The sequence below is a fragment of the Motiliproteus sp. MSK22-1 genome, assembly GCF_001968815.1.
Classification (GTDB): domain Bacteria; phylum Pseudomonadota; class Gammaproteobacteria; order Pseudomonadales; family Balneatricaceae; genus Motiliproteus.
This window is the reverse complement of record NZ_MIEQ01000061.1, coordinates 230,687-288,357: the sequence shown is the minus strand read 5'-3', so window position 1 is coordinate 288,357 and position 57,671 is coordinate 230,687. Positions and strand designations below refer to the sequence as shown.

Below are 57,671 nucleotides of genomic sequence, written 5' to 3'. Positions count from 1 at the left end.
AAATTACCATTACTGGTGAGCCTTTAGAGCTTAAGCGTGGAAAGCACGGCGACTTAGAGGCAAGCAATCAAAAACAACTGACTCTGATGCGAGAGCGCGTCGGCTTTGTTTTTCAGAATTTCAATCTCTGGCCCCATATGACACTTATCGAAAATGTTATTGAGGCTCCTGTACATGTGCTCAAACGCAGTCGTAAAGAGGCCATTGAACAGGCGGATATTCTTCTCAAAAAAGTGGGTCTTTACGAGCGTAAGGATTTCTACCCTGGTCAGCTTTCCGGTGGTCAGCAGCAGCGGGTTGCTATTGCCCGTGCTTTGGCAATGGATCCTCAGGTCCTGTTGTTTGATGAGCCGACATCTGCTTTAGATCCTGAACTTGTTGGTGAGGTGCTGAGTGTCATGCGTGACCTTGCTGCAGAAGGTCGTACCATGTTGATCGTTACTCATGAGATGGCCTTTGCGAAAGAAGTGTCATCAAAGGTGATGTTTCTCCATCAAGGTCAGGTTGAAGAGTTCGGACCGCCTGAGCAGGTCTTTGGTGATCCCAAATCTGAACGCTGCAAGGAGTTTATCTCCAGCGTTTTCTGAATCCAGAGTTCGGTTTTGCTGCCAAGGCCGGATGTTGGACGAAATATCCCGACCGCAATAAATCAATTTTACTAATATCCTTTTCTGATAGGACTCTGGTTATGAAAATAAATAAAACATTAATTGCCACTCTATCTTTGACTGCTATCGCATTGTCATCAACCGTTGCTCAGGCTTCTGACAAGATACGCATCGCTACCGAGGGTGCCTGGGCGCCGTTTAATTTCATCGACGCCAGTGGTCAGCCTCAAGGTTTCGATGTGGATATTGCCAACGCCTTATGTGAAAAAATGAAGGTTGAATGTGAAATCGTTACTCAGGACTGGGATGGACTGATTCCAGCGCTGAAAGTAAAAAAATTCGATGCCATTGTTGCCAGCATGTCTATCACTAAAGAGCGCATGAAGCAGGTGGATTTTTCTGATCCTTATTATTCTGGTGGCTTGCGATACCTGGCAGCTAAGGGAAAGCCTTTTGATACCAGCAAAGCGGGACTGAAAGGCAAGGTTATTGGTGCTCAGCGTGCGACAGTCGCGGGCCTTTATCTTGAAGACAATCTGGCGGACGTTGTCGAGATTAAACTTTACGATAACAACGATGCCGTTTATCTGGACTTGCAGGCTGGTCGCCTTGATGGCGCCCTGTCAGACGAGCTTCCAACATTTAACTGGCTGAAATCAGATGCCGGTAAGGGCTTTGAATTTAAGGGCCAGGCCTTTGCTAAAGATGACAAGATAGGTATCGCCGTTCGAAAAGGTGACAAGTTGCGCGCTAAGCTCAATAAAGCGCTGAACAAAATCCTGAATGACGGAACTTACGAAAAAATCAACGCGAAGTACTTCCCGTTCTCTATCTATTGATCCTTCGTTTATCGGTTCCTTGTCAGGGGGCGGCTGCCGTCGCCCCCGTTTACTCAAGTATTCTTTCTAGTGTTTGTCAGAGATGGTTGGCCTGGTGGCCGATTGTATCTATCTGGCTGACTTCTGGAGTCGGGGTCTGGTTATGATTGATCTCAGAGGTTTCGGCCATCAGTTATGGGATGGCACATTGATGACACTGGAGCTGGCCGTTGTCAGCCTGGTTGTTGGCTTGCTGTTGGGGCTTTTAGGTGCTTCGGCGAAGTTGTCTAACATTGGTTTGGCACGGGCAGCGGCGAACGCATACACCACTATCCTGCGGGGTATTCCTGAACTGCTGACAGTGCTTATCATTTACTTTGGTGCCACTTCGGTTCTGATGGTTGTCGGAAGTTGGTTTGGTTACGATGAATATATAGAAATCAGTCCTTTTATTGCCGGTGTTGCGGCTCTTAGTCTGGCTTTCGGTGCCTATGCCACTGAAGTGTTTCGTGGCGCGATGATTGCTATTCCTAAAGGCCAGGCTGAAGCAGGAAGAGTGTTGGGGATGAGTCGTATTCGAGTGTTTACCCGAATCACATTGCCTCAGGTTTGGCGCTTGGCGCTTCCCGGACTCGGTAACTTGTTTTTAGTGCTGTTGAAAGATACGGCGCTGGTATCTGTCATAGGGCTCGAAGATATTATGCGCAAAGCAAATGTAGCTGTCGGTTTTACCAAGGAGCCCTTCCTGTTCTACATGGCTGCAGCGTTCATTTACCTGACTCTTACCATTATTTCGATGGTTGGTATCTCAATATTGGAAAAGCGAAATAGCCGTGGTCTGGTGAGGGGGTAGTGATGGATTTTGAAGTGATTGTTGAGTATTTTCCCCGTTTGTTGGAAGGAGCCTGGACTACCATTCAATTGGTTTTGGTCTCCGGTATAGTGGGATCGCTGATGGCTGTTCCCATCGGCTTGGCTCGCCATTCAGGTGTTTTTTGGATTCGTGCACTGCCTTATTGTTATATTTTCTTCTTCCGTGGTACTCCTTTGCTGGTGCAAATATTTCTGGTGTATTACGGCGTCTCTCAGTTTGAGGCTGTGCGTGAAAGTATGTTTTGGCCTTATCTTCGAGAGCCTTACTGGTGCGCCATTATCGCGTTTTGCTTGAACACTTCTGCTTATACCGCTGAAATACTTAGAGGTGCATTAGCAGCTATTCCCAAGGGAGAGGTTGAGGCCTCCAAAGTGCTGGGAATGAGAAAAAGTCTGATGTACCGGCGTGTTTTATTGCCTCGGGCGTTCGGGATGATTGTTCCTGCCTATGGCAATGAAATTATTCTGATGCTTAAAGGGAGTGCTCTGGCCAGTACGATCACGTTACTGGACTTGACGGGGATGGCCAGGACAATTATCGCTCGTACTTATACCCCCATTGAGATATTTCTGTCAGCCGGAGTGATTTATTTAGCTCTGAGTATGCTGGTTATATGGGTTTTTCGTTGGGTTGAGCGTCGACACAATGAGTATTTACGCCCAATCGAGAACTGATTTTATTTGGTTTTTTTGGAATTGTTCGAGTCACTAGAAGGGCTGCGCAGGGCATTGGTATGAATCTGTTGCTTCTGCGTGGCCGGTTTTTTGTTGGTTTGTTACCAGCCATTCCGGCTCTGTCGGTTTTGCTTTTTATCAATACTTCCTCTTATTAGCTCTTTCTTTATTAATGCTTATTTTTATTATTTCTCTCCTTATATTAGTCCTTCCTGTTATTGATACACTTTTGTCTTCAGGTTTCATCCAGATGCTGTTCGTCCTTTAAAACAGGTTTATTAACCATGATTCCTGTATTGTTATTGCTGCCGCATTGAATGTATCATCCGTTTTTTTCCTGGCCTGCTGTGCTGATATTTGTAGTTGACCTGAATCAAGTCGAATTGATACTCATACAGTTATTGTTGAAATAGACAGCAGTGTGAAGGGGGAAGTAGATACAATTCGCAGAATTTTTCCGGGAGGGTTTGCTAAAGGCTCTGTCAGGGTTTGCTGTACCTGTAACTTGTTGTATCTGTCGTTCCTTTAAGTAAATTAGCACGTAGGTCTACTATTATAGCTTTCGAATGTAATTCTGAATCCTGGATGAGTGGGGCGCTGCGTACAAGGTAGTTACTATGTATTACATCCAGCGGCTGCTACTGCTTATGCAGTGCCTGATTCTGTTGTTTGGCTTTATATCCAGTTCAGCTGCCAGTGATCTTGAGCTCACTCCAGAAGAAAAGCTATGGCTTGAAGAGCATCCCGATATTAAGGTCGGCCTGGCTATATTTCCTCCTTTCCTAACCATCCTTAATGAGGACGGTCAGGTTGCCGGTTTGGCTGTTGATTACTTGCAGGCCTTGGAGCAACAGCTTGGAGTTTCTTTTGATCGCGTTGTCAGTAGCAATTATGCCGATGCCATTCAGCTTGCAAAAATCGGGTATATTGACTTTCTTGTTGCTGCAACTCCAACAGAAGAGCGCCGGAACTATCTGGATTTTGGTATACCTTATTCCTTTACTGAAAATCTGATCTTTACTCGTCGTGACAGCGAATCCTTAACATCTCTTGATGATTTCAGCGGGCTTCGTTTTGCTGTGCCAGCTAAAACAGCGCTGGCAGAGTATATACGTAACAACTATCCGCAAATCCAACTTTTAGAACCCTTGGATCTCAGCACTGCTTTTACCTGGCTTTCAAGTGGCTATGTTGATGGTATAGGTGCAGATGCGGCAAGTGGTCGTGACTACAGCTACAAAAAGGGATTGAGTAACATCAAAATTTCCGGAACAACGGGATTTGACTATAAAGACTCCATTGCAACAAGGAGTGACTGGCCGGAGTTAGGGAATATTCTGAATAAGGCCTTGTTGGCAATACCACCCTCACAGAGGCTGAAGATTCAGAAGCGCTGGGTTATGCCAGAAGATATTAATAAGCTGGATAGGGCAACCGTCAAGGAGTACAGCTATATTGTTGCCACCTTTGTTGTTCTTGGATTGCTAATTATTCTTGTCTGGTGGAACAGAACTCTCAAGAAAGAAATTGGCCAGAGAAAATCAGTTGAAAATCGCCTTAGCTATCTGGCTTATCATGATGAAGTGACCGGTATCCTAAACCGGGCGGGCCTGTTCGATCGGCTTCAGAAGGCTGCGGACAGCGGGAAGCCCTATATGTTGCTATTGGTTGGGCTTGATCATTTTCGCGTCAAAAATGAACTCTGGGGACAAAAAATGGGCAACGATATTCTTGGCTTACTGGCCCGAAGAGTACAGACCAAAATTCCTGAGGGGGGCTCAGTGGCGCGGGCTGGGGGGGATACATTTGCGTTTCTTCTACCTCTGTCTGATCAGTCGCCAGAAGCCGTTGCACACTATTTTTTGGATATGTTCAGTGAGCCTTTGTTGCTGGAAAACGGCACGGTGCAAATTGTTACAGCAACGGCAGGAATCGATTTGCAAGTTGAGCAGTCTGAGCGTCTGGAGTTACCACTGGAGCGCGCTGAGATGGCGCTTAAGCATGGAAAGAAGGTTCGAAGAGGAAGCTGTCATCTTTATGATCCTCAGATGAGTCTTGATATAGGTGAGGATCAACAGTGGAAGGACGATTTGAAAATGGCGATTCATCAGAGTCAGCTGTTTCTTGAGTATCAGCCACAACTGAATGTGAGTGATGGCCGTTTAATCGGTTTTGAGGCACTGGTTCGTTGGCAGCACCCACTGAAAGGACGTATTTCTCCCGCAGAGTTTATTCCCTACGCCGAGCGGTTAGGGCTGATATCGGCTCTGGGTGACTGGGTGTTGAAAGAGGCTTGCCAGCAAGCTCAGCGTTGGCTGAAAGATGGGCTTGAGTTTGAGCATGTTGCGGTTAACGTGTCGGTTCAGCAGTTTGCAGAAGGGGATTTTGTTACTCGTGTCTGCAATATATTAGAAGCTTCGGGATTGCCTGCTCATTATCTGGAGCTTGAGATTACAGAAACGTTTTTCATGACCGAGTTTGTCAAAGCGCGAAAATCTCTGGAATCGCTTTCTGAGCTTGGTATTAAATTTTCTATCGATGACTTTGGTACCGGTTTTTCGTCTTTGCTTTATCTCAAGCAGCTACCGGTAGGGACAATCAAGCTCGCACAGGAGTTTATTCTGGATATCACTCAGGATAGTGGTAGCTATCAAATCGTTAAGGCAGCAACTCAGTTGGGAAAAAGCCTGGGTATGGATGTTATCGCCGAGGGGATTGAAGATCTGGAAGCGCAGGAAATGGTGTTGGGTCTGGGGTGCGAGTGGGCTCAGGGGTACTATTACAGCAGGCCGCTTGCTGTCCAGAATGTAAACAAGCAGGTGATTGATGAGATTGTCAGGAAGATTCCAGCAGAGCTGTTGTCAGAAAATCGCCGTGGTGAGCTGGATTTAAGCGTCTGTAATTGTACTTGAGTGGGGGCTGACAGGCGCTGTTGCGTCTGTGGTGGGGGCTGAAGAGTCCTCGACTGCTGGTATTGAAGCGTCCTCAGGGCTCTGATTGATTGAGGTTTTAAGCGGTTTGTCATAAGGCTGTCTGTTATCAGATCCTCTGGCAGAGGATTGTTTTTCAGTGCAAGGTTTTTCAGAGCATGGTTTATCAGGAGTCGTTAAGCCGATTAACTGACTTATATCCTCTGGGCTGAGTGGCTTGCTATGCAGGTAACCCTGGCTGAAGTCGCAGCCGTTGTCGCGAATAAAGTTAAGCTGAGCTTCTGTTTCCACCCCTTCTGCGACGACTGCCAGGTTTAAGAGTTTGGCGAGACTGGTAATAGCTTTAATGATGGTCTCATTGCTGCTGTCGCTATCACTGTCGTTTGTGTTGTAGAGAGTGCTGATAAACGATTGATCTATCTTAAGCTTGTCTATTGATAACTGCTTGAGCAGGCTCAATGAGGAGTAGCCGGTAGCAAAGTCATCAATGGCAAGAGTTACTCCAATGTCTTTGAGTCGTTCGAGCATTTCAGGGCAATGCTCCGCGTTTTTCATGATGCAGTTTTCTGTAATCTCCAGCTCCAGACAGCTGGGCTGGATACCCGTTGCCTGAATTGACTGCTCTATTGATTTGACAATGTTTCCTTTGTGCAGCTGTATAGTTGATACGTTTATCGCCACCTGTAAGGGATTAGCATCGCTTGCTTGCCATTCTTTCAGCTGTTTGCACACCTGGGCAATAACCCAGTCACCAATTTCCACAATCAGACCGGTTTCTTCAGCCAGCGGGATGAAGGTGCCTGGTGAGATGGTTCCTTTTGTTGGGTGCTGCCAACGTAGCAATGCTTCAACACAGGTGATACTACCGTTGGCTAGATTAATTTGAGGTTGATAGACGAGAGAAAACTGTTGTTGAAGGTGTGCCTTGCGCAGCTCTGTCTCAAGCTCCAACCATTTGGCAGCGCTGGTGGTCAGTGCGGAACTATAAAAAGCATAGGTTGAACGGCCCATTTTTTTTGCGTGATACATTGCGGTGTCAGCATGCTTGACTAATGACTTAGTATCTTTTCCATCTTGAGGATAAAGGCAAATACCAATACTTGTGCTGATATAAAGATCATGGTCAGCCAGCTGAAATGGTTCAGAGAGTCGCTGTAATATATGGTTTGCAACAGTTGCAGGCTCTTTCGGACCCGATATGTTTTCAATAATAATCGTGAATTCGTCACCTCCGATGCGTGCTACCGTGTCATTGTCCCGTATCACGTTATTCAACCGCCCAGCTACGGATGATAGCAGTGCATCGCCTACCTGATGGCCGAGGCTGTCATTAACATGCTTGAAACGGTCAAGGTCGAGAAATAATACGGCTAACTGGGTTTCTTTTCGTTGAGCTATTTTTAATGAGTGTTCCAGCCGGTCATTGAATAAGGTGCGATTCGGCAACCCTGTCAGTTGATCGTAAAAGGCCTGGTATTGGACTTTGGCTTCAGATTCTATGCGTTTGGTGATATCCAGCAAGGTGCCCATAATTGCGGGTCTGCCACCATGAATGGAGGGGCTGCCGTAAAGTTCAACGTGAATAACGTCCCCCTGCTTTGTCAGCCCTCTGATTTTGTAGTGGATAGCGCCCGTTTGACCCGACTCCCGCTTTGCAATATTGGTCTTTACTTTTGGCCAATCTTCCGGATGACTTAACTCTCGTGGTCCCAGGCGATTCTCTATTTCATCTTTCTGGTAGCCAAAAATTTCTGCAAGGCAAGGATTCACATATGTGAAGTAGTTATCCTGAATAATATAAACCCCTACCAAAGACTTCTCTGACAGATCCCTGAATTGCCGCTCAGAATTTTCCAGAGCAATTTGTGCTGCTTTATCTGCCGATATATCCATGAATGTTAATACGGCACCTTGTATTTGTTGGTTTCTGGTTATCGGCATAGCAGAATATTCCACTGGAAACCGGCTTCCATCAGTGCGTAAGAAAAGGGCCTCTTTATTATGTATGGAGTCGGTCTGCCCATTTAAGAGCTGTTCAACGGGGTAAACCTGGCCACTGTCCAGTTTCCAAAACTTACGGTTTTCAATATTAATCAGTTGCTTTGTGCTGGCTCCCAGCATTTGTGCTGCAGCGGGGTTGATAAATGTGTGTTCCGCTTTTGTGTCCAGGCCAATAACCCCCTCGCCGGCTGAGTTCAATATAAGCTCATTGTTAGTTTGTAGTATGGCCAGTTGATCAAATTGGGTGCTGATTTTTCGAGAGATCATCCAACCAAGAAATAAAAAGGCAAACAAAAGCATCACGACCCAACCAAAGGCTTGGCGCAATGCAGCATTCAGATCAGTTTCAACATTGTCTCTCTGCAATTCCAGTTGAATGGTGGCAATTTCTCCAAGCCGGTCCAGCGCAGCCAGTTCCTGGTCAAAGTTCTGCGTGAGTTTGCTTATGAGCTGGTGTTGGGCTCCCGCCTGTTGCTGATAGCGATTGAGTAACTCCAGTAGGCCAAGCCTATAGAGAGATAAAGGCTGGTCAAACCGGTTTGATTCTGGTCCGGTGCCAAATAATGAAATTTTCAGTGGATCGGTCGACGGGATGATAAAATTGTCGTGATTTTGTACAGACCTTTTCATCAAACCGATATTCCGGTTCATTCTGTCTACGGCTGGCAACAGTCTGTTTAATCTAAGATTAGCCAGGTCTTCTGGTTTGTCTGCGGATGCCAACAGTTCAACCAGCAGGGCTATTTCATGCAGCTCATTTTGTACCGTCTTAATTGCTCTGGGCCAGATGCTGTTTTGCTGTTTTAGCAGTTGGTTGGCCAGATGCGGTTGTTGGCTTGGAGTTTCCTGACGCCATTTATTGATATGCCGGGCCAGTTGCAGGTTAAGCTTGCCTTCGGCAATATCAAAAGCTTCATTAAGCTGGTATAGCTTCTGACGAACTCTGTTGAGACTGGTCTCTGCCAGAATATCCTGCTGATAAGGATCGAACTCCTGTTTCCAGCTGACTGACTGTTGCCACAGTGTCTGGGTTTGATCGATCCGTCTTTGCAGTTCGAAAAGGGCGGGATCAATGCCTGGAATAGCCAGCTTTGCAGGTAGTTGATCTACCTCTTGTTTTAACAGGTGGAGACTGTCATTTTTTGTGTCTGGCTGGAAGGGCTGTTGTGAAGCGATTAGCTGTTCAGATGTTGAATGTGTCTCTACTAACAACCGTCGAATTTTTTCCAGCTCAAGATCCAGCCATTGCCGGGTTGATTGCAGTTCGGCATCTTTGTCCCGGAGCTGGCTTTGATACCAGCTGACAAACCCGCTCATCGAGATACTGGCGGCCAGCCCTAGCACGATCAGACCCCAGAGCAGCAGTGTCAGATGCCACTTTTCGGCCTTTTTACTCATGCGATCTGCCTTTTCCTGGCAAGTATCGACGTTTTTGGCAGCCGCGATTGCCTGGTGGCTTTGTCCCAGTCAACATCACTTTTGAGTTGATCGATGCAAGGAAAAAGGCTGAAAGTAGTAATAAGTTTGTTTGCATACCGGTACTCAATTTGTGAGAAAGATCTCTGCAGACAGAGGGGGCCGGTTTATCTATGGCTTTGTAAAGTATAGATAAGGTATGTACGGGTGTGAGTTTTTTCTAATCCATACTGTTTTATTGCCAGATGAGTTAGTTTGCCCCGTGCTTATAGCCGCTATCGAGGCTCGCCAATTTTCGTGAAAGCAAGTAAACAGTTTGTTGGTGTTAATGCATTCCAGTATTGACTGTTACAACGTTAACAGATGGTTCCCAATAATCAGGCAGGCTCCAATCTGCTTTTTCAGCCAGTGATAGAAGCTCTGAAATCAGCTTATGTAATTCTGCCCGGGTAAGCTGTAAGCGGACTTTAGGTTTTTTTTCCTGTTCCATCAGCGTGAGTTCTATCTTCTCTTCTTTGTTACTGCGAACGCTTATAGCCGAGATTAAAAATTGAGAGATATTTTCCTCATCGGTTTTCATCGGTTCTTTGGTTGTTGGAATACGGCGCTGGGCTCCCTGATGTTCAAACTGAGCCAGCGTTTGTTTCTGATTGCCGGTGAGTTCAGACATGCTCGATTTCTCATTGCCAGCTGAGTGAGCTGCTTTTTCGGCTAACCAGTCCACTAGTTGAGGCATGCTTCTCATTAAAAAACGTCGAGTCAAGTAGCCGTCAGTTCGTTCTTTTGCTGTCGGATGGCGAAAGATAAGGCGGATTCGGTCATTTCTGTCATCGTAGTTAAGACTGATAGCTTTGGGTTTTAACATCAACCGCGTCTCCTGGTGGTGCAAAAATTCTTGATAAAAAATTGTCAGCTGCATTCTGGCTAAAACAAGTTTGGAAATTCACAGAGTCGAAATGTATCACAGCCAAAAAACAGTGCTGAATGTGTGGGTTATGTGGCATTACCGGAACCTGGTGGTTGAATGCCGCTTATCAACATTGTTCGCGCAACTGGTCATTTTGTCTGGGGAAACGTAACTTCAGCTTTTGACTTGTTCTTCCGTTCATTTTAGAGTGCTCGCTTGGCACTGTGAGCACTCTAACTCAGCTTGTGACAGTAGCTCTTGTTTGGCTGGCCGACATTATATCAGGCAATCGTATCCGCGAAGCATCTGGAGCACAATATTATCCTACTCTAACTAATTGTTACCGAATAAACTCAGCTTACGGGCGACTAACTTGATCTCGATTTCACTCCTAAAACAAATAAACCTTTTAGAGGAACTCAAGCAGGAGGAGCTGGCTTATGTAGCGCAGCACCTTCAATTGGTCGAGCATCCTCGTGGCGCTACGGTGGTGCCAAAGGGGTCAAGTCCTGAAGCGTTGTACTTTTTATTCAGAGGGCGCCTAAAAGTAACTAACCACGACAGTAATGGGCGGGAAATCAGCCTCAACTTCATAGATCCTGGTAGCCATTTTGGTGAATTGGGATTGATAGATGGAAAGCCTCGCTCGGCTACGATTATCGCTACAGAAAGATCAACAGTTGGGGCCTTACCAAAGCCCTTGGCATTAAGGTTGATTTACCATCAGCCGGGGGTGAGTCGTAAGTTAATGCAGCAATTGACTGCGATGGTCCGGGCTGGAAATGATCATCTATTACTGTTAGGACAAAGTAGCGCCTACACCCGTGTTTACACCTGGTTACTTAAGATAGCGACACAGCCGGAGGAGTTAGGTGAAAACCGTCAGAGCCCGACTCAACAGGAATTGGCTCAGATGGCAAATACCACTCGTGAGACGGTGTCTCGAGCCATCAGCAATTTGATTAAGGCCGGTATTCTGGAAAAATCTGGCAAGCAGCTGGTGTTGCTAGATCCGCAGAGGTTACAGCAGCTTTCGCAGCAGGAGTAACCGTTATTTCGAAGGGAGCTGTGGTTGTTTTTATTCCGGCCGCCTCTTGAACGCTTGGTGAGTTTGAGAGTTTGAAGAGGTTAGGGCGTTTGTAGCGGGAATAGCAGTCAGCTACTGGTTAATGCCTACAGCAATCCGTTACAATGTGCCAACTTTTGCTGGCATTGCCAGTGTGCCTCTTGTTCAACAGGACTTAACAGTGAGTCAGTTTTTTCAGATCCATCCTGAAAACCCTCAACAGCGACTGATTAAACAGGCTGTGGAGATCATTAATAAAGGCGGAGTTGTGGTTTATCCCACCGATTGTGCCTACGCTCTTGGTTGTCATATTGGTGACAAGTCTGCCCTGGAAAGAATTAAGCAGATCCGTCAATTAAGTGACAAGCACAACTTCACTCTTGTATGCCGCGATCTTTCTGAATTGGCAATCTACGCCAAAGTAGATAATAGTGTTTATCGCTTGCTCAAAAACTACACACCCGGAGCCTATACTTTCATTCTTAAAGGGACCTCCGAAGTTCCGCGTCGTTTGATGCATGCCAAACGGCGGACAATAGGTATTCGTGTCCCTGATAATGCAATTGCCCTGGCGCTGATGGAAGAGCTGGGTGAACCTATCATGAGTAGTTCCCTGATTTTACCCGGTGAAACCGATCCGTTGACAGACCCCTATGACATCCGTGAAACACTACAACATCAAGTTGATTTGGTGATTGATGGCGGGTATTGCGGTATGGAGGCTACATCAGTTATCAATATGGTAGATGATGTACCAGAAGTTGTTCGTGAGGGCGCAGGGGATATTAGTGGGTTTTAGTCTTCGTTTCGGGGATCAATATTCATCTGGATTTAAATCAATAGAGTCGTTGCGCGTTATCGGTTACTTCCCGGGGCTGCTGTTTTGAGTATTAGTTCGAGTGTGAGCAACTTTCTATCTTCCGATTTTGCAGATTGTCGAATAGCCATTGTTCATGACTGGCTGGTTAGTTATGCGGGTTCTGAGCGAGTTGTGGAACAGATGCTGGCTTGCTTTCCTCAGGCTGATGTATTCGCAACAGTGGATTTTTTCCCACCGGAGCAGCGCCGCTTTCTGGCCGGAAAGTCGGTGACTACAACCTTCATTCAGAAACTCCCTTTTGCGAAGACCCGCTATCGTAACTATTTACCACTGATGCCTTTGGCAATAGAGCAGTTGGATCTGAGTGGTTATGATTTGGTTCTCTCCAGCAGTCATGCCGTGGCCAAAGGTGTGATAACCGGTCCTGATCAGCTTCATATCTGTTACTGCCATTCGCCTATGCGTTACGCCTGGGACATGCAGGCGCAATATCTGAAAGAGTCAGGATTGGAGAAGGGCTTTAAAGGCCTGCTGACGCGATTGCTATTGCACCGTATCAGAATCTGGGATCGCCATAATTCAGCGGGTGTTGATAAATTTATTGCCAATAGTGGCTTTATTGCCCGTCGTATTGAAAAGACTTACCGGCGTGATGCCGCAGTAATTTATCCTTGTGTTGCCGTTGATGAATTCGATGTGCGTGCGGACAAGGAGGACTTTTACTTGACGGCGTCTCGGCTTGTTCCCTATAAAAAAATTGAACTAATTGTTCGTGCCTTTGCCAAAATGCCGGATCGTCAATTGGTCGTGATAGGAGATGGGCCTTGTGCCAGGGATATAGCACGAAATGTACCGCCAAATGTGACCTTGATGGGATACCAGCCTTTTTCTGTGCTTAAAGATTATATGCAGCGGGCTAAAGCGTTTGTTTTTGCTGCTGAAGAAGATTTTGGTATCTTACCGGTGGAAGCTCAGGCGTGTGGTACACCTGTGATTGCATTCGGAAAAGGAGGGTTGTTGGAGACAGTGGTGGATGGAACTTCCGGATTGTTCTTTGATACCCAGACTGAAGAAGCGATCATTGGGGCGATTGAGAGATTTGAAGATGGTTTTAAGGCAGATGTTACACAGATTAGAGCGAATGCTGAACGCTTTTCAACGGCTTGTTTTCAGCGTCGATATGTAGACTACGTGCTCAATTGTTATCGAGAACACAGATCAGGTCCCGTATCGAAGTTGCCGGATACATTAACTGTGTAAATAGTATGGGAAAATCTCCTGCTCTGACGGCTTGACAGCTCAGGATGATGCTGTTGCGTAACTTTGGTCTGGCTGATATTATTCGCGCCTTTAAAGGATATAATGCACATTTGGTGTTTGCGGGGACATACTCTGTCGTCGGTGGAGTCGGCACCGTTTCTTAGTTGGTGGTCTTGAGTAACAGGAGAGTTATTCGGGTCTGCTACTGATTATTTGCAGTAACGTCTCTGTTTAAGTGTCCTGGAGTTTTTCAACTGCTGTGTAATGCCCTTTGGCATCTGGTTCATACTGCGGCGGGCCTGAATGGTCTTTAGTGCTTTCATATCGGTATTTCATATCGGTATTTTGATATTACGACTGGTTTGTTATAGATGAATTCTAAAGATAGTAAGAAAACGGATCTTCATGAAGCCTTAGGCGTGTGTCGGTCTTCTTTTGTAGTGGCCGGTCTGTTCAGTATGTTCATCAACTTACTGATGTTAACGCCAGCCATATATATGTTGCAGGTTTATGATCGTGTTGTGACCAGTGGCAGTCATTCAACATTGTTGATGCTTACACTGATTATGATCCTGATGATGGTGACCATGGGCGGATTGGAGTGGGTTCGATCCCAGATTCTTGTAAGAATCAGTACCCGACTGGAAACCTTGCTGAATGAGCGATTATTTAATGCATCATTTAAGCAAGCGCTTTATTCAGGTGGTATAAACGCTAGTGCCCAGCCTCTTTCTGATCTAGCAGGGCTGCGACAGTTCTTGACCGGTAACGGTCTGTTTGCCTTTTTTGATGTTCCCTGGATGCCAATATACATTGGTGTAATGTTTATTTTTCATCCGCTTTTTGGTTGGGTTGGGGTTGCCGCGGTAATCATCTTGTCTATTCTGGCATTAATTAACGAAAAAATTACTCAAAAACCACTGGCTGAAGCTAACAAAGAGTCTATTGCGGCCAATACATTCACCACCAAGAATCTTCGCAATGCTGAAGTGGTAGAATCAATGGGGATGCTTACGGACATTCGCCAGCGCTGGTTGACCCGTAATCACAAAGTGTTGCATCTTCAGGCGGTTGCCAGCCGACGTGCTGGTGCTATCAATTCCTTCTCCAAGTCCATTCGTATGACGGTACAGTCTCTGGTGCTGGGTCTTGGTGCATACTTGGCTATTGAACAGCTGATTACTCCCGGGTTAATGATTGCGGGATCTATATTGCTCGGTCGAGCATTGGGGCCGATTGATCAAATGATCGGTGCCTGGAAAGGCTTTGTCAGTGCGCGCTCACAGTACCATCGCTTGAACGAGATACTGGCTAAAATTCCAAAAGATCCTGAGACAATGAGCTTGCCTGACCCTAAAGGAAATCTTTCAGTGGAGGCGGTAATGATTACCCCTCCGGGCAGTCGTACTCCGGTGGTTAAAGGGGTCACTTTTGCCGTGGAAGCCGGTGACGCTGTTGGTGTTATTGGGCCAAGTGCCGCCGGTAAATCAACGCTGGCTCGTGCTCTTCTGGGTATCTGGCCAGCAATGGGTGGGAAAGTTCGATTGGATGGCGCAGATATATTTGCCTGGAATCGTGAAGAGCTTGGTCCACATGTGGGGTATTTGCCGCAGGATATTGAATTGTTCGATGGCACTATTAGTGAAAACATTGCCCGGTTTGGTGAAGTTGATTCTGAAGCTGTTGTCGCAGCGGCTCAACTGGCTGGTGTGCACGAAATGATTTTAAGACTGCCGAATGGCTATGATACTGAAATTGGCGGTAGTGGCGGTGCTTTGTCCGGTGGGCAAAGGCAGCGAGTCGGTTTGGCCAGAGCTTTGTATGGCTCACCAAAGCTGGTGATACTTGATGAACCAAACTCTAATTTGGATGACTTAGGGGAAAAGGCACTGGCCCAGGCTCTGCAGAAGGTCCGTGAAGCCGGTATTACAACGATTGTTATTTCTCATCGTGTTAGTGCCTTAGCGAATGTGACAAAACTGCTGGTGCTGAATGAAGGACAGGTATCAATGTATGGCCCTCGTGATGAGGTGCTGGCCAAGCTAAAAGCTGGCGCACAGCCACAGCCTCCTGCTGCTGCGAAACCTCAGGCCAGGCCTGCTCCGGCAGTTGTACCTACAACCACAGTGACTCCGGTAGTTCCGATTAAGTCCTGATCACCATCTATTAACATTTAGGAGATCGTTGCCGAATGTCGCAGGCAGTGGCACAAATAGAGACGGGAAAAGCCGTCGAATTAAAGACAAGTGATATCCCAATCAGGGTTATTGGTTTTATTATCCTGTTTATCACTTTTGGATTGTTTGGCGGTTGGGCAACTTTTGCGCCACTGGATAGTGCTGCCTTGGCGCCAGGGGTTGTAACGGTTAAAAGTTATCGTAAGACCGTACAGCATCTGGAAGGCGGAATTGTTAAGGAAATTTTGGTCCGTGATGGGCAGCAGGTGGAAAAAGGCCAGCTTTTAATCGAGTTGGATGATACTCAGGCCCGAGCCCAGCTGGGCATCCTGCGAGGGCAATTCATCACTTCAAAGGCTCAGGAAGCTCGTTTGTTATCTGAACGGGAGGGCTTGAAGGAAATTGCCTATCCAGAAGAACTGGCTGATACCGACATTCGGGCCATTGAGGCTCGCCGTAGTCAGGATCAGGTTTTTCAGGCCCGTAAAAATGCTTATGAAGGTGAAGTTTCTGTACTTAAGCAACGAATTGAGCAACTTCGCTCCCAAATTAAGGGGCTAACGGCGCTTCGCAGCAGTAAGGATGATCTGGCTGATTCTTATCAAGAAGAAATTGTGGATTACCGCACGCTAGTCAGCGACGGCTATGCGGACAAGCAACGATTACGTGAGCTAGAGCGCAATCTGGCACGACTGAAAGGTGAAATAGCTGAGCACCAGGCAGAAGTCGCACGTATCGAGATGCAAATTGGTGAAACCAAGTTACAAATACTTCAGTTACAGAAAGAATTCCAAACAGAAGTTGCTGGATTGCTGGGAGAAGTACAGGCAAAGTTATTTGATGTGAATGAGCGGATTGCTGCTGTCCAGGATACGGTTACACGAACTCGAATTCTTGCACCGGAATCCGGTATGGTACTGGGCTTGACGGTTCATACTATCGGCGGTGTTATCAGCGCAGGTACCCCAATACTTGATATTGTTCCTCAATCAGAAGAGCTGATTGTCGAAGCTCAAATTTCGCCTATTGATATCGATCGTGTATCTAACGGTATGCTGGCAGAAATCAGATTCAGCGCCTTCAAATCGGCCACAACCCCCGTCATTGAAGGGCGTTTATTGTCTATCTCAGCAGACCGTCTGACTAATGAGCAGACCGGGATGCCTTATTATCTCGGACGGGTTGAGGTAACGGAAAAGGGCACTAAAAGCTTGGGAAACCTTCAGTTATTACCCGGTATGCCTGCTGAAGTTCTAATCAATACGGGTGAGAGAACGCTGTTAGAGTATATCGTACAGCCAGCCACCAATGCCTTTGCCCGATCGTTGATTGAAGACTGAATATGGACGTTAATTTGGCTGGAGCCATTATGCGATTTGAGATAGTCCCTGTGCGATTAAAACTAGCTGCGCTACGATCCAGAGCTGCATTACGGTCTCGAACTGCTTTGATGATATCTGTATCAGCTCTGGCGATACCTCTTCTGATTTCGACTCCTGCCTCGGCGGAAGGGCTTGTGTCTATTATGGACAAGGCGCTGTTGGCGGATCCCCGTATTAGCATCGCAGATTACCAGTATCGAATAAGTGAAGATCAGGATAGGCAGGCGCTGGGGGCAATGCTGCCTCAAGTCAGAGCCAGCAGTAACTTTTCGCGAAATGAGCGGAAGTCTTTTGATCAGGATAACAATCCCACGCACAACCACTATGATGGTGAGAAGTACAACTTGTCAGTCCAGCAGGTTATATACAATAAATCGGTATTTGATGGGCGTAATCGTACTCAGCATGTAATAAAACAGCGGGACTTTGAAAAAAATGGCACTTTAGGTGAAGTGCTTTTGGATGTAACAGAGCGATATATTGCCGTTTTAGCCGCCAATGATGATTTAGCTCTTGTTCAGTCTGAGAAAGAGACAGTGCAGAAGCAACTTGACCAGGTTTCTCGTTTGTATGAAAAGCAACTGGTTAAGGTAACCGATGTGCTGGAAGTGCAAACACGTATGGACATGATCCAGACTGATGAGATTGAGGCGGAAAATGCAGTTTTAGTCTCAAAAGAGGCCTTGACCGAGTTAATTAATGAACCTGTTGATCAGCTTAACCCTTTGCAGGAGAACATAAGTTTTCCTGCTTTGGAAAATACAGTCAACCATTGGCTGACAAAAGCTCGTTCCAATAATCCGCAAATATTGGCTATGGATGAGGCTGTTCGTGCCAGTCTGTCTAGAATTGAAGAATCGAAAGGTGGGCATTATCCAACTTTGGATCTCGTTCTCAACTCTCAGAAAAGCGATGTCGGATTTGAAAATGTCGCAACTAACAGAACTGACACAAACTATTTGGGGTTGACCTTAAACGTACCGCTTTATTCTGGTGGCTCTACCTCTGCTAAAGTTCAGGAAGCTTCCAATCAGTGGTCTTTGACTCAGTTGGAACGGGAGCGAACACTACGCTTTGTGATGAAAAGCACGCGTGAAGCCTATCTTGGAGCAAAGTCCAGTCTAAAGCGAATTAAGGCCAGTGAGCGTAGCGTTTTATCTGCGCAAAAGTCCTACAAGGCGATGGATACCAGTTTCAAGTATGGCACCGTGACTGTCGTTGACGTTATCAACGCGTTACAGAAAGAATATCAAGCTCGGCGTGACCTCCAGCAAGCAAAATACAATCATATTAATTTTTGGTTGAGACTTGTGTTTTTTGCCGGTGAACTTGAGCCATCAAAGTTAGTTACAGTTAATAGCTGGCTTGAGTCGTCAGAAGGATAGCTGTCAGATACTCTGAACTTAGAGAGTTTGGTTCTAATGTTGGGAAAATTTATATTAGGTTGAAATCAGGTATTTAATTTTTTGTTTTGAGTTATCTCTGCCTTGAGCAATCTGTCCATACCAACTGAGCTCCAGTATTTATTTCTGGGGCTTTTTTGCATAGGGCGTTTGAGGATTAGCGGCTATTGGATTGTCTCGGTCAGATTTTTAACCTCGTGCAGCGATGTCTATTTCAGTTATTAGCTGCTTTTTGTTTCCTGAGATGAGTGATCATTACTTGTCTTGAAAGTGGAATACCCTGTTATTCAAATGGACCTTTTAGTTAACGTTACATCATTACAATCGCCTTTGACCGGTATTGGTCATTACACCCACAATCTTCTTCGTAATTTTATCGCTAGAAGTGATGTCGATGATATACGTGGTGTCAGTGCTCTGGGGGGGCAAACACGTGCCGAGTTGACTGCTTTGATTGAGCGTCTGGAATGTGGCTGTGACTCGGGTAATCGTTCAAATACGGGGACTGGTTCAATGGTTCACCGTATTTTGGGCCATCGCGGTATACAATTCGCCAAGCAGGTGCCTGGTATCCGTCGTTTAAAGCAAGGTATGGAGCAATATCGAACCCGAGAGTTTTCCAGAGCTTGCAGTCAGCATGTGTATTGGGAACCGAATTATGTACTGCTGCCTTTTGACGGACCTTCTGTCACAACCGTCCATGATGTCTCTCATATCCATTATCCACAGTACCATCCCGAAGAAAGAGTGCGTTTTCTAAACGAGCAGCTACCCGGAAGTATTGAACGTGCTCAATCCTTGGTTGTGGTGTCAGAATTTACCCGTTCTGAAGTTACTCGGTACTTGGGAGTCGATAGCAATCAAATGTCGGTGATAACACCAGGTGTATCGCCCTTTTTTTGTCGTTCCTTTGATGAAGAGGAACTGATTGGGTTGCGCAGTCGTTATGGGTTACCTGAGCACTACATTCTCTATGTGGGCACCTTAGAGCCTCGTAAAAATCTATGCGGCCTTATTCGTGCCTATAAGGAATTACCTTCAGCTCTTCGGCAGCAATATCCATTAGTTTTGGTGGGATGCAAAGGCTGGGGTAACGACCAGTTGGAGAGCGAGCTGCGAACGTTGCTAAACAAGGAGGAGGTTATTCGGCTGGGGTATGTTGCTCAATCTGACCTACCCAGTCTCTACGCGGCAGCAACAGTGATGACGTACGTTTCTTTTTACGAAGGGTTCGGTATGCCTATCGTTGAGGCAATGTCCGCCGGAACGGCTGTTTTAACCGCTAATTGTGCATCAATGCCCGAGGTTGCTGGTGGTTGTGCAGAGCTTGTTGATCCGAATGATATTGATTGTATGAGTAATGGGCTTCGTCGTTTGTTAGAGGATGATTCCCACCGCCAATCTCTGGCACAAGCGGGTAGGTTGCATGCCCAACAATTCACTTGGGAACGTTCCGCAGACCAGTTATTCAATTTGTTGAACAAGGTGGGAGAGTACTGATGATGTACTTTCGACAAGTTACATGAGTCACTTCCTGGATAAAATGTGGGAATACGACAAGCGTCAGCATTTCTGTTATAGCCTTGCTATCTTATTGCTGCTGCTGTTTCTGCTGTCTTGGCCGGTTGCTCTGATTTCGACAGTTATTATTGGTTTGTTGAAAGAAATCTGGGATCACTACTGCGGATCTGGATTTTGTTGGTATGACATGGCGGCTAATGGTTTGGGTATCATGTTAGGAATGTTGTTGGCTCTCCCGGTAATGTTGAAATAGCTCTCGGTAGTGTTGAAAAAGTTATGTTGTGCCTGACAATAGATCTGTTTTCCACAAAGCTGAAATTGCAGTTGTTACTGATCCGCAAAGCACTATAAGTCGAGATCTATACCATTGTGATCAGGTTCAATCATTGGGATTGAGCCGTTATTGGACTGTATTACTTTGAACACCTCATTATTGCTGAATTTTTGTAAGCAGGATCTGATTGATCGTTATTCTGGATCGATTCTCGGTGGCGCCTGGTCTTTTGTTATGCCACTGGTGAATATTCTTATTTTTACCTTAGTCTTTTCGAAGATTATGGGGGCACGGCTTGAGTTTCTCGGCGCTGAGTTTACCGAGTATAGCTATAGCATCTATCTGGTTGCCGGAATGTTAGCCTGGAATGCGTTTGCCAACACCTTGTTAAGGGTTACCAATATTTTTAACGATAAAGGTGGGCTGATTGCTAAGGTGAATATGTCGCTTTTGCAATTGCCTCTCTATATCGTATTAACAGAGACGGTTATCTTTATCATTTCGCTGGTATTTTTTGTCGGCTTTTTATTGCTGATTGATTTTCCAATAACAATCCATTGGTTGCTGATTCCTGTGGTGTTTGTGGTCCAGCAGCTTCTCGCATTTGCCCTTGGATTTATATTCGCTACGCTTAGCGTTTTCATCAGAGATATTCGTGAATTTATTAACGTCATTCTACAGCTCTGGTTTTGGTTTACTCCTATTGTTTACATCGTTGATATTCTCCCCGAATCTGCACGCCAACTGTTTAGTATTAACCCCATGTATCTATTGGTGAGTGCCTATCGGGATTTAGTGCTTTTTCATCAACTTCCTAATTTTTCGCATTTGGTTGCTCTGTTGGCTTTCGGAGGATGTTTGATGACCTTGGGCGTCTATGTTTTCAGGAAACTAGAGCGAGATATTCGCGATTTTATTTAGCCTGGTGGAGGCTCTATGATTGAAGTAACCAACCTCCAAAAGCGCTTTAAGCTTTACGATAAGCCATCAGATCGTCTGAAGGAAATAGCCTTCAGGCGCTCATATCATCGTAGTTTTCAGGCTCTGAAGGATATCTCTTTCCAAGTCGCTGCCGGTGAAACCCTCGGTATTTTGGGCAAAAATGGTGCAGGGAAATCGACTCTTTTAAAAATACTGACTGGAGTCCTACTGGCGGATCAGGGTGATATTCATATCGACGGTAAAATTACTGGACTGCTGGAATTGGGTACAGGATTTGACCAGGATTTGACAGGCTTACAAAACATTATTGGCAATGGCTTGTTAATAGGTATGACTCGTGAGCAAGTTGCAGAGCGCCAGGATGCTATTATCGAGTTCTCTGAGCTAGGTGATTTTATCTATGAACCTATCCGGACATATTCTTCAGGAATGGTGATGCGGCTTGCATTTTCCATCGCTATTCATGCTGATCCCCGTTGTTTTGTTGTCGATGAAGCTTTGTCTGTCGGTGATGGACATTTTCAGCAAAAATGCATGCGACGTATTAAACAGTTTCGACAAAGTGGCGGCTCAATCATCTTTGTTTCCCATGATCTCAATGCAGTTAAAATGCTCTGTGACCGCGCCCTGGTGCTGGATCAGGGAATGATGGTAGCGGAGGGATCACCCGAGCATGCGGTTAACCAATACAATCGCATCATGTCTGAACTCGACGATAAAGAGTTGAAAATGCGGGAACATGCTCAGGAAGAGGGGTTTGGCAATGGTTCTGCCAAGATAATCGATTCTCGAATCTGGGGCGAAGACTCAGACTCGGAAGTGGTTAGCGCGGGTGAGTACACTCAACTCTATTTTGATATTCAGGCTAGCTGTAAACTGGACGATGTATCCATTGGAATGATGATTCGCGACCGATTTGGTCAGGATATTTTTGGCACCAACAGTCATCTGCTTGAACAGCCCTTATCGATGGAAGCAGGGCAAGTCTGCCGAGCCAGCTTTCGTTTACCTATGGATATAGCACCAGGGAAATACACGGTGACGGCCGCATTGCATAGCGACGAGAATCACATCGAAAATTGTTATTATTGGCGGGATAACCTCCTGCGTTTTGAAGTAGCCGGTATACGTGGTCGCTCCTTTTCAGGTGTCTGTCGCTTGCAGCCTGATCTGGAGTTTTCAAGCCTGCAGGACGTTCCCGTGAATGAAAACGAGGGAGATGCATCCGGCATGATCTTGGATAAGAAGGCCTCGGATAAAGGCGTCTTGAATAAGAAAAGCTTGGATAAGAAAACCGCAGATAAGAAAAACCTTGAATCTGAAAAACAACGTGCCTGAACGGAAAAGCAATATGGACACTACCAACGGCCCCTTGAATATTGACAGTTTATTGGCCGATATCCGCAAAGAAGCTCAGGCTCTGCGGGTGAATCGTAAAGAAGAATTCAGGCCCAGTGATATCAGCGCTCCCGTGTCTTTGCCTGAAGCAAAAATATCCAATGCTTTTCGTTTTGAATCCAAGCGCAGTTACCAGCTGAATGAACTTTTGCGCTACGAAGATATAGAGTTTGTGACATTTGCTTATCGCGGTATTTTACAGCGTGACCCTGATGAAACAGGGCTAGACAATTATGTCAGTCTGCTCCGTAGAGGAGGGAGTAAAACCCAAGTATTGGTTGATCTTGTGATGTCCGATGAGGGGCGTGAGCGAGGTGTTCAGGTTCGAGGGCTTGGATGGCGTTCACTTCTGTTTCGTCTGCAAAGAAAGTTGTTCCCTAAGTTTTCTATTGCCCAGAGGCTGACCAGTATTGTGGACTACTGCCTTGGTCCCTGGAATGGTGCGGGTAGGGAAGCTATATACCAGGTCGAGACACATCAACAGCAATACCTTCAACGTCTTGTCTCCGAGCTCAATACAGAGCTAAGTGCCGTCAAGCAGCAGCTGGGTGCGGTGTCGGTGTTATCTGGAGAGCTACAGTCGGTAAAAGCCGCTCAGCTTGAAGAAAACAACCAAATAGAAGAACGTCGTCAGCAGTTGGAACAAAAGCTGGCGACGATGCGCATGCAGATGAGCTATCAACAGCGTAACCAAGAGCTATTTCAACAGGAATTGTTGGCTGCAGGAGCAGATAAAGTCGGATCGACGAATGAAGCTTCAGGTAACGCTGAACTCGTCAATCGTAATCTGGCAGGTGATTCAGTTCACACACAGGGCTCATTAGCTGTAACAGAGCAGGTAATTGAGCAACATCGTGATGACAAGCTTGATGCTTACTATATCGCTTTTGAAGATGCTTGCCGGGGCAGTCGAGAGGAGATTAAAGATAACTTTCGTGTCTACTTACCGCTTCTAAATGAGGTTCTCGATTCAGTGGGGGCAGATACTCCGATTCTGGATGTTGGTTGTGGTCGCGGAGAGTGGTTGGAACTGATAAAAGAGCAGGGGTGGCAAGGTGAGGGCATCGACCTAAACAAGGTTATGGTGCAACAGTGCAGTGCCCAGCAATTAAAAGTTGAAGAAGCTGATGTGGTCATTTACCTGCGATCTGTAGCGGATAGTAGTCTGGCGATGATTAGTGGCTTCCATATAATCGAACATCTGCCGTTCAGTGAGCTGTACTCACTCTTTGAAGAAGCAGCACGAGTGCTTAAACCGGGTGGTGCGATACTGTTTGAAACACCTAATCCTGAAAATGTGCTGGTGGGTAGTCATACCTTCTACCACGATCCGACTCATCGTAATCCGATAACGCCCAGTGGGATTGAGTTTTTAGCGGATTATGCCGGTTTTTGTCAGGCCGAAATCATGCGACTCCATCCTTATCCGGAAGAGGCAAAAGTTCCGGGTAATGATCCATTAACAGAACGGGTTAATGGTCACCTTTGTGGCCCTCAGGATTTTGCCATCATTGCTCGTAAGCCGTTGTTGGAGTCTTAGTGGTTATGTTTAAGCAGCAAGAAGCCAAGCAGAAAAAAGCTAATGAGAAAAAAGCCAAGCAAAAGCTGATCGTCACTGCTAACAAAGTCCCCTTTATGGCCGGTGGAGCCGATTATCATATTCAAGGTTTGGTGGATAATCTGGAACGACATGGCCACCTAGTGGAAATGATTCGTTTCCCCTTTCGTTTTTCACCAGAATCCGATATCGAGCGGTTAATGGCATTCTGTGAAGGACAAAATTTTAATCACCCCAACGGTGTTTCTGTGGATAAGGTGATTAGTTTACAGTTCCCTTCCTATGGGGTGGCTCATGACGACCATCGAGTATGGATCATGCATCAGCACAGAGCGGTTTATGAACTCTATGAACAACAGCCTCAGACTAATGAGTTGAACCAACTGCGTAATCAAATTATCGACTTTGATAACAGGGTGTTGTCTCGAGCCAGTCGCTTGTTTGCCAATTCCGGTCGTGTTGCTGAACGATTACAGCATTATAACGATCTGAAAGCTCAGCCGTTGTATCACCCTCCCCATGATGCAGAACGTTTTTATCATGCCGATGCCTACGATTATATTTTTTGTCCCAGTCGACTGGAGCGGTTGAAGCGGCAGGATCTTTTGATTGAAGCTGCCCGTTATCTGCAAACCCCGACTAAAATTTTGATCGGCGGTGATGGAGGGCAGAAGGAATACTATCAAGGTTTGATTGATCAATATGAGCTAGGGGATCGAGTTCGGTTGATGGGTCGCTTTACCGAAGAGGAAAAGCTTGCGCTCTATGCCCGCAGTCTTGGGGTCTTCTTTGCCCCTTTCGATGAGGACTACGGTTACATCACATTGGAAGCCATGCTATCGGAAAAGCCGGTTATAACCTGCAAAGACTCAGGCGGTCCATTGGAATTTGTTACCCACGGAGAAAATGGTTTTGTGAATGATCCTGATCCCAGGCAGATCGCTGAATCCATCGACCAGATTTATAACAACCGTCAGCGTTCTCGGGAGATGGGGCGAGAAGGTAAATCCCGTTATATTCGCGAAGAAATCTGTTGGGATAAGGTGGTGGAAACCTTATTGGCGGGCTAGGCCCTGTTGGCGAAATAATCAAGCCCGTTAATATCAACCAGGACGACTTCAATTTAGTGTGGGCTCCAGTTTTAACGATGTCCAAATACAGCACCCTAAGATCACAATAGCTATGAACTCGAATGCTAAAGCTTCCTCTTCTGTTTCCGGCACGGCGACTGTTTCCGACACAGTGGTGCCATCTGAATCGCTCAGCCTGTCTGATCAGAGTCCGTTGCAACCGATGAAAATTGCCATTGTGGCACCCAGTCCTGTGCCTTATACCGTGGGTGGAGCAGAGAAGCTGTGGTGGGGAATGCTGAATCATATTAATCAGCAAAGCTTACATCAGGTGGAGTTAATTAAACTGCCATCACCCGAACAAGGCTTCTGGCCATTGATGGATAGCTATCGGGTATTTTCAGAGCTTAATCTGGATCATTTTGACCTGGTTATCTCTACCAAATACCCGGCCTGGATGGTCAATCACCACAACCATCACTGTTACTTGCAGCATAAGCTGCGGGGACTATATGACACCTATCATTTTAGCGGTCAACCACTCACACTGGATAAGCCCCATCCTGAGCTTCAGCCTCTGCTTGACATTATTGAAGGTGTAGCGGAACGTTCACAGTTGACTGCTCTCTGGCAGCAGCTGGACCGCCTCAGAGCGCTGGATCTACCGGAGGATGTCTTTGCCTTTCCTGGCCCATTGACCCGTGCAGTCGTCCACTTTCTGGATGATATTTCTTTGGCACCGGGCGCCATAAAGCGCTATGGGGCCATCTCCCATAATGTTGCCGGTCGTGAGGATTATTTTCCTACGGGAGTCCCGGTTCATGTGACGCACCACCCCTCAGATGTGACGGAATTTTCCAACTCGGGGTATGATTACCTGTTTACTATCAGTCGCCTGGACGGTCCCAAGCGAATTCGTCAGCTGGTTGAAGCCTTTATGCGCACCCGAACGGATCGGAAATTTCGAATCGCCGGAACCGGGCCTGAAGCCGAGTCCCTTCGAGAACTGGCTAAAGATGATCCAAGAGTCTGTTTTCTCGGGCGAATTACCGATCAGCAAGTGATTAAAGAATACGCTGGGGCTTTGTTTATCCCCTTTATTCCCTACGATGAAGACTATGGACTAATTACCATCGAAGCCATGGCCGCGGGAAAGGCCGTATTGACCACGGTTGATGCCGGAGGGGTTAACGAGTTTGTCGAAAATGGCGTTAGCGGTCTCTCTGTAGAGCCCACTGTTGAGGCCCTGGCAGAAGCCATGCAGCAGCTATTGGATAACCCAGAGCAGACGCAACAGATGGGTCAACAGGCCCGCTCAAAAGTGGCTCATATCAGTTGGACCAATACCCTCAATCGCCTGTTGCAGCCCCCTGAGGAGCAGTTTGTAAGCCAAAGAGCTGAGTCCGAGATACCATTGCCGATGGATTCCTTTCGCTCTTTGGATTCCTCTGAGCGCTCCCTACCTCGAAAAAAACTGGTAGTGGCTCTGGGCTTTGCGGTCTGGCCTCCTCAAGGGGGAGGTCAAAGTCGGGTATTTCACCTCTACCGGCAATTGGCACGATATGCAGATATAACATTAGTGACACTGACAGGGCCTGATCGGGAACCGGGGGATTACGCGATAGCACCGGGCTTACGGGAGCTAAGAATCAGCAAGACTGCCGAGCAGTTGGCCAACGAGCAAGCGTTGGAGCGACAGTTAAAGGCATCGGTCAGTGATATTGCGATGATAAAGGGATACCGACACACGCCAGAATATGTCTCTGCTCTGGGCAGTAGCTGTGCTCATGCGGATGTTGTTATTTTGTCTCATCCCTATCTTTATTATGCGGTACGGGAATGTTGGCAAGGTGACATCTGGTACGAAGCCCATAATGTCGAAGCGGATATGAAAGCCGCTGTTTTGGCTGATAGTCCTGACCCTGAAGAGTGGCTCGCGCTAACCAAAGAGGTTGAGAGCCATTGCTGTCATCAAAGTCAGCTGGTGATGACCTGTAGCGATGAAGATGCTGTTCGATTGCACGAACTCTATGGTTCATTTGAGTCGAACACGCGCACAGTCGCGAACGGCGTGGCGTTGGATCAAACGGAATACACAGACAAAACCCAAAGGCAACGTCTACAGACTAGACTTAATACCCAAAATCGCTTCCAGGCCCTGTTTATGGGTAGCTGGCACGGCCCGAATATAGAATCCGTTGAGCATATTCGGACTATCGCCAAAGCCTGTCCTCAAATTGATTTCTTACTGATCGGTAGTGTTTGCAGTCACCCCGTATGCCAGGGTAAAAATCAATACCAGGCACTTCCTGAAAATGTGCATGGGCTAGGATTAGTCAGCGAAGAAGAAAAGCAGGTGCTGTTATCATCCGTTGATATTGCCATCAATCCAATGCTTTCAGGGTCAGGCACCAATCTTAAAATGCTCGACTATGCCGCCGCAGGAACCCCCATACTGACCACCGCTTTTGGTAATCGTGGGCTGGATTTTATCGCTGATAAAGAAGTCCTGATTGCAGAGGTGAGTGACTTTGCTTCAGTGTTAAATCAACTGATGGAAAGCGATAAAGACCTTTCCGTCATGGCAAAAAGAGCCTATCAGGCCACTCAGCGTAGTTTTGGCTGGGAAGGGATTGCTCGTGATCTGGCTCAGGAATTAGTGTCTCCGCAGTAATTGCTGTAATTACACTCATTGGTTGGAGGGGCTGGTTAGTCGATTTCTTGGATAAAGCTGTGTCTGATTTTTCTAGCACAGCTTCTTATTGTTATTCTATATTCCCCTGTTTTTTTGTCTGTTTTTAAAGACAGTCTTGCCTAATCGACTGTTTACCTTGATAATGCTCCGCAATTTGGCATCTTTCTTGATGTCAACTACGAGGGACGATACGTAGTTATCTTTTTTGATAAAAGGATTTATCGGTTCAGCAACTCCTTTCTCTAAAGATATACCGCACAACAAATGGCTTTATCGCGTCGCTCTGTTTATTTGCCTGATGGTTTTTAGTTGTACCTGACTCTACTTAAATAGCCGTTGCGTGACCCAAATTAAAAGAGCCTTGTTATGTTGAATGCTGTAGTTGTTGTTTTTGCCAGCCTACTATCTTCAATGATTGCATTTAAGCGGAGCAGTTATCTGCTGCTTGCTCTATTAGGCATATCAACACTCAGCTGGGCCGAACCTCAAATTCCCGGTATCAGAGTCTTAGAAGGGTCTTCTACCCAGTCATTTACGCTGGATTGGACTCAAGTATCCGGTGCGGATCGTTATGTGCTGCAGGAGCAAGTGGGTAGTGCAGACTGGTCTGAAGTACCGCTTGATAATCCCGCTGTTAATATCCACCGGTTATACGACAGACTGTCTAACGATTATCTTTAATCGGGTAAAAGCTTGTGCTGCGGAGTCTTGTAGTTCTTATTCACCGGCATTATCCATCAATGTGCCTGCTGCGCCGGTGTTTGACAGAATAGAGCCTAATCCCTCCTATTCAATACAAGAACTTCATTGGTTCGCTCCTGAAGGGGCTACTAGTGGTAATCCTCCCATTTTTAACTGACGTTAAAAGTAGAAGTTAAGCCACTTTCAGTGGCGGCCTACCGCCGTTAGCTGTATGTGGTCGTTCATGATTGTAGAACCATAGCCACTCAGTTGCATAGTCCTGTACTTCCTCTAACGTTTCGAAGAGGTGCTTACTCACCCAGCTATACCTAACGACAACGGAAGAAGAGGGTGTTTGTTCTTTATCTTGGAACGTAATTGAAGGCGGAGTGATTACCTATGATCTGGAAGAAGTGATTAATGGTGGCACTCCCCAGGTCGTTCGTTATCGAGATGCCAATTTAACTCAGGTCGATAAAGCAATATCTTTATCCGGTGCATACCAGTATCGGGTGAGAGTCTGTGACTACGGAATCTGTGGTGGTTATTCGTCGCCGGTGTCCGTAGGTGTAAATTTTTCCCCTCCAGCCCCTAGTGCGCTAAGTATTCTGCCCGGCGATGAAGATGGGTACTTCCAACTCAACTGGCAGGCACCCTCGGGTGAATTAACCGGTTATCGGTTGGAACAGATTATTAATGGGGGAGATCCCACTTACATCGAACTTGATAAAAGCCTGACCAGTAAAGATATGCTGGCCCAGATTGGAGGCTCTTATCAGTACCGGATACAGGCTTGTTACAGTACAGAGTGCAGCGAATTTACTTCATCCCTGAATATCAATACTGATGCTGCTGTACCCGGTATCCCGCTTATTGAAATTGTGCGCGGTGAAGAGCCCAGATCGTTTTCCTTAAACTGGACAGCCACTGGCGCGCGCTTCGAACTTCAAACTAAGCAAGGTTCTGGTGATTGGCGTGATAAGGTGCTGGCAGATTCGGCAGATACCACTAAAACCTTTACCAGTATGATGATTGGTGATTATGATTACCGGGTCAGGGCCTGTAATACGGATGTTTGCAGTGATTATTCTGTTGCTGTATCAGCCTCAGTTCCGGGTAATTCCAATATTAATCTGCATGGGGTCAGTCCGGGTCGGATGGCAGTGTCCTGGACGACGGTGTCTGGCCCTATCCAAAAATACGTTGTCAGCCAGTGGTGGACCCATACCAATGCCTGGAAACAGATCTATGCGGGTCAAAGCACTCAAAAGACCGTCACACTGGATGAGGTGAACGAATACCGTTTTCAGGTGCAGGTCTGTACCGCTCAGGCCTGTAGCTATCCCAAATCATCCGTTCTGGTAACCTATGCGGATACTCAAGGGCCACAACCACCGACTCCTCCTGATGGCGGTGGTGATCCTGATTCTGAAGGGGACTCTGACTCCGGTGTTGGTGCCATTGGTGGTAGTCACAGCGTCGGTAATGACGGCAGTGCAGCTTATTCAATCCCTATTTCTCTACCCGCCGGGACTGCCGGGATTCAACCTGATTTGCAGCTCAGCTATAACAGCAATGGCGGTAATGGTCTACTAGGTACAGGCTGGAGTCTGTCGGGTTTATCCGCCATTACCCGTTGTCCAACCAATCTGGAAGATCACGGCATTATTGATGGTGTCGATCTGGATGATAATGACCAACTCTGCCTGAATGGTGTCCGACTGATTGAAGATGGCAGCTACGATGGCGGCACCCTTTACCGCACTCAACTGGAAAGCTTTAGTCGTGTCGTGGGTTATGGTTCAGTCGGCACTAGTCATGATCGTTTTAAGGTATGGACGGCTGGTGGGCAGATATTGGAATATGGTTTCACCGCTGATTCCCAAGTCGAAACTGAAGATGGAAACAATATTTTTGAGTGGCTGATTAACAAAACAGCAGATCGTTACGATAACTACCTCACCTATGTATACGATAAAGATATACTGGAAGGTGAGTACCAAATCAGCGAGATTAACTATACCTATAACGGAACCGCTGGTGCTAATGCTGAGCATCGGGTTGAATTCACCTATAGCACTGATCGTTCCGACCCTATGGTGGGTTATATCTCGGGTACCAAGCGTGCTGTTAATGATCGTCTGGAAGCCATTAATGTCTATAGCGGCTCAACCTTGCTGCACAGTTATAAACTCTATTTTGAAATCAGCCCCAATACCCGCCAAAGCCGATTACAGTCTCTGGAACATTGCAACGGTCTGGGGGATTGTCTGCCAAGCACGCAATTTGAATATATTGATCGCGGCGCTGAAGGTGAGTTTGTACTTAGCTCAGGCTTTACCCCCAGTAGTGAGTACGGCATTGGCAGCAACAATTACCGCTTTGAATATGGTGATTTTAACGGTGATGGCCGCACCGATATGATCCATTTCCCTAACGATGGGATTAGCCATGTCTGGCTCGCTAATGGTGATGGCACTTTTACCGTTAACGACTTTAAACCCGATGCTAATTATAACTTTGAAGGTGATGGCGGTTATCGTTATCGAACCGGTGATTTTAACGGTGATGGCTTAAGTGACCTGATTCATTTTGTCAGCAATGACCATGTTAATATCTGGACATCAAACGGCGATGGAACCTTTGCTGTTCGCTATCAGTTTACCCCGTGGCAAGGCTATACCATTGGTGATGTGGGTGAATTCCGCTACCATCAAGGGGACTTTAACGGCGATGGATTGAGTGATCTGATTCACTTCCCCGCTGGAAATACCAGCCATATCTGGCTCGCTAACTCTGCCGGAGATTTTACTGTCAGCAGTTTTACCCCCTCTCAGAGCTACGATATTGCCGGTTCGGGTAATTATAAATATCAGACCGGTGATTTTAACGGTGATGGCTTAACGGATCTGATCCATTTCTATGGTAATAATCAAACGCGCCTTTGGCTCTCCGATGGGGATGGCGACTTTACTGTCAAACCTTTTGATCCGAGCTCTGATACAGATGTTGGAACCTATGATCTGGCAGCCAATGAATACAGATATCAAACCGCTGATTTTAATGGTGATGGCCTCACCGATCTGATTCACTTTGCCAGTGATCAGAATGTTCGGATCTGGATCGGTAAGGGGGATGGTCGTTTTGATATTCAACCGGCCTATCAACCTTGGTCTGGTTATGCCATTGGTGGGGGTAACAACTATCACTATCAAGCAGGTGACTATAACGGTGATGGCTTAACCGACCTGGTGCATTTTAAGGATTCAACCAGCATTAACCTATGGCAATCCTTAGGAGATGGCACCTTTATCGTCAAAGGTTTTACACCCGACAGAGCGGGTGTGTCCCCTCAAGCGCCTGGCTATGACGGTAACCCGACCAACTATGATATTTCCTCTAATCATTACCAATATGGTGCCAGTGACTTTAACGGCGATGGTAAAAGTGATTTCATCCATTTCTACAGTAACGATGAGGTTGTGTTGTGGCAGCCTACTACCGGCATTCCGGATCTGCTGGAAAAAGTCACTAATGGGTTTGGTGTAGAAACCGGTTTTAACTATCTTCCGCTAACGGATGATAACGGGGCCGTTGGAGATCGAGTGTATGAGAAAGGGACGGGTGCCCAATATCCTGCAACTGATATACAGAATGCTCAATATGTGGTGTCAAAACTAACCATGAGTAACGGTATTGGTGGCACTAATAGCACCAGCTATCAGTACAAAGGATTAAAAATTCATCTTCGGGGCTTGGGCAGTCTGGGTTTCGAGCAGATGACCACCACCAATAACGATACTCAGATCAGTACCGAAGTCACTTTTGATCAGAATTACAACCAACGGCTACAATCGACGCCGAAAAAAGTGATTACCCGCACCCAAAACGGCGTGGTGCTCAGTGATACCCGCAATACCTGGCAATTAGCGACTTGGGGCAGTGGAAGTGATCGGCGCTATCAACCTCAGCTTGCCGAAACACTCGTGACCAAGCGGGACCTGAATGGAGCCTTCCTGCATTCGGAGGAGAGTGATTACCAGAATTATGACGACGAAGGTAATCTGACCCTGATGGAAACCGTCGTCAAAGACCAGAGTGGCTCCATTTTACGGACCACCCGCACGGACAATACTTACCAACCGGCGGACACCCAGCAGTGGTTATTTAATCTGTTACAACGTACCCGCGTTGAAACCCATGTTTCCGGTCGGCCTATGCGGGCCAAAGTCAGTAGCTGGAGCTATGATCCGATAACCGGACGCAAGACTAGTGAACAGATACGCCACCCTTCAACCGATGCCGTGCTACACAATACGCTCTATGGTGGCGCCGGTAATCAGGTCGATAGCTTTGGTAATCACCTGGCCATTACCGTTGATGGTCCTGACTTTGTCAGCCGCACCAGCACGGTGCAGTACACCGCTAATGGTCGGAATGTGAAAAAGAACATTAATGCTCTCAATCACTCCAATAGTCACAGCTACTACAGTTTTAATGACTTGGGGGGTGGGGCTTACCCCGGTAAGCTTAAAACCACTACAGACGCCAATGGCTTGGTCACACAATACAAATACGATGGTTGGGGACGCGCTACCGATGTAACCGTTGCGCTGGGAACCAGTGGAGAGATAACCACCCGCACCCGTATGCGTCGATGTGACGGTAGCTGTCCGGCCAATGGTGAGTATTATATTGTCAAACAAACCGATGGGGGGGCGAATAGCCAAACCTTTATTGATGCCCTGGGGCGGGAGTTACGTAAAGGCCAACTGGCAGCACAAGACAGTAGCAGTGACTATCTGTATAGCTATATCGATTATCGATATGACAGCCAAGGCCGTAATGTGGGTGTTTCTGAACCTTACTTTGATGACAGTTCTGCCAGTCATTGGAACAATTTTACCTACGATCAGCTCAGTCGGGTTACTAGGACAGTGTCGGCTAATAATCAGATAGATGAGGTTGATTTTAATGGCCTGATAGTCACTTCCACTCGGGATATAGGAGGCGAAAGTCAGCAAAAAGTCCTCCAGAAAAATGCTTTGGGCGAGCTGCTAACCAGTACCGATAATGACGGTCAGATGATCAACTATGGCTATGATAGCCACGGTAATATGACCCGGATAACGGACCCGGCCAGTAATCAAACTCAAATCGGCTATGACGTCTTAGGTCGTAAAATCAGTATGCAGGACCCGGATAAGGGCAACTGGACATACTACTACAACGGCTTAGGGCAACTGATTACTCAAACCGACGCCAATCAAAAAACCACCTGTAATGTTTATGATGTAGGCGGTCGTTTAACGAAACGTATTGATGGCTATGCAGGTTCCCACTCAAACCAGATAGGCCAAGCCAGTGATGCAACCAATCAATGTGCCAACGATGGAGGCAACCTTGAAACGGCTTGGTGGTATTACGACGGTGACCGAAAAGGAGCCTTGGATCTGTTGCAAGGTAAAAACGGCTACCAGGAAAGCTATTCCTACGACAGTTTGGGGCGGGTGGAAGAAACCATTAAAACCGTCAACGGAGCCAGTTACCAGACTGGGATTAGTTACGATGAATATAGCCGTCCCCTAACAACCACCTACCCAGGAATCGGAGACCGGCTTCAGGTTAAAAATACCTATAACGGCCTCGGTCGTTTGATTAGCCTGAGTAATGCTGCCAACGATGAGCTTTATTATCAGGCCAGAACCTTTGACGCCCGTGGTAATGTCACCGATGAACTTTATGGCAATGGTGTGCACACTGAGCGCAGCTATCAGCCGGCGACGGGACGTCTAAGTACCATCAAGTCATACTCAGTCAATGGTGGTCTAACTGCGGATATTCAGAACCTGCGCTACACCTTTGATACCCTGGGTAACCTGGACTATCGGGAAGATTACCTTAATCATTTCCGTGAGGACTTTGAGTACGACAGTCTTAATCGACTGATAACAACAACAGCCAATTTTGCTCAAGGCATTCATTCGGATATACAGACCACCTCCGTTAGCTACGATGAGCTGGGGAATATTACCCAGAAAACCGGTGTGGGTAGCTACAGCTATGGTAACCAGTGCTCCGTGGGAGCTGGTCCCCATGCGGTTTGCGCCATCAGTGGCGCTGAAGCTGGAGATAAAAATACCAGTTATCGTTACGACAATAACGGCAATATGACCAGCGGTGATGGCCGTACCATCAACTATACCTTGTTTGGTAAACCCGAACGGATTGTCAAAAGCGGTATCACTACCGAGATCGCCTACGGCCCCGACCGTAATCGCTATTACCGTAAAGACAGTAGCAGTGACCTCATCACCGAATACACTTACGTGGGTGGAGTCTACGAAAAGGTCGAGATTAGCGGTCATGCAAACGCACAGGACAATCGCACTGAAGAACGGCATTTTATCGGTGGCGTCGCCATTTTAACCATCGAAAACCGTTCGGAAAGTGCTCCAGGGGAATCCTTACTGCGATTCCTGCATAAAGACCACTTGGGCTCTATCACCAGTATTACCAATAACACCGGACAGCTAGTGGAATCGTTTAGCTTTGATGCCTGGGGTAAACGCCGCGCACCGAGCCTGGCACAACTGGAAGCCCAGTTGGACCGCGACTGGTCCAGCCTGACCGATATCGAGCGCCGAAACCTGAGTATCGGTCCGTTGGCACTGTCATCCAACATCACCAACAAAGGCTTTACCGGTCACGAACAAATGGACGGTGTGGGACTGATCCATATGAATGGTCGGGTCTACGATGCCGATATCGGCCGCTTCTTAAGCGCAGATCCCTTTGTTAAAGACTCGACAAACCTACAGGCACTGAACCGCTATAGCTATGTGGAGAACAACCCGCTTAGCTATACCGACCCCAGTGGGTACTTTTTGAAGGGGCTGCTTAGTAAAGTAGCCAAAGCCTTTGGAAAAGTATTGCAGGGGGTTGGGAATCTTGTTACTGGGGCGCTTAGGGGGATAGGGCGGGTGCTTGGGAAAGTGCCTTGGTTATCTACCGTAGTGGGTGGTGTTATGTGTGGCTTTACCGGACCAGCAGCGGTGTCATGTTGGGCGACGTTTGGTAAAGTGATGGCTGGACTAAATGCTGCGATTACTTTGGCTAATGGGGGGACTATTGGGTCGGCATTGGGGGGGATGGCGGTTGGTTTTATTGCCTCCGGTGTGCCTGGTGGCTCTGGCTGGTGGAAGAGTGGGTTGACAGGAAGTTTCAGCAGATCTCTGATCCGGCAGGGAGCAAGTAAAATAGCAGGAAATATAGCTGGAGGATTACTGGCGAGTGGTGTCGCAGCTAAAGCATCTGGTGGAAAGTTTGTAGATGGTGTGAAAGGCGCTGCTGTGGGAGTGGCGATTCGGTGGATAATGATCGAGCAAGAGAGGTCCAAAATCGTTTTTGATGGACCATTGATTGCAGGGGGGTGTGACACTGAGGAGGAGTGTAGAGCAACATTTGGAAATGCATATTTTGATGAACTAAGCAAATCAAAGATGCCCAGTGGATCTTCATTAACTGGTGCAGGGGCAACAGGAGCAGATATCGCTGCAGCTATTGCAGGTTGTATAGCTGGTGCGTGTCCTGGAGCAAAAGTTACAGATTCACTGCTCCTTTCTAATACCGCGCCGATTAGGTTAGTTGCTAAGTCGGTAGGGGTCCTTTCAGTGAGTGTTGAAGCTTACGAATTTAATGATGCGAGATTGCGTGGTGATGGATTAGGAATGTTGGATGCAACAGTGGATACTGGGGCTATGCTGCCAGCATTTGTTTTCGGTGGGCCTGGAGTTGTTTTTAGTATGTCGTATGCTATTTCTGATAATTGGCTTAGTCCCATTCTCGTTCCGCCAATTGTAAACATGGCTTGCGCTATATCTGGTAAATGTTAGGTAGATAGCATGCGAAAAATATATAACCTATTGTTTGCGGGCACCTATATCATAATTTCAAAATCTGAAAAGTATAATGGCTCTAGTGCTGCCTGGTATAATGCTGTCTCTACGGTTATGTTTCTAGTAGTGACCCATTTTCTGTTTGTTTTCGGGAGCCTTGTGCTAGTGGCACCTAAAGATTTTGATATAAGCATAGTGATCAATTTATGCATAATTACTTTTTTTGTATTCTTGTTTTGGTTTATGTTTATCAAAAACAGTAAATATGAAACTCTAATCGAAGAACATAGAAAGGAAAATACAAAAGCTCTCTGGTTTAGCATACTGGTAAACTCAGCGATGCTAATAGTCTTCTTCGCAATGGCTATCTTCGAGATATATAAGGCTATGTAGTCGTCCCTGAATAATATTTAACTCTCTGAATATTCACTGAATATTCAGGTAAAATAGCCGTTAAATCTATCTAAAACTCGCCGTTTTCTGCTGTATCCGGCCAAGAAACTGCAGAGTCACACGGCAAAAGCACAAGAACAAAAGTGGGGTCAGATACAACATAAAGATACGAATTGGTTGAGACTCCCTCTGTTTGAGGGGGCTCTTTTAACCCGTTAGACAAATCGCTATGCTTACAGTTACTCATACTCAGGTTACAAGGATGCAACCATGGCACGACTCCCTCGCTTCTGCCCGGCAGGTATTCCTCAGCACATTATCCAGCGCGGAAACAATCGTAGTGTTTGTTTTGCGGATGAGCAGGACTACGCTGCTTATCTGCATTGGCTTCAAGAATATGCTGAAAAATTTGGTGTGGCTATCCATGCTTGGGTTTTGATGACCAATCATGTCCACTTATTGGCAACTCCTGAGACTGATGATGGAATATCCTTAATAATGCAATCACTTGGGCGGCGATACGTCCAATACTTCAATCGCACTTATCAACGTTCAGGAACTTTATGGGAGGGACGCTATAAATCGAGTCTTGTTCAGACTGAAAATTACTTGCTCGCCTGTTACCGCTACATAGAATTAAACCCGGTACGAGCAGGTATGGTAGGTAGTCCTGCTGAATATATATGGTCTAGCTATCGTGCTAATGCACTTGGTGCAAAGTCTGTTCTTTGCCGCCCTCATGATGAGTATTTGGCTTTGAACAGAAATTCAGAGAAAAGGCGTGAAGCCTATAGAGCATTATTTGATGTTCATGTTGATGGTAAATTGACCTCAGAAATCACCCAAACAGTCGAAAAGGGCTTGGCATTGGGTAGTGAGCGCTTTAAGGATCAGATTGAGGGATTGCATGGTAGGCGTGTGAAGCCAGCAGCAATGGGGAGACCAAAGATTAAAGTTGTATCTGACCCCACTAAAAAAGATGTTAGCGAGCATTCTTATGAACAAATCCCTTGAACAGGGTCATAAAGATGATTTTTAGATCCAATCCCAGTGACCAGTTTTCGATGTAAAACAGATCGTGTTCAATGCGTCGTTTTAGATCAGTGTCTCCACGCCAACCGTTGATCTGTGCCCAGCCGGTTATTCCTGCCTTCACTTTGTGTTTTTGCATATAACGAGGGATGTCGTGTTTGAATTGTTCCACAAAGTGAGGGCGCTCTGGACGAGGACCGACGACGGACATATCTCCTAGCAGCACATTGATAAATTGTGGTAGCTCATCCAAAGATGTTCTGCGGATAAAACGACCAAAACCATTCAGGTTTTTTTGATCCGCTCCTCCCCAGCTAACACCTGAGCTTTCAGTCTCAACAGGCATGGAACGGAATTTGATCATCTTAAATGGGCGACCATTCCAGCTAACGCGCTCCTGGTGATAAAATATTGGCCCGCGGGAGCTGAGTTTGACGCCAATCATCAGGGCTAGCATTAGAGGACTAACCATCAGCAGGATCATTAATGCTAATCCACGATCTTCAATCGCTTTAACGATTCTGTTTAATCCTTCCATTGGGCTAACGGAAATATTCATTACCGGAAGGCCAGCAATCTCAGTGACAGAGTGATTCAGTAATTGAAAGCTAAAAATATCGGGTACGTAACGAATATCGCAATGGCTCAGCGCTAGCTCATTAATCAGTTTCTTTATCTGTGGTGCTTTATCCAGAGAAATGGCTATCCAGATTTGGTCAACGGGATTCGTTTCTATATAGGCTGCAAGGTTGTCAATCGACCCAAGGATCGGTAAATCCGAAAGATCGTCTGGCAATACTCTATTTTCTTCGATGGCAAAAAAACCCAGTAATTCCAGTCCTGTCCAAGGAGTTGCTCTGATTCGTTGCGCAACTTGCTGACCTAAGGAGCCCGCACCGGCGATGACAATCTGTCGTTGATTGTGTCCCAGAGTTCGAATGTGGCTGAGAAAGCCGCGCAGGCAAATGCGGGCCAAAACGAGTGATCCGTAACCTCCAACGTACCAACACCCCAGCCAAAGGCGCGAGTAGTTGTGGCCAGTTTTAGTCATTACGGCTAATACCGTAAGGCAGGCAAAAAGACCACTCCAGGCAATTAGCATTGCTCTTAACTCATCCCTCAGGGGCATGCCTCGCCAAGACCTGTATACACCAAAGAAAGGGTTTAACAGGGAGGACAATAGGGCTGCGGTCAGAAGAGCAATCAGATAATGATTGTATTGCGGGTCTTGAATATCGATAAGATTAAAACTGAGAATTCCGCTCGCTGCCAGTATCAGTAGGTCGATGGCCCGCATTGAAAAGGCCAGAAGGGCAGAATGTTCCTTTAAAAAACCGGTTTGCATGTTGGTTGTTGCCGTATTTATCGAGACTTCAAGATGCTATTCTGGGCGATCAATCGGTTAAACAGTCGTTCGATGATTTCTCGAAGTCGCTATAATTTAATAACTGCTCCAGAGACTGATTAGATGGGCGCTAAGCATAGCATGAGCAGTGGGCAGTTCGACAGGAGCTTTTGTCCAATGGTTCATTTTTAAACAGCTCGCTATAAGGAGTGGAACAAATTAGTTTGATCTGAGTCCTAACAGTCTAGTGATTATTGGTTGTATTCTGGAAAGGCATGCAGCTTTCTTGAAACGACAATGTTTTGGAATTGCGGCTAGCCTTTGTTAGATCCGTCTGTCTTTAAATAGCCAGCGTAGCTCCGGCTAAACTGAACCCATATTGAGGTCCTCATGAGTACCATACGTGTAACTGATCCCAATGATTTTTTCAGTGGTTTACTGTCCGAGTATGCTTGGGATATTACTAGCTCAAAAGAGATTACCTACAGTATCCCGAATGCGGGTTCCCGCTTTACTTTTGGCTATGGTGGTGGTGAGCCTGATAACTGGGATCCACTCAGAGGGCCACAAATACAGGCTTTTGAATCGATTCTGGAGTTAGTGGAAAGTTACACTCAGATCGATTTTGTTGAGGTCAATGAGTCATTTTTTAATTATGGCACTATCCGAATTGCCTTTTCTCAGTTAGTTGAAGATGATAACTCCGGGGCTTGGGCGTATTATCCTGCTCGGTTTGGTGAGGAGGGAGGTGATATATGGCTGAATCCAGGAAACTATCAGGAAGATGCGGTAGAGGGTAGCTGGTTGTTTAGCACCATAATTCACGAGCTTGGCCATGCCCTGGGGCTTAGTCACAGCTTTGAGGCTGACTGGCCGTTCCCTGAGGTACCAACGGAATTTGATTCCAGTCAGTACACTATCATGTCCTATACCGACGGCCCGGACTATCACCACGATGATTATCCGACAACATTTATGCCGTTGGATATTGCTGCCTTACAGTATATGTACGGTGTTAATAACGAATACAATAATTCAGATACGGTATATACCTTCACCAATAGCACGGTTATTCAAACTATCTGGGATGCTGGTGGAACGGATGTCTTTGATTTTTCTTCTGTAACCAGTGGCGGAATTGAAGCTAATCTTGGACAGGGGCAGTATTCCAGTGTAGGTGTTTATTCAGGTGGCCCTCAGTCCAGAACGAATAATCTGGCGGTTGCCTACGGTACCGAGATTGAAAACCTTATTGGCAGTAATAATGGGGATCAATTGATCGGTAATGAACTGAATAACCGTATTGAAGGTCGAGGAGGCGATGATTGGATTCAAGCGCTTACCGGAGCCAATATGGTTGATGGGGGAGGTGGAACTGATACGGTGGTTCTGGCCGGTAACAGTGCTGACTGGACCTGGGATTTCAGTATTAATACAGGAAGCGGCAATGGTATTGCCCGGTACCTTGATACATCCGATCAGATTGAGCTTGTTAATGTAGAAACAATAAAGTTTGATGACTCTGAGAAGAGTTTTGCTGCAATTTTGGCAGAGAACTCGCCAGAACCGGAAGTCGTAGCTATGGTTGTCGATCCCGATGAGTATTTGTGGGATAACGATTTGATTAGTGTCGAAGAAGTTTTGGTCAGCGCGGAAGATGCTCAGGTCTATAGACTCTATATGGGAGCTTTGAACCGAATTCCTGATCAGGATGGCCTTGCATGGTGGGCCGAACAGATCAATCAGGGTCGCTTGTTAGAGTCGATGGCTGCTGGATTCTATTGGTCTGAGGAGTTTCAGACTCTGGCGGATGCTGATTCAAATGGTCAGGTTTCCAGTAATGAACTGTTGGATCACCTTTATGCGACAGTATTAGAGAGGGAAGTCGATGAGGAGGGCTATGGCTGGTGGTTAGAACAGCTGACAACTGGCTCCTATTCAGAGGAAAAGGTGCTCACTGATTTTACTCAGTCTAATGAATATGTGATGCTCAGCTTGAATACGGTAGCTGCCTTTGAATTTCTTTCTTAGTGGGTACTCTGGGGACTTATCTGTTAGACGCTATGTCTGTGTAAATCCTCAGTTTCATCCTATTGGTTGTAGCTATTCCGTCTTTGGGATATTTGCTCTATCCTTATGAAACCTGATTAGTATTTCGACAAAGCTATGCTTAAAAACAGTCAGGGGGATGGCGTAGGAACGAGCAATGAGAACAATTTCCATTGATCTGAGTCCTATCCTGTAGGGAGATAAAAGCTGTATTCTGAAACTTGTTGATTGTTACATAGTTAAGGCACCATATATTCTACAGTTGTTGATAATCTATAGTTACTGGTTATAAAACTAATGACAGTAGATTGAGCGTTTCAGAGTAATAATCGCCGGAATCACTAAAAGTGAACAAACAGAAAGCTGAGGCTGCACCATGAGCGTCACTCGTCTAGTCTATACCGATGAATTCTTTAACGGGCTGCTGTCCAAAGTTGCGTGGGACATCTCCAGTTCAAATACGCTGACGTACAGCATTCCCAATGCTGACTCTCATTTCGTATCTGGTTACGGCGTAGGCGAACCAAATACTATGACGCCTTTGCAGGACGATCAGGTAGAGGCTTTTGAGTCTATTTTGAATCAGGTCGAAAGTTTTACTCAGCTGGATTTCGTCAGAGTTGCTGATTCTGCCAATACTGGCACCGTTCGTATAGCATTTTCCCAATCTATCGCCGATGATCCTTTCACGGAAGCCTGGGCCTACTTTCCTGCTCATTTTGGTGAAGAAGGGGGAGACATCTGGCTTAACCCTAATGACACAGAGGATAGTGCCGAAGAAGGTGGATTGTTGTTCTTTGTCATGTTACATGAACTGGGTCATGCCTTAGGGCTGAGTCACAGTTTTGAAGCAGCCTGGCGATTCCCCGCCGTACCAACAGAATTAGATTCTTCTCAGCACACAGTGATGTCCTACACAGCTGACCCTGATTACGGAGAGAATGACCACCCAGCCAGTTTTATGCCATTGGATATTGCTGCTCTGCAATACATCTATGGGGTAAATGAAAATCATAACAGTACCGGAACTGCTTATTTTTTTGATAACAGTACGCCGATTCAAACGGTTTGGGATGCCGGTGGTATAGACCGCTTTGATTTTTCCCGGACTACCAGTGGCGGTGTTGATGTGAATCTTGGGCAAGGGGAGTATTCCAGTATCGGTATTGATATCGATGGTGGCTTTGTTCCTGATCCCAGAGTTAACGTCTTCGCCATTGCTCATGGAACGGATATTGAAAACCTGGTGGGTTCGGACAGTGCTGATCGATTAACGGGTAATGAACTGGATAATAGTATTTGGGCAGAGGCTGGCGATGATCTGATTGATGTCGTTTCAGGTATTAATTTTGTTGATGGTGGTACCGGGGTGGACACCTTGGTTCTGGCGGGTGAAAGTGCCAATTGGCTTTGGGATTTTAGTGGCACTAATGCCATCGCCTGGTATCTTGATGCTGATAAACAGGTTGAATTAACTAACATAGAGACAATTAAGTTTGATGATCTGGAATCAAGCTTTGAAGCTATTCTGGCAGAAAATGAACCTCAGCCTGACCAGGAAGCAACGGTAAGAGACCCTGATGATTTTCTCTGGGACAATGATCTAATCGGTGCCGACAGCTCCATAGTTACCGCAGAAGATGCTCAGGTTTATCGGCTTTATTTGGGGTCTTTGGGCCGTATTCCTGATCAGGATGGCTTTGACTGGTGGTCAAATGAAATAAGCCAAGGGGTTTTGTTGGAAACGATGGCCGCTGGTTTCTACTGGTCAGATGAATTTCAGGCGCTGGCCGATGCAGATGCGAGTGGCCAAGTGTCTAATACTGAGCTGCTGGACCATCTTTATGCAACTGTATTGGAGCGGGAGATTGATGAGGATGGTTATAACTGGTGGTTAGACCAGTTAGACGCTGGAGCACAATCTGAAGAGCAGGTGCTGACGGAGTTTACCCAATCCAATGAATACGTGTTGCTGAGTCTCAATACGGTCACGGTCTTTGACTTTCTGGTTTAAAAGAGAGTCGGGTGTTTCTGAACTAAAAAGCTCAGGTTGAAGTACCTCTTTGTAGTTGATAAGTAAATAGTGAGTGAAGCTTGGCTGTGGGACTGACTTTGATCATTGTTGAATGCCCATTTTAATATAAGCGGCAATATAGGAAAAACTCCTATATAAAGCCAATTGAAAAACTAAGAAACTTAGCGGGCGGGAATTCGGAAGGAACCGATAGCTGATATGGATGTTGGCGTGGCTGCAAGGAAGAACGCTGAGTAGCAAGGAATGCAAAGCGTTAGCCATCTCGACCAAAGAGCCCACATCTGGATGATGTGGGCTCTTTGTGTTTTCAGGAGCCAATTTTTGAATAGTCTTTTCCTTTACTCAGGGAACGCCTTCAAAGGCGCTGGTTTACCAATATTTAATGAGCATTGTTGTTTTGTCGCTTGCCATAAGAACCAAACAAGCTGAATCATGGTTACTGTCTAAAGTGGTTGTTTGCCTTAAACAGTAGTTTTAAAAGTAGTGTTCTAATCGAAAAATTCATTATTTTATTCTGTATAGCCACTTGATTTGTCTCTGCTGTGATGTGCATCACACTCTAGTGAAGGGGGTGGTGTTACTTTACCATCAGGATTAAAGCTTTGTTTATTGGTTGTATAAGTTTTAATCAAAACGAGAGAGCGGAAGGGCTCTCATGGTAAGACCCGTCTACCGGGCTTGTATCTGAGGATCGGGACGGTCGGCGAAAACTGCACCGCTTTGCGAGTCTGGATGACTCAGGGTGGTGCTGTCATTAATGACTTGAAATTAAATACTCTTAAAGGAGTTTTTCACGATGGCTAGTACATCTGCTTTGAACCAAGCGCAACAGCTCTACGTTGGCTACTACGGACGCCCAGGCGATCCAGGTGGTCAGGAGTTTTGGGCTGACAAAATCGATGTTGAAGGTTCAGTTACCGACGAGATCGTTAACGCATTCGGAACCTCTGCTGAATTCACCGACGTATTTGGTTCACTGACGAACGAAGAAGCAGTAGAGATGCTTTACAGCAATCTTTACAACCGTATGCCGGACGCTGGTGGTAAGGCTTTCTACGTAGGCCAGCTAGACGCAGGCACTATGTCCCTGGCGACTATCGTACGTGACATCATCAATGGTACACAGGGTGAGCTAGGCGACGGTGGTGATCTGGACGTACTGACCAACCGCGTTGATGCAGCTAACTTTGTAACTAACAATTTTGTACAGAATGACAATCTGCTGAAGTCTATTCTTGACGATGTAACTTCTGATCCTGCCAGTGTTGACGCAGCTACTGCCGAGTGGACTGAAGACGCCTCTAACTCCGGTACTAATCTGACTATCGTTGAAGAGACGGCAGGTACTGACACTTCTGTCATGCGTCTTACTGGTGACCAAGCTCTGCGCATCGACTTCACCGATTCAACTGACCAGCTGAAAGGTGCTGACGTTGATGGTGACGGCATCATTCAACTGGACGGTGTTGAGAATAACAGCCCTCTAGGTGCTTTTGCTGATTTCGAAGCAATTGATGCTTATGCACGTAACCCTCTGAACCAAGGCGACAACGGTCAGAACTATCTGGGTAACATCGCATTTGACGGTACTGGCTGGAATGCCGACGGTACTGATCTGAACGGTAACATCTTCCTGGGTGGTCTGGGTGTTGATACTGCTTCTGGTGGTACAGGTAATGACTTTATGGCTGGTGGCGGCGTAGCCCGTGACCGTTTTGTGACTGAATTTGATGACAACGGCAACCTTGTTATCACTGATAATGTAACCGGTACGTCCGTACCTGTAGCTGTTGGTTTTGATACTGACGACAACCTGTTTGGTGGTCGTAATGCTGACTTCTTCTTCCTGGAACTGTCTGCGCTTGATCCTACCGATGGCGATGCACTAGACATCGACGGTGGCGAGACTGCTGATGATTCTTCTGCAGCTAACAGCGAATCTCTACAAGACACCGACTGGTTGTTGCTGGAAGCGTCTGATGATGACGAGCCGGTAATCATCACTCTGGGTACTGGTGGTACAGGAGCTGGTGCTGGTGTTGGTGGTACACTGACTACTGCGTTCCTGGAAGACATCGGCGGAAACGTTGACGATCCAGATGCTAACGATATCGTTGATATCGACAACCTGGAAAACATCGATGCTTCCGGTAATTTCTACGGCTTCCTGAACGGCTTTGATGCTCGTCTGGGCGCGAATGGCCAGGAAGTTAACGGTGAGAATGTTGGTATCGGTTCTACCGCTCAGTTGGACATTACTGGTAACAATAGCGTAAACCGTATTATCGGTGGTTTTGATAACGATGTTATCGATGGTTCCGGTGGAAACGACATTCTGTTCGGTGGAAACCTGGCTTACAACAACAATCCAAATATCGTTAATATCGTTAATAACGGTATGGATACGTTGATTGGTGGTACTGGTACTGATGAAATCGTCTTCGAACTGGACGGTGGTACTTACGAAGGTGGAGCAGTACAGAACTCTGACGAAGATCAGGAAGATACTCTGTGGTTAACTGACCAGCTGTTCGGTACTTCTGACTCTGCGACTATGACTTCTGACGGCGTTGTTCGTTTAGATCTTGGTGCTGGTAAGTCGGGCGGTTTTGGTAACTTCGCCGGTTACGGCGGTGCTGACCAAGGGACTGATACTGCAGCAGGCTTTACTGCTGACCAGACTAACTATGCGGACGGTAACAGCTTCGCACAGGTTCAGGATATTCAGAACGTAAACGCAACGGGTCTGGGTGCAATTGACTTCCTGGCTGCGGGTGCTAACGATCCTGAGCTGACTTTCAACAACCAGCAGAACTTCTTTGCCGCTGATACAGACCTTGATCTGCGTGGTACAGACAATGCTAACGAAATGGATGCTGAAGATGGCAGCCGTGTTGTTGATAACAATCTGTACGCTTCTTCCGGTGATGATGTTCTTGAAGGTCGTGGTGGTAACGACAACCTGATGGGTAGCACTGGTAACGATGACTTCATCTTCAGCCTAGAGTCTGGCGATGATCTTGACGTTATTCACCGTCTGACAGATGCTGACGCCGACAATATCTGGGACACTGACGCAGACGGTAATGGTCTGTACGGTCAGGACTTTGGTCTGGATAATGATTCCTCTACAGGAGCTTCTTCCCTGATTTTGGAAGTGTCTGAAGTAGGTAACCCAGGCAACGAGCTGGCTAACATCACCGTTACTGAAATCAGTTCTGTTATCCGTGACACTGACGGCGACATCGCCTTCACTCTGGATACTCCAGAAATTCGCGCTGCTGTAACTTACAATGAATTGCTGACTGCTGTTCAGGATGCGATTGCTGCCGATGCAAATATCGCAGGCACTCTGACTGCCACCTTGAACTCTAATAACACGATCTCTATTGCCGATGCTGAAGGTCGGACACTGGAAACTGCTGCTCCTGACGCAATCTTTGCAGTTACCGGTAATAACGTAGACATCTCTTTGTCTATGACCTTTGGTGAGCCTGAAGTTACAGTTACTGAAGACCGTTTGTTGTTCGTTTCTTACGAGAACCGTGCTGACAACGAGCGTGTAGATGACGACGCTTCTGTCGGTAGTATCGTTTCTTTGGGTGCTGATGCCTACGCTGAAGACGTTGTAGTTAGTTTTGATGCCGATGGTACTCGTATTGCTGAAGATCAGCAGTATGACATCATGTTCGAAAACCTAGCGGTTGAAGATGTTGTAACTGTTGATATTAACGGTGTTAAGTTCAGCTCTCAGGTAGGTGTTGATCTAGACGGTACTTTGATTGCTGGTGAGACTACAGAGGCATTTATCACACGCTTTGCTTCGTTCATCAACGACTTCTTGGATGACGACACTGCTGCGGGTAAAGTGGCTGCAGTGAATGGTGCGGATGGTGATGCAAATGCTAATACCGCTACCTTGGAGTTGACCCAAGTAGATTATGACGGTGAAGAAACTGTATTTATGCAGTCGCCAATCGTTACTATCGATTCTAATGAATCTAATGGTGAGCCTGCTACAGCATTCGTTTCCAACAAGTCGCAGTCTGAAGTTCATTTGCTGGACTTTGACGGCCGGAATGGCATGCTAAACAGTGAAAATGTACTGTTTATCGGTGATACTGGTAGCAACCGTGCTGCGCTGGAAACGGCTCTGACTGCGGGCGGAACTTTGAATGGTTCTGATGCCCAGGTTGTTAACGTTGCTCAAGGCGATGCCATCACTAGCAGTGCTAATGAAGGCCTTGACCTGGATGGTGACGGCACTGGAGATGCAATCTTCTTCAATGCTGCAGAAAATCTTGCAACTCGAAATGGTGAAAACTTCGGCGTTCACGGTGATGACTTGCTAATCGGTGCCGATGGTAACGATACAATTCTTGGTGGTACTGGTGATGACCGTGTTCACGGTTCTCGTGGAACAGATGCTCTGGATGGTGGTAAGGATCTGTACCTGCAAGACGGTGTGATTCGTGTTTACAATGCTGCCGAGGCAGCAGCAGCTGATGCTGATCCTAATGTTATCTCTATCGAGATTATTGGTCAGGATGAAGTTGGTGGTACTATTATCGATTCTGGCGCTCCAGATTTCGATGTTTTGGGTTTCCAGGACACGTTGTTGTTCCAGCAATCTGATTTCGGTACTGTGGGTGCCGGTGGCGCTGAATTCACTATTACACTGGATTCCGATGCGACCTTCCCTAATGGTGGTGCAGGTACTGTTGTTGTATCTGAAGCAGGTGTTACTACCGGTACAACAACCTTCACTAACTTCGAGAACGTACGTACGGTTGCTGGTGATGGAACTCTGGCAGGTCAAGGTAACGATACTCTGAATGTTAATGCTCTTTCTAACATTTCTGGTGGTGTTCGTTATAACCTAACGGCTGATGATGCTACAGGTGGCTTGGTCGAAGTGGATAACGATGCGGATGATTACGATCCAGCGACTGAAGGCTATTTCGACGGTGTTGATGGTGCTGAGCGTGCCTTTGCTAACTACTTCTCAGTAGATGGTGTCGAAAACGTAATTTCCGGTTCTGGTGATGACGTTTTGGTTATAGATCAGACTGAAGCGGGTAAGAACAACAGCTTCTCTGCTGGTCTTGGAACCGACGCAGTTCAGTACAGCTTCGCAGTAGATATCAACGGCGATACTTTGGACACGGCGGCAGATAACATTGCTAATCCAGCCATGACCTTAATCGTTAACGGCGGTGGTGCTGACGTTGACTACATGGATATGACAGGTGCTTTGGTAGGTCTGGACGAGCCTCGTGATACCCTAACCAGTGTTGAAATCATTGACCTGGGTGACGCAGCTCATAACCCAACTCTGGACGACACTCTGGACGTTACTAACGTTACAGATGCAGTTGTTGACTTTGTTGAAGGTGAAGTACGTACGGGCACTGGTGCTGTTCAAGTTGAAATCATCAACATGGCTGAGTTTGAAGTGGTTAACGCCGACTTCAATGATACTGTGATCGTTGCTGACGATATGATCAACAACAATGTTGCAGGAACTGACAGCGATGTTGCATTCAACAGCTTCCTGAATATCGATTTGTTGGATGAGCGTGATACTACACCTACTCGTCTAACTGTTGGTGAGTTGCGTGCTATCACTGGTGGTACCGCAGATACTGCGGATACCGATGATATCCCTGAAGCAGAAAATATTGGTCTGTTCACCTTTAACATGGGTGCAAACACCGATACTGTTGATTACAGCAACGAAACTGGCTTGGTTGCAGCCGTTGTTGACTTCACTGATAGCACAGATGCGTCCGTAAGCAATGTGTTGGTCTCTGACGACAATGACACTGATTTTGCTGATGGTGCTGGCACTACAGCGGGTGGCGATAATGAAAACCGTGTTGATGCATTGACCGGTACTGAAAACGTTGTTGCTTCCGCTGGAACCAGTGTTGTCGATTTGACTAACGCTACGACTGGTCTGAAAGTTCGCTTCAACGCTGATGACGGTGCCACTGCTAACGATACCACTCTGGATCGTGATACTTTCCGTGTTCAGTTGTCTGAGCTGGCTACTACCAGCCCAGTTTCTGGCATCAACTTCCTCGAATACGAGGATGCGGGTGACAGCGGTACTGTGACTCAGGCTACAGCTCAGTGGAATACTATTCACTTCGGCGACAACGATGACATGGTTGAAGTAACCGATCACGAAAGTACTCGTGATATAGATGTGTTCTTCCGTGGTGGTGTCAACGAGATGAACTTTAACGAGTTGACTCGTAGTATCAACACTACAATCTCTGTAACTGATTTTGATGAGGATAACGCAACAACTACCGGTCTGGTTACTGCAACAACAACCTTTACCGATGGTAACGGTGTTTCTCTGGGGGCTCAGGATAACGTTGCAACATCCTACAGTGCACAGAACACTATCGCTGCAGGTAGTTTGCGTGTTGAAGCCTCTCAGGATGCTGAAGATTCTGTAACTTTCACTGGCGCGACTGATAAGCTGTTTATCCTAGGTGAAGTGATTGATGGCTCCGACCAGATCTCTGTAACTATCGGTGAGACAGGTTCTCAGAATACTGTTGAATTGACGGGTTACGAAATCCTGCAGGATGCTGCGACTGATGACGTTTACGACTTACGTGATCTGGATCGTGTTCTGAATAACCTGACACTTCGTGATAACCTGTACCCAGGTGCTGCTTCTACCGATATCGATACCATTATGGTTGATAATGACGGTGTTGCATTCGACGGTGGTCCAACAGAGCACGAGACTGCGGCGAATGAAATTGACTTGGAAGTCCTGAACGATACCTTCGCGTTTGACTTCGATATCCTGGATATCACTACGGTTACCAGCAGTGGCTTGACAATCCGCGGCGACGACGATGACCAGGATGATGATGGCGACTTGAACAGTGCTGTGGCAGAAGGTGAGTATGTCGGTGACGCAGATACCGATGGCGACGGTGATTCCGATGCTGCTCGTGATATCGCTGCTGACAAGGTTATCTTCGGTAGTCTGGGTCTTGTTGATGCTGTAACCAATTTTGACTCTCTGGCGCTGACGGATGCATCCGTTACATCTTCTGGTTCAAGTTTCGACCTTGACTTTACCGATGGTCAGTTGCAGAACGGTTCTGACACGTCTCTCTTCACTTTCGATGGCGATGTTGATGAACTGGATGCGAGTCGCGTAACCAGTGATCTGACTCTTGAAGTGACTGGTACTGCCGCGACTGTACTGGGTGGTTCTGGCGATGACACCATCACTGGTGGTGGTGGTGACGACGAGCTGACCGGTAATGCTGGTGATGATACGCTTTCTGGTGGTAATGCCACGGAGACCCGCACCATCCAGTTAGCTGGTATTCTTGATGGTACTGTTGACGCAGGTGCTGTTACGCTGACTTTGGGTACTGGTGGTCTTACCATGACGCTGAACGAAGCCAACGCTCCAGCGGACGTTGATGCGACTGATAATGATCTCGATATTCTGACAGGATCTGGTTCTGATGCTGTTGGTGCTGCTTTGGCTCAATTGGTCAATGCAAATATCGCAGATATCAATGCAGTTGCAGGTGCGTTCCAGGATGCGGCAACGGGCACTGTTGATATCGACCTGCTTAGCGCCAGCTATGATGCAACATCTGACCTGTTGACCTTCACTTTCGAAAGTGGAGTTGACGTAGATGATGCTGATGCAATTGTTGGGGCGTCAGGGGATACTGGCGTATCTTTTGCTATCTCTGCGCAAAATGTTGTAGAGCAGGGTAGCGATGGTGGTTCAGACGACTTCAACTTCGGTGATAACAATGGTAGTGACACTATCAATGACTTCACTGTGGGCGATGATGAACTGGACTTCTCTGGTATCACTGATATTACAGCTGCTAATGAAACTGCCGTTGCTGCGGGTGCTACTGCTGCTCTTGACGACAACGGGACTATGGTATTCGCTGATGGTGCTACTGCATCCGGTGGCGAAACTGTAGCAAGCTACACAGACCTGACTGACGTTGCTGCGTTCTTGAACGCTGCTGCAACCGGCTCTGTTGATGCTAATGTCTTCGTAGCGGTTATCAACGATCTTACTGATACTACAGCATACGCTTACTTGGTAGATGTTGATGCAGATGCAACTACTGCAGACCAAATCGATGCGGGTGATATCACTCTAATCGGTACTGTTAACGCAGATGCTGCTGTAACTATTGCTGACATTATCTAAGTATGACGATTAGCATGATTCTTTGGTCCCGTAGATTTGGGACCATTGATTGCTAAATCCCAAGGCCCTCGCTACTTAGGTGGTGAGGGTCTTTTTTATTAGGAGCCGTTAAAAAGTGAAGATGAATAGGGGAGGAAGCAGAAACCGCTTTTCTTGATTTTTACTTGAAATTTGTAATTTAACAGTAGTTGGGGTCAGGTCTTGTTTTGATGTTTATTGCTGTTATATATTCTTGTGACTTATTTTAGTTAGAGGTGTTTTATGGCTAGGCAGCTGCGTATTGAACTGCCCGGTGGGGTGTATCACGTTACCTCGCGAGGTAATCAAAAAGAGCCCATTTTTTTTTCTGAAGATGATCGTCACGCGTGGTTGAAACTGCTAGCTGAAGTGTGTGCTCAATCGAACTGGATCTGCTATGCGTATTGCCAAATGGATAATCATTATCATCTCATTGTAGAGACACCTGAGGGCAATCTATCGCAGGGGATGCGACAGTTGAATGGTGTCTATACTCAGCAGATTAATCGTATTCATCAGCGAGTTGGTCATTTGTTTCAAGGTCGATATAAAGCGATTCTGGTTGATAAAGAGAGTTATTTGCTGGAGTTGGCGCGTTATGTTGTTCTTAACCCTGTTCGTGCAGGTGCGGTCAGTGATGTTTGTGAATGGGGGTGGAGCAGCTATTTGGCAACAGTGGGGAGAGAAGCGTGTCCTGGTTGGTTGAAAATTGATTGGTTATTAAGTCAGTTTGGTTCTCGGCGAAGTCAGGCACAGGAGCGATATATAAATTTTGTTCGAGCAGGAATTGGGCTTGATAGTGTATGGGATGAGTTGCGGGGGCAGATCTATCTAGGAAATGAAACTTTTGTCAAGAAGATGCAAGATCAGATTAGTGATGACTCTGATTTGCGAGAGATCCCGCGGGCTCAGCGTCGACCGCTAGCACGTCCTTTAGCAGAGTATCAGTGGCAATATTCTAATCGCCGTAAAGCGATGGCTGTGGCCTATGGATCTGGAGACTATACGTTGCAGCAAATTGCAGATTTCTTTGGTGTTCATTATTCGACGGTAAGTCGAGCTGTAAAACATTTCATAAAAGAAGATTAGTGCTCTAAAGCAAGACCTGACCCCTGTATTTTTTCTGGAGTGATGATAATAAAAACTGTAGAATGCCTATCGTTCGTTGAGTTTATCCGCGTTAATTTGGATGGCGGGATATTAATTAATTGATTAGGAAAGAAAATGTCTGAACAGAACCCTTCAAAAGTAAATATTAATGGTACTGAATATTTGCTTGATGACCTGAGCGATAATGCGAAAGCTCAAATGCAAAGCATGGTCTTTGCTCAGAACGAAGTTAAGCGTCTGCAAGGGCAATTGGCCGTTGCCCAGACTGCATTACGTGCTTATCAGCAAGCCTTGGTTAGCGAACTGCCCAGCGAATAATGCCGTGTCGGGCTTACTCTAGCCCGGCGGTTTTAAGGTTAGCGCCAAGGTCGGCGAGGCGCGGAGTGGCAAGGTAGAGCAATATATCTTTTATCTTTGTTTGATACTTAAGCACTTGTTTAGAAGTATTGATAATTAGCTACAGTGATTATAACGATTCAGTCTTGGTTTGTTATTGATTGTTTTGCTTGAAAGCTATTTGTCCGTGCAGCCCATTAAACTGGATTCAATACGAGAACCCCAATGTCAGAATCACTCACAGCCCTTAGTCCCGAAGCTCATAATCGTCTGCGGTTTGATCCCAAAGCGGACTTTGGTTTTGCTCAAAAGACTCATATTTGCCCATTGTTAATTACTGAGGTCAGCAAGGCGGCTCGGAACTATCCGGTAGTGTTTCCAGCTGGCAAAGGCGTTATTGTTCCTCAGGTTATGTTTTCTGTAAAACCTAACGCTAACCCTTCTGTTTCCGAAGATGGTAGCTGGCAAGGGGGCTATATTCCTCTTCACCTGCGTCGCTATCCTTTCTTTTTGGGACGGGAAAAAGATGCGGATAAAGCGGTTGTTTTGTTCGACCAAAGTGCACCTCAAATTGGTGAGGAAGGTAAGCTCTTATATAATAAGCGGGGTGATAACTATGTTGCCTCCCCTGTGTTGAAGCAGATTAAAGAATCTCTCGTTGGTTTTGATCAAGAATATCAAAAGACCCGAGCTATCTGTGGACTGTTGCAAAAAGCGGGTGTTTTAAAGGCTGGTAAGCTGGATGTCTTGGCTAATGGAAAAAAGCAGACTATTCGTGGCTTTTCCGTTGTTGACTGGGACCTGGTTACCAAGCTTGATGACGCCACTCTGGCCAACTGGGCGCGTATTGGGCTGATTCAGTTGATTCACACTCATCTGCAATCAATTAATGAGCATTTTAGGGCTCCTGCTTCAGCGCCAAAACCTGAGAAGTAAATGTTAGACATGACAGGGCTGTGTACAAGTTTGGTGTAACAGCTCATTCTCCGGCTGCCAAGGATGGTGGATTATGCGGATCGTAGGTTGGACTGGGGGCGATAGCTCTGACGGTTTAAATAACTATCTAATCCAAAAGACCTTTGTCTGTAAGTGCAAGCTTGGGTGAACTCTCTGATATGGTAGAGAATAATTCTGAACAATCGGATGTCCATTTATTAAATACTGCTCTACATTATTACCAGTCAGGTGATTTCTCTCAGGCTGATGCTGTTGTTGATAGCGTTCTCGTTTCTAGCCCTTCTTACCCTGATGCTCTCCATCTCTCTGGTTTGATTGCCAGTCAGTCAGGTAAAGAAGAATTTGCGATTCAACAAATTATCAAAGCTATTCAGATTGATGCTACTCCTCAAATGCACCTCAATCTTGGAGTTTTGTTGCAAGCTCAAGGGCAGTTAAATTCTGCATCAAATCATTATAAACAGTCTTTACGGCTAAAGCCTGATTATGTTGAAGCACTGTGCAAGTTAGGTAAAGTTGAACTTTTGTTGCAGCATTCTTTGTCGGCTGTCGAATGTTTTCAACGGGCTGTCGACATAACACCAGAAAAAGAAGCCTATAATCATTTGGGTATGGCATTATGTGCGCTGGGTTACGGTCGTGATGCAGAAAAAGCGTTTCGAGACGCAATCGCGCTGGAACCTGAATTTTCGGTAGCCTATCTTAACCTTGGGCTAATGCTAAAAAATCAAGGAAATTTGAGGGTTGCAGAAAACACTTTTCGCCATGTGCTTAGTTTTAAGCCAGAATCGATTGATGCTCTCAACCAGCTTGGTCTAGTACTTCAGGCTCAGAATAAATTGGAAGACGCAAAAAAATGTTTTAGCCGAATTCTTGAGTTAAATCCTCAGCATAATGAAGGTCACAAGAATCTGGGCAGCGTGTACCAAGCTCTTGGGCTGTTAGAGGAAGCTATTACTCATCGGCAGCAGGCCATCAAATATCTTTTGAGAAGTCCTATTCGCCGTAAATTGCCCCGTAAAACCTTAACTTTGGAACCTGCGCGTCAAGTTCTTTTGATCGTACGGAAGCTCTTGGGTGAGGCTGGTATTTCGTTTTTTTTGGGGTCAGGTACTCTTCTGGGAATCTGTAGGGGAGGGGATCTGTTACCTCATGATAAGGACATGGATCTCGGTTTTTCTTGGGATATTGATCGGAAGCAGGTGTTTCGTGTACTAACTGAGAGTGGGGAGTTTTATTGTCCCAGTTTTGAACGGCATTCGGACCATGATCGAAAGTGGATGATCGGTTTGGTGCATCAAAAATCAGGCATAGCTTTAGATCTATTTTTTTATAAGCCAGACGGTGGCCATTATCTTTTTGGTTTTAATCAATTGCCAAACCCCATTTTGAGTAGGCCAAGACGCTTTGAGCTGAAATCGATTAGCTGGCAGGGGGTTAATTGGTTAGTGCCTGATGACTGTGATCAATACCTGACAGACCTTTATGGTAGTGACTGGCGTACTCCTGACTCAAATTTTGATACGGTAGTCTCCAGTCGATGTCAGACTTCGGAATCCACTCATGCTCGCCGTTGCTTAGGCTATGGGCGTTTATACTTACGGCTGCAAAATGGGCAGTTAGAAAAAGCAGCTGGTTATTGTCAACAGCTGTTAAGGCATAAAAATGAACCTTTTTTGAAAGATTTGCTTGCTGCTATTGACCAACAGATCCCGAAATAACCTTGTCAGTGCTAGGTGGATGGGGATACCAGTGATTGCTACGGCATTATTTATCGAGTCTAGGTACCTGTACATATAATGTATGCTTCCGAGAGAGAGATATTATTAATTCTTCAATTAACTCCCAGTATTAATAAAGCAGCATTTGATGAAACCTAAAGCACTCATTCTAGCCGCCGGCCTTGGCAGTCGGTTCGGAGCATCAACCCGGCACACTAATAAATGTCTGCACCGGGTTGGGAATAGGCCTTTGCTTCTAGATATTATCCAGAAATTCATTCACTGTGGGGTTGATGATATTTACGTCGTTGCAGGGCATCAAGCGGCAAAGGTTAATCGAGCTGTTCAATATTGTGGAGGAGGGGAGTCTAAGGTAAGGGTGTTGATCAATCCTCGTTATGCCAGTACTTCCATTCTTGATTCTTTTTTAGTGGCAGAACCGTTACTAAACGGAGAGTCTTTTATATTTACTACAGGGGATCATTATTTTGATCAGAGTGTGCTTGAAAAGTGCCTCCAACCCACTGATGGCATTCGATTTTTGAAGCAAGTTAAACAAGCTTATATGCGAGAGGACTCAAAAATAGGGATAACTGATAGTGGCGGCACATACTTTGGTAAAGATATTCCCGTCGAGCAAGCCGTCGGGGAGTTTGGAGGGATGGCGCTATTCAGTCGTGCGGCTTCGAGCCTATTCTTTGATAAAGCCAAGGAGCGTATCAAAAATCCTGCCCAAAGCCAGTATGTGATGAGTGTTTTTAACGATCTGATACAAAATGCGCAAGTTCAGTTTGAAAGCGCGACTGTCAGTGAGTCTTCCAGAACGGAAATTGATCATGTACAGGATCTTCGTTGGGCCAGAGCGCTTTACAGTAGTCACTCTCAATAACCGTCATGTCTAATGATATTCATTATTAGCCGTTATACCGAATCGTTGTCATACATAATTTAACATTGGAAACATATCAATGCAGGCAGAAAGCACCTACCAGATTCCGCTGGATTCTATTGAATCTGCACTCGAAGATTTAAAAAACGGCAAGTTCGTTATATTGCTTGACCATCCTGGGCGAGAAGGAGAAGGGGACCTTATCGCCGCAGCATCTATGGTTACGCCTGAGATGATTAACTTTCAAATCACTCATGCCCGGGGGGCGTTTGTAGCGATACTCATGCCAGAAGAGCAAGCTGATTACTTGAAGTTGCCCCTGCAAACCCCTGATTCTATCAATCAAGAGAGTCAAAAAACCAGTTTTCGACTGAGTTGTGACACTGTGCATGGTAGCTCTGGCTGTTCAGCCACTGATCGCGCTCAGACAGTGAACATACTGGGAGGAGTGTTGAGGCAATATAACTCAGAGAGAACTGAATGGATTGAAGTAAGAAGCTCTGATGCCGAAGATCTGGTAAGGCCTGGTCATGCTATCCCTATCAGTGCTAATCCTAAAGGGCTGCAAGCCAGACAAGGGCATACAGAAGCTGCGGTAGAGCTGTTACGTCTTGCGGAAATGGAGCCTCCGGTAGCGGTTGATATGGAAATTCTGGCCCCTGATGGAGATATGGCCAATTCTGAATATATTCGGGCGTTTGCCGATAAGAAAGGGCTAAAGGTTATAAGCATTCCTCAGTTATTGGATTTTATTGAAGTGTTTTAGAAAGATAAACGTTTTGGGGGCTGTTTACCTATATTGATCAGACGCTGTTTTCACCCTTTGTTTCAGGTTGGAGACAAGCTTATGATTTGTTGGTTAGGTTTTACTGTCCTCAATCAGTTGCTCAAAGAAATCGACTGAAAGCTTAGATACTGCTTCAGGTCTGAAAGCTTGAGATGCATTAATAGCGCGCTGGCATGCATTGCTGTAGGTGTCTTTGTTGTCCCAAAGACACATTAGTTGCTCAAGCCAAGGTTTTATTTCTTCAAGTTCGGGGACTGACTGAGGATTGCTGATATAGCTCGGCGGCAGATCCAGGCAGGAGCCCCCGCCGTTCAATCGTTCCTTATTTCCACCGCGACTGCTGGCAATAACAGGTATGCCGCTGAGTTGTGCTTCAACGATACTGCGACTGGCGGCTTCCTG

Annotated in this window: 34 protein-coding genes and 1 pseudogene (2 of these 35 running past the window's edge); 30 read left to right on the top strand and 5 right to left on the bottom strand. The window is 46.3% G+C overall.

Features of this window, described 5'->3' with window-relative positions:
• The 5 genes from BGP75_RS18745 to BGP75_RS18725 all read left to right on the top strand — a co-directional run.
• Positions 1-587 carry the 3' portion of an ABC transporter ATP-binding protein gene (locus BGP75_RS18745; RefSeq protein ID WP_076720387.1) on the top strand. The gene continues 187 nt to the left of window position 1, outside the view, so 587 of the gene's 774 nt are visible here — the last part of the coding sequence; the start codon falls outside the window, past its left edge; its stop codon occupies positions 585-587.
• A gap of 101 nt (positions 588-688) precedes the next feature.
• Positions 689-1,447 carry a transporter substrate-binding domain-containing protein gene (locus tag BGP75_RS18740; protein ID WP_076720386.1) on the top strand — a complete coding sequence of 253 codons (759 nt, stop codon included), beginning with the start codon at positions 689-691 and terminating at the stop codon, positions 1,445-1,447.
• A gap of 94 nt (positions 1,448-1,541) precedes the next feature.
• Complete coding sequence (locus BGP75_RS18735) at positions 1,542-2,279, top strand: ABC transporter permease (RefSeq protein ID WP_233152976.1); 738 nt, start codon at positions 1,542-1,544, stop codon at positions 2,277-2,279.
• Between the two features lie 2 nt (positions 2,280-2,281).
• Positions 2,282-2,974: an ABC transporter permease gene (locus BGP75_RS18730; RefSeq protein ID WP_076720385.1), complete on the top strand. Its 693-nt coding sequence runs from the start codon at positions 2,282-2,284 to the stop codon at positions 2,972-2,974.
• Positions 2,975-3,591: 617 nt separating this feature from the next.
• The gene (locus BGP75_RS18725) at positions 3,592-5,886 is read left to right on the top strand and encodes an EAL domain-containing protein (RefSeq protein WP_076720384.1); all 2,295 of its coding nucleotides are present in this window, start codon (positions 3,592-3,594) and stop codon (positions 5,884-5,886) included.
• On the opposite strand, the gene BGP75_RS18720 is transcribed toward BGP75_RS18725, so the two are convergent.
• Together BGP75_RS18720 and BGP75_RS18715 are read right to left on the bottom strand one after the other, a co-directional pair.
• Positions 5,863-9,303, bottom strand: coding sequence for an EAL domain-containing protein (locus BGP75_RS18720; RefSeq protein WP_076720383.1), 3,441 nt, complete (start codon positions 9,301-9,303; stop codon positions 5,863-5,865). The genes BGP75_RS18725 and BGP75_RS18720 overlap by 24 nt on opposite strands.
• Before the next feature lie 343 nt (positions 9,304-9,646).
• Complete coding sequence (locus BGP75_RS18715) at positions 9,647-10,186, bottom strand: hypothetical protein (protein ID WP_076720382.1); 540 nt, start codon at positions 10,184-10,186, stop codon at positions 9,647-9,649.
• Positions 10,187-10,601: 415 nt separating this feature from the next.
• Here BGP75_RS18715 and BGP75_RS18710 point away from each other — a divergent pair, with 415 nt between their 5' ends.
• The 14 genes from BGP75_RS18710 (at position 10,602) to BGP75_RS18645 (ending at position 28,475) form a co-directional block, all read left to right on the top strand.
• Complete coding sequence (locus tag BGP75_RS18710) at positions 10,602-11,276, top strand: Crp/Fnr family transcriptional regulator (RefSeq protein WP_158070136.1); 675 nt, start codon at positions 10,602-10,604, stop codon at positions 11,274-11,276.
• A 199-nt stretch (positions 11,277-11,475) separates the two neighbouring features.
• On the top strand, positions 11,476-12,093 hold the full coding sequence (locus tag BGP75_RS18705) for an L-threonylcarbamoyladenylate synthase (protein ID WP_076720421.1): 618 nt from the start codon (positions 11,476-11,478) through the stop codon (positions 12,091-12,093).
• Between the two features lie 102 nt (positions 12,094-12,195).
• Positions 12,196-13,374 carry a glycosyltransferase family 4 protein gene (locus tag BGP75_RS18700; RefSeq protein WP_076720380.1) on the top strand — a complete coding sequence of 393 codons (1,179 nt, stop codon included), beginning with the start codon at positions 12,196-12,198 and terminating at the stop codon, positions 13,372-13,374.
• 371 nt (positions 13,375-13,745) lie between these two features.
• Positions 13,746-15,530, top strand: a complete 1,785-nt coding sequence (locus BGP75_RS18695; RefSeq protein ID WP_076720379.1) for a type I secretion system permease/ATPase — start codon at positions 13,746-13,748, stop codon at positions 15,528-15,530.
• Positions 15,531-15,565: 35 nt separating this feature from the next.
• Positions 15,566-16,891 carry an HlyD family type I secretion periplasmic adaptor subunit gene (locus tag BGP75_RS18690; protein ID WP_076720378.1) on the top strand — a complete coding sequence of 442 codons (1,326 nt, stop codon included), beginning with the start codon at positions 15,566-15,568 and terminating at the stop codon, positions 16,889-16,891.
• 29 nt (positions 16,892-16,920) lie between these two features.
• The gene (locus BGP75_RS18685; RefSeq protein ID WP_158070135.1) at positions 16,921-18,318 is read left to right on the top strand and encodes a TolC family outer membrane protein; all 1,398 of its coding nucleotides are present in this window, start codon (positions 16,921-16,923) and stop codon (positions 18,316-18,318) included.
• Between the two features lie 309 nt (positions 18,319-18,627).
• Entirely contained in the window at positions 18,628-19,836 is a 1,209-nt protein-coding gene (locus BGP75_RS18680; protein WP_076720376.1) for a glycosyltransferase family 1 protein, read from the top strand.
• Between the two features lie 22 nt (positions 19,837-19,858).
• Positions 19,859-20,110 carry a hypothetical protein gene (locus BGP75_RS18675; protein ID WP_076720375.1) on the top strand — a complete coding sequence of 84 codons (252 nt, stop codon included), beginning with the start codon at positions 19,859-19,861 and terminating at the stop codon, positions 20,108-20,110.
• A gap of 165 nt (positions 20,111-20,275) precedes the next feature.
• Complete coding sequence (locus BGP75_RS18670) at positions 20,276-21,052, top strand: ABC transporter permease (RefSeq protein WP_076720420.1); 777 nt, start codon at positions 20,276-20,278, stop codon at positions 21,050-21,052.
• 15 nt (positions 21,053-21,067) lie between these two features.
• A complete protein-coding gene (locus BGP75_RS18665) occupies positions 21,068-22,411 on the top strand; it encodes an ABC transporter ATP-binding protein (RefSeq protein WP_076720374.1) in 1,344 nt (447 codons plus the stop codon).
• A 13-nt stretch (positions 22,412-22,424) separates the two neighbouring features.
• Positions 22,425-24,011 carry a methyltransferase domain-containing protein gene (locus tag BGP75_RS18660; protein ID WP_076720373.1) on the top strand — a complete coding sequence of 529 codons (1,587 nt, stop codon included), beginning with the start codon at positions 22,425-22,427 and terminating at the stop codon, positions 24,009-24,011.
• A 5-nt stretch (positions 24,012-24,016) separates the two neighbouring features.
• Complete coding sequence (locus tag BGP75_RS18655) at positions 24,017-25,099, top strand: glycosyltransferase family 4 protein (protein WP_076720419.1); 1,083 nt, start codon at positions 24,017-24,019, stop codon at positions 25,097-25,099.
• Between the two features lie 112 nt (positions 25,100-25,211).
• A complete protein-coding gene (locus BGP75_RS18650) occupies positions 25,212-27,773 on the top strand; it encodes a glycosyltransferase family 4 protein (RefSeq protein WP_143821106.1) in 2,562 nt (853 codons plus the stop codon).
• 387 nt (positions 27,774-28,160) lie between these two features.
• Entirely contained in the window at positions 28,161-28,475 is a 315-nt protein-coding gene (locus tag BGP75_RS18645; RefSeq protein ID WP_076720372.1) for a hypothetical protein, read from the top strand.
• Positions 28,476-28,668: 193 nt separating this feature from the next.
• Here BGP75_RS18645 and BGP75_RS18640 read toward each other — a convergent pair.
• Positions 28,669-28,809, bottom strand: a pseudogene (locus BGP75_RS18640) (integrase core domain-containing protein); the annotation flags it as partial.
• Between the two features lie 55 nt (positions 28,810-28,864).
• Here BGP75_RS18640 and BGP75_RS18635 point away from each other — a divergent pair.
• Both BGP75_RS18635 and BGP75_RS18625 read left to right on the top strand, forming a co-directional pair.
• Positions 28,865-36,370 carry an FG-GAP-like repeat-containing protein gene (locus BGP75_RS18635; RefSeq protein WP_076720371.1) on the top strand — a complete coding sequence of 2,502 codons (7,506 nt, stop codon included), beginning with the start codon at positions 28,865-28,867 and terminating at the stop codon, positions 36,368-36,370.
• A 666-nt stretch (positions 36,371-37,036) separates the two neighbouring features.
• Positions 37,037-37,780 carry a transposase gene (locus BGP75_RS18625; protein WP_076720369.1) on the top strand — a complete coding sequence of 248 codons (744 nt, stop codon included), beginning with the start codon at positions 37,037-37,039 and terminating at the stop codon, positions 37,778-37,780.
• On the opposite strand, the gene BGP75_RS18620 is transcribed toward BGP75_RS18625, so the two are convergent.
• On the bottom strand, positions 37,749-39,143 hold the full coding sequence (locus BGP75_RS18620; RefSeq protein WP_076720368.1) for an undecaprenyl-phosphate glucose phosphotransferase: 1,395 nt from the start codon (positions 39,141-39,143) through the stop codon (positions 37,749-37,751). The genes BGP75_RS18625 and BGP75_RS18620 overlap by 32 nt on opposite strands.
• Positions 39,144-39,533: 390 nt before the next feature.
• On the opposite strand from BGP75_RS18620, the gene BGP75_RS18615 reads away from it, so the two are divergent.
• From BGP75_RS18615 to BGP75_RS18575, 9 genes are all read left to right on the top strand, one after another.
• Positions 39,534-41,174 (top strand): DUF4214 domain-containing protein, encoded by a 1,641-nt coding sequence (locus BGP75_RS18615; protein WP_076720367.1) that lies wholly within the window; start codon positions 39,534-39,536, stop codon positions 41,172-41,174.
• 394 nt (positions 41,175-41,568) lie between these two features.
• The gene (locus BGP75_RS18610; RefSeq protein ID WP_076720366.1) at positions 41,569-43,206 is read left to right on the top strand and encodes a DUF4214 domain-containing protein; all 1,638 of its coding nucleotides are present in this window, start codon (positions 41,569-41,571) and stop codon (positions 43,204-43,206) included.
• A gap of 817 nt (positions 43,207-44,023) precedes the next feature.
• On the top strand, positions 44,024-51,451 hold the full coding sequence (locus BGP75_RS18605; RefSeq protein ID WP_076720365.1) for a DUF4214 domain-containing protein: 7,428 nt from the start codon (positions 44,024-44,026) through the stop codon (positions 51,449-51,451).
• 261 nt (positions 51,452-51,712) lie between these two features.
• Positions 51,713-52,558, top strand: a complete 846-nt coding sequence (locus tag BGP75_RS18600; protein WP_076720364.1) for an REP-associated tyrosine transposase — start codon at positions 51,713-51,715, stop codon at positions 52,556-52,558.
• 135 nt (positions 52,559-52,693) lie between these two features.
• Positions 52,694-52,897, top strand: a complete 204-nt coding sequence (locus tag BGP75_RS18595; RefSeq protein ID WP_076720363.1) for a DUF6447 family protein — start codon at positions 52,694-52,696, stop codon at positions 52,895-52,897.
• Positions 52,898-53,140: 243 nt separating this feature from the next.
• Positions 53,141-53,851 carry a SapC family protein gene (locus BGP75_RS18590; RefSeq protein WP_076720362.1) on the top strand — a complete coding sequence of 237 codons (711 nt, stop codon included), beginning with the start codon at positions 53,141-53,143 and terminating at the stop codon, positions 53,849-53,851.
• Between the two features lie 179 nt (positions 53,852-54,030).
• Entirely contained in the window at positions 54,031-55,593 is a 1,563-nt protein-coding gene (locus BGP75_RS18585; RefSeq protein ID WP_076720361.1) for a tetratricopeptide repeat protein, read from the top strand.
• 148 nt (positions 55,594-55,741) lie between these two features.
• Positions 55,742-56,482, top strand: coding sequence for an NTP transferase domain-containing protein (locus BGP75_RS18580; RefSeq protein ID WP_076720360.1), 741 nt, complete (start codon positions 55,742-55,744; stop codon positions 56,480-56,482).
• A gap of 79 nt (positions 56,483-56,561) precedes the next feature.
• Complete coding sequence (locus BGP75_RS18575; protein WP_083704914.1) at positions 56,562-57,248, top strand: 3,4-dihydroxy-2-butanone-4-phosphate synthase; 687 nt, start codon at positions 56,562-56,564, stop codon at positions 57,246-57,248.
• 93 nt (positions 57,249-57,341) lie between these two features.
• Here the strand turns inward: BGP75_RS18575 and BGP75_RS18570 are convergent, their stop codons facing one another.
• On the bottom strand, positions 57,342-57,671 hold the final stretch of the coding sequence (locus tag BGP75_RS18570) for a glycosyltransferase family 4 protein (protein ID WP_076720359.1). It continues 873 nt past the right edge of the window; 330 of the gene's 1,203 nt are visible here — the last part of the coding sequence; the start codon falls outside the window, past its right edge; the stop codon is at positions 57,342-57,344.

Coding starts and splice junctions, on each gene's coding strand:
- BGP75_RS18595 (WP_076720363.1), top strand. CDS start 52,694: ATGTCTGAACAGAACCCTTCAAAAGTAAATATTAATGGTACTGAATAT.
- BGP75_RS18590 (WP_076720362.1), top strand. CDS start 53,141: ATGTCAGAATCACTCACAGCCCTTAGTCCCGAAGCTCATAATCGTCTG.
- BGP75_RS18585 (WP_076720361.1), top strand. CDS start 54,031: ATGGTAGAGAATAATTCTGAACAATCGGATGTCCATTTATTAAATACT.
- BGP75_RS18615 (WP_076720367.1), top strand. CDS start 39,534: ATGAGTACCATACGTGTAACTGATCCCAATGATTTTTTCAGTGGTTTA.
- BGP75_RS18740 (WP_076720386.1), top strand. CDS start 689: ATGAAAATAAATAAAACATTAATTGCCACTCTATCTTTGACTGCTATC.
- BGP75_RS18720 (WP_076720383.1), bottom strand. CDS start 9,303: ATGAGTAAAAAGGCCGAAAAGTGGCATCTGACACTGCTGCTCTGGGGT.
- BGP75_RS18605 (WP_076720365.1), top strand. CDS start 44,024: ATGGCTAGTACATCTGCTTTGAACCAAGCGCAACAGCTCTACGTTGGC.
- BGP75_RS18725 (WP_076720384.1), top strand. CDS start 3,592: ATGTATTACATCCAGCGGCTGCTACTGCTTATGCAGTGCCTGATTCTG.
- BGP75_RS18680 (WP_076720376.1), top strand. CDS start 18,628: ATGGACCTTTTAGTTAACGTTACATCATTACAATCGCCTTTGACCGGT.
- BGP75_RS18625 (WP_076720369.1), top strand. CDS start 37,037: ATGGCACGACTCCCTCGCTTCTGCCCGGCAGGTATTCCTCAGCACATT.
- BGP75_RS18580 (WP_076720360.1), top strand. CDS start 55,742: ATGAAACCTAAAGCACTCATTCTAGCCGCCGGCCTTGGCAGTCGGTTC.
- BGP75_RS18695 (WP_076720379.1), top strand. CDS start 13,746: ATGAATTCTAAAGATAGTAAGAAAACGGATCTTCATGAAGCCTTAGGC.
- BGP75_RS18610 (WP_076720366.1), top strand. CDS start 41,569: ATGAGCGTCACTCGTCTAGTCTATACCGATGAATTCTTTAACGGGCTG.
- BGP75_RS18675 (WP_076720375.1), top strand. CDS start 19,859: ATGAGTCACTTCCTGGATAAAATGTGGGAATACGACAAGCGTCAGCAT.
- BGP75_RS18650 (WP_143821106.1), top strand. CDS start 25,212: ATGAACTCGAATGCTAAAGCTTCCTCTTCTGTTTCCGGCACGGCGACT.
- BGP75_RS18685 (WP_158070135.1), top strand. CDS start 16,921: ATGCGATTTGAGATAGTCCCTGTGCGATTAAAACTAGCTGCGCTACGA.
- BGP75_RS18600 (WP_076720364.1), top strand. CDS start 51,713: ATGGCTAGGCAGCTGCGTATTGAACTGCCCGGTGGGGTGTATCACGTT.
- BGP75_RS18655 (WP_076720419.1), top strand. CDS start 24,017: ATGTTTAAGCAGCAAGAAGCCAAGCAGAAAAAAGCTAATGAGAAAAAA.
- BGP75_RS18665 (WP_076720374.1), top strand. CDS start 21,068: ATGATTGAAGTAACCAACCTCCAAAAGCGCTTTAAGCTTTACGATAAG.
- BGP75_RS18690 (WP_076720378.1), top strand. CDS start 15,566: ATGTCGCAGGCAGTGGCACAAATAGAGACGGGAAAAGCCGTCGAATTA.
- BGP75_RS18620 (WP_076720368.1), bottom strand. CDS start 39,143: ATGCAAACCGGTTTTTTAAAGGAACATTCTGCCCTTCTGGCCTTTTCA.
- BGP75_RS18660 (WP_076720373.1), top strand. CDS start 22,425: ATGGACACTACCAACGGCCCCTTGAATATTGACAGTTTATTGGCCGAT.
- BGP75_RS18730 (WP_076720385.1), top strand. CDS start 2,282: ATGGATTTTGAAGTGATTGTTGAGTATTTTCCCCGTTTGTTGGAAGGA.
- BGP75_RS18645 (WP_076720372.1), top strand. CDS start 28,161: ATGTTGAATGCTGTAGTTGTTGTTTTTGCCAGCCTACTATCTTCAATG.
- BGP75_RS18575 (WP_083704914.1), top strand. CDS start 56,562: ATGCAGGCAGAAAGCACCTACCAGATTCCGCTGGATTCTATTGAATCT.
- BGP75_RS18715 (WP_076720382.1), bottom strand. CDS start 10,186: ATGTTAAAACCCAAAGCTATCAGTCTTAACTACGATGACAGAAATGAC.